At 38.4% G+C, this 57,671-nt stretch carries 49 protein-coding genes and 11 pseudogenes (2 of these 60 only partly in view); 11 read left to right on the top strand and 49 right to left on the bottom strand.

The features are described from left to right. From IGJ87_RS04330 to rpsP, 26 genes and pseudogenes are all read right to left on the bottom strand, one after another. A protein-coding gene (locus IGJ87_RS04330) for a hypothetical protein (RefSeq protein ID WP_430609929.1) crosses the window boundary here: on the bottom strand, positions 1-90 show its 5' portion. 789 nt of this gene lie to the left of the window's left edge; 90 of the gene's 879 nt are visible here — the first part of the coding sequence; the start codon lies at positions 88-90; its stop codon lies off the left edge, out of view. An 807-nt stretch (positions 91-897) separates the two neighbouring features. Further along, positions 898-2,039 (bottom strand): IS3 family transposase gene (locus IGJ87_RS04325; RefSeq protein ID WP_100970418.1). Its coding sequence is split into 2 segments (ribosomal slippage): positions 898-1,811 and positions 1,811-2,039, totalling 1,143 coding nucleotides; the frame shifts between segments, so codons are not numbered across the junction. Between the two features lie 266 nt (positions 2,040-2,305). After that, positions 2,306-2,722 (bottom strand): annotated as a pseudogene (locus IGJ87_RS04320) (lysozyme family protein); the annotation flags it as partial. Beyond that, positions 2,719-4,842: pseudogene (locus IGJ87_RS04315) on the bottom strand (CD3337/EF1877 family mobilome membrane protein). The pseudogenes IGJ87_RS04315 and IGJ87_RS04320, both read right to left, overlap by 4 nt. A gap of 4 nt (positions 4,843-4,846) precedes the next feature. Continuing rightward, positions 4,847-6,364: pseudogene (locus tag IGJ87_RS04310) on the bottom strand (ATP-binding protein); the annotation flags it as partial. Between the two features lie 55 nt (positions 6,365-6,419). After that, positions 6,420-6,923 carry an antirestriction protein ArdA gene (locus IGJ87_RS04305; protein WP_010718210.1) on the bottom strand — a complete coding sequence of 168 codons (504 nt, stop codon included), beginning with the start codon at positions 6,921-6,923 and terminating at the stop codon, positions 6,420-6,422. Between the two features lie 12 nt (positions 6,924-6,935). Next, positions 6,936-7,157: a hypothetical protein gene (locus tag IGJ87_RS04300; protein ID WP_010718211.1), complete on the bottom strand. Its 222-nt coding sequence runs from the start codon at positions 7,155-7,157 to the stop codon at positions 6,936-6,938. 93 nt (positions 7,158-7,250) lie between these two features. Next, positions 7,251-8,432, bottom strand: a complete 1,182-nt coding sequence (gene mobT, locus IGJ87_RS04295; RefSeq protein WP_010718212.1) for a MobT family relaxase — start codon at positions 8,430-8,432, stop codon at positions 7,251-7,253. A gap of 260 nt (positions 8,433-8,692) precedes the next feature. Continuing rightward, positions 8,693-8,983: a hypothetical protein gene (locus IGJ87_RS04290; protein WP_010739401.1), complete on the bottom strand. Its 291-nt coding sequence runs from the start codon at positions 8,981-8,983 to the stop codon at positions 8,693-8,695. After that, positions 8,973-10,101 (bottom strand): annotated as a pseudogene (gene dcm, locus IGJ87_RS04285) (DNA (cytosine-5-)-methyltransferase). Before dcm ends, IGJ87_RS04290 begins: the two are co-directional and overlap by 11 nt. Before the next feature lie 112 nt (positions 10,102-10,213). Beyond that, on the bottom strand, positions 10,214-10,522 hold the full coding sequence (trxA, locus tag IGJ87_RS04280; RefSeq protein WP_010718215.1) for a thioredoxin: 309 nt from the start codon (positions 10,520-10,522) through the stop codon (positions 10,214-10,216). A 13-nt stretch (positions 10,523-10,535) separates the two neighbouring features. Next, positions 10,536-11,465 (bottom strand): annotated as a pseudogene (gene trxB, locus IGJ87_RS04275) (thioredoxin-disulfide reductase). A gap of 227 nt (positions 11,466-11,692) precedes the next feature. Then, positions 11,693-12,340, bottom strand: coding sequence for an ArsR/SmtB family transcription factor (locus IGJ87_RS04270; protein WP_123840688.1), 648 nt, complete (start codon positions 12,338-12,340; stop codon positions 11,693-11,695). Positions 12,341-12,577: 237 nt separating this feature from the next. Beyond that, entirely contained in the window at positions 12,578-13,930 is a 1,353-nt protein-coding gene (locus IGJ87_RS04265; RefSeq protein WP_317753587.1) for an FtsK/SpoIIIE domain-containing protein, read from the bottom strand. 71 nt (positions 13,931-14,001) lie between these two features. Next, positions 14,002-14,337, bottom strand: a complete 336-nt coding sequence (locus IGJ87_RS04260) for a type II toxin-antitoxin system RelB/DinJ family antitoxin (RefSeq protein WP_010718219.1) — start codon at positions 14,335-14,337, stop codon at positions 14,002-14,004. Between the two features lie 9 nt (positions 14,338-14,346). Then, complete coding sequence (locus tag IGJ87_RS04255) at positions 14,347-14,721, bottom strand: YdcP family protein (RefSeq protein ID WP_010718220.1); 375 nt, start codon at positions 14,719-14,721, stop codon at positions 14,347-14,349. 12 nt (positions 14,722-14,733) lie between these two features. After that, on the bottom strand, positions 14,734-15,048 hold the full coding sequence (locus tag IGJ87_RS04250) for a YdcP family protein (RefSeq protein WP_010718221.1): 315 nt from the start codon (positions 15,046-15,048) through the stop codon (positions 14,734-14,736). 111 nt (positions 15,049-15,159) lie between these two features. Beyond that, the gene (fss3, locus tag IGJ87_RS04245) at positions 15,160-18,387 is read right to left on the bottom strand and encodes a fibrinogen-binding MSCRAMM adhesin Fss3 (protein ID WP_317753588.1); all 3,228 of its coding nucleotides are present in this window, start codon (positions 18,385-18,387) and stop codon (positions 15,160-15,162) included. Positions 18,388-18,403: 16 nt separating this feature from the next. Continuing rightward, entirely contained in the window at positions 18,404-19,357 is a 954-nt protein-coding gene (locus IGJ87_RS04240) for an IS30 family transposase (RefSeq protein ID WP_002325884.1), read from the bottom strand. Between the two features lie 176 nt (positions 19,358-19,533). Then, positions 19,534-20,195: pseudogene (locus tag IGJ87_RS04235) on the bottom strand (hypothetical protein). Between the two features lie 370 nt (positions 20,196-20,565). Continuing rightward, a complete protein-coding gene (gene rplS / locus IGJ87_RS04230) occupies positions 20,566-20,913 on the bottom strand; it encodes a 50S ribosomal protein L19 (RefSeq protein ID WP_002286913.1) in 348 nt (115 codons plus the stop codon). Between the two features lie 135 nt (positions 20,914-21,048). Then, entirely contained in the window at positions 21,049-21,810 is a 762-nt protein-coding gene (gene trmD, locus IGJ87_RS04225; RefSeq protein WP_002293717.1) for a tRNA (guanosine(37)-N1)-methyltransferase TrmD, read from the bottom strand. After that, a complete protein-coding gene (gene rimM / locus IGJ87_RS04220) occupies positions 21,800-22,321 on the bottom strand; it encodes a ribosome maturation factor RimM (RefSeq protein WP_002293716.1) in 522 nt (173 codons plus the stop codon). The genes trmD and rimM overlap by 11 nt, the downstream gene beginning before the upstream one ends. Positions 22,322-22,490: 169 nt before the next feature. Next, positions 22,491-23,282 (bottom strand): hypothetical protein, encoded by a 792-nt coding sequence (locus IGJ87_RS04215; RefSeq protein ID WP_002326259.1) that lies wholly within the window; start codon positions 23,280-23,282, stop codon positions 22,491-22,493. A gap of 123 nt (positions 23,283-23,405) precedes the next feature. Then, entirely contained in the window at positions 23,406-23,657 is a 252-nt protein-coding gene (locus IGJ87_RS04210; protein ID WP_002290277.1) for a KH domain-containing protein, read from the bottom strand. 11 nt (positions 23,658-23,668) lie between these two features. Next, positions 23,669-23,944, bottom strand: a complete 276-nt coding sequence (gene rpsP, locus IGJ87_RS04205; protein WP_002290274.1) for a 30S ribosomal protein S16 — start codon at positions 23,942-23,944, stop codon at positions 23,669-23,671. 208 nt (positions 23,945-24,152) lie between these two features. Here rpsP and IGJ87_RS04200 point away from each other — a divergent pair, with 208 nt between their 5' ends. Together IGJ87_RS04200 and IGJ87_RS04195 are read left to right on the top strand one after the other, a co-directional pair. Further along, the gene (locus IGJ87_RS04200) at positions 24,153-25,106 is read left to right on the top strand and encodes an IS30 family transposase (RefSeq protein WP_002325884.1); all 954 of its coding nucleotides are present in this window, start codon (positions 24,153-24,155) and stop codon (positions 25,104-25,106) included. A 157-nt stretch (positions 25,107-25,263) separates the two neighbouring features. Continuing rightward, complete coding sequence (locus IGJ87_RS04195; protein WP_002293714.1) at positions 25,264-25,818, top strand: NADPH-dependent FMN reductase; 555 nt, start codon at positions 25,264-25,266, stop codon at positions 25,816-25,818. A 78-nt stretch (positions 25,819-25,896) separates the two neighbouring features. Here IGJ87_RS04195 and IGJ87_RS04190 read toward each other — a convergent pair. The 5 genes and pseudogenes from IGJ87_RS04190 to IGJ87_RS04170 form a co-directional block, all read right to left on the bottom strand. Next, positions 25,897-26,469: pseudogene (locus IGJ87_RS04190) on the bottom strand (dihydrofolate reductase family protein). Then, positions 26,421-26,999, bottom strand: coding sequence for a DNA-3-methyladenine glycosylase I (locus IGJ87_RS04185; protein ID WP_002293710.1), 579 nt, complete (start codon positions 26,997-26,999; stop codon positions 26,421-26,423). The pseudogene IGJ87_RS04190 and the gene IGJ87_RS04185 overlap by 49 nt, the downstream one beginning before the upstream one ends. A gap of 111 nt (positions 27,000-27,110) precedes the next feature. Continuing rightward, the gene (ffh, locus tag IGJ87_RS04180) at positions 27,111-28,529 is read right to left on the bottom strand and encodes a signal recognition particle protein (RefSeq protein ID WP_263762441.1); all 1,419 of its coding nucleotides are present in this window, start codon (positions 28,527-28,529) and stop codon (positions 27,111-27,113) included. Positions 28,530-28,549: 20 nt separating this feature from the next. Beyond that, a complete protein-coding gene (locus IGJ87_RS04175; RefSeq protein WP_002293708.1) occupies positions 28,550-28,888 on the bottom strand; it encodes a putative DNA-binding protein in 339 nt (112 codons plus the stop codon). Beyond that, positions 28,848-29,351: a DUF523 domain-containing protein gene (locus tag IGJ87_RS04170; protein WP_002297194.1), complete on the bottom strand. Its 504-nt coding sequence runs from the start codon at positions 29,349-29,351 to the stop codon at positions 28,848-28,850. Before IGJ87_RS04170 ends, IGJ87_RS04175 begins: the two co-directional genes overlap by 41 nt. 130 nt (positions 29,352-29,481) lie before the next feature. Between IGJ87_RS04170 and IGJ87_RS04165 the strand changes: the two genes are divergently transcribed. Both IGJ87_RS04165 and IGJ87_RS04160 read left to right on the top strand, forming a co-directional pair. Beyond that, on the top strand, positions 29,482-30,186 hold the full coding sequence (locus IGJ87_RS04165) for a response regulator transcription factor (RefSeq protein WP_002293705.1): 705 nt from the start codon (positions 29,482-29,484) through the stop codon (positions 30,184-30,186). Further along, positions 30,183-31,919, top strand: coding sequence for an ATP-binding protein (locus tag IGJ87_RS04160; RefSeq protein WP_002293703.1), 1,737 nt, complete (start codon positions 30,183-30,185; stop codon positions 31,917-31,919). The genes IGJ87_RS04165 and IGJ87_RS04160 overlap by 4 nt, the downstream gene beginning before the upstream one ends. A 102-nt stretch (positions 31,920-32,021) precedes the next feature. Here IGJ87_RS04160 and IGJ87_RS04155 read toward each other — a convergent pair whose 3' ends face one another. From IGJ87_RS04155 to IGJ87_RS04145, 3 genes are all read right to left on the bottom strand, one after another. Then, positions 32,022-34,496, bottom strand: coding sequence for a cation-translocating P-type ATPase (locus tag IGJ87_RS04155; RefSeq protein WP_002293701.1), 2,475 nt, complete (start codon positions 34,494-34,496; stop codon positions 32,022-32,024). 325 nt (positions 34,497-34,821) lie between these two features. Continuing rightward, positions 34,822-35,712 carry a phosphate ABC transporter substrate-binding protein PstS family protein gene (locus IGJ87_RS04150; RefSeq protein ID WP_002289807.1) on the bottom strand — a complete coding sequence of 297 codons (891 nt, stop codon included), beginning with the start codon at positions 35,710-35,712 and terminating at the stop codon, positions 34,822-34,824. A 196-nt stretch (positions 35,713-35,908) separates the two neighbouring features. Beyond that, positions 35,909-36,391 (bottom strand): hypothetical protein, encoded by a 483-nt coding sequence (locus IGJ87_RS04145; RefSeq protein WP_002293699.1) that lies wholly within the window; start codon positions 36,389-36,391, stop codon positions 35,909-35,911. Between the two features lie 207 nt (positions 36,392-36,598). Here IGJ87_RS04145 and IGJ87_RS04140 point away from each other — a divergent pair, with 207 nt between their 5' ends. Beyond that, positions 36,599-36,964 (top strand): hypothetical protein, encoded by a 366-nt coding sequence (locus tag IGJ87_RS04140; protein WP_002289810.1) that lies wholly within the window; start codon positions 36,599-36,601, stop codon positions 36,962-36,964. A 90-nt stretch (positions 36,965-37,054) separates the two neighbouring features. On the opposite strand, the gene IGJ87_RS04135 is transcribed toward IGJ87_RS04140, so the two are convergent. After that, complete coding sequence (locus IGJ87_RS04135; RefSeq protein WP_002322761.1) at positions 37,055-37,372, bottom strand: SdpI family protein; 318 nt, start codon at positions 37,370-37,372, stop codon at positions 37,055-37,057. Between the two features lie 116 nt (positions 37,373-37,488). On the opposite strand from IGJ87_RS04135, the gene IGJ87_RS04130 reads away from it, so the two are divergent. Then, positions 37,489-38,667, top strand: coding sequence for an IS256-like element ISEf1 family transposase (locus IGJ87_RS04130; RefSeq protein WP_000997695.1), 1,179 nt, complete (start codon positions 37,489-37,491; stop codon positions 38,665-38,667). Between the two features lie 72 nt (positions 38,668-38,739). Here IGJ87_RS04130 and IGJ87_RS04125 read toward each other — a convergent pair. After that, positions 38,740-39,444 (bottom strand): annotated as a pseudogene (locus IGJ87_RS04125) (N-acetylmuramoyl-L-alanine amidase); the annotation flags it as partial. 72 nt (positions 39,445-39,516) lie between these two features. Between IGJ87_RS04125 and IGJ87_RS04120 the strand changes: the two are divergent. Continuing rightward, a pseudogene (locus IGJ87_RS04120) lies at positions 39,517-39,693 on the top strand (recombinase); the annotation flags it as partial. Between the two features lie 175 nt (positions 39,694-39,868). Here the strand turns inward: IGJ87_RS04120 and IGJ87_RS04115 are convergent. From IGJ87_RS04115 to IGJ87_RS04105, 3 genes are all read right to left on the bottom strand, one after another. Beyond that, positions 39,869-40,438 carry a prevent-host-death protein gene (locus IGJ87_RS04115; RefSeq protein WP_002294835.1) on the bottom strand — a complete coding sequence of 190 codons (570 nt, stop codon included), beginning with the start codon at positions 40,436-40,438 and terminating at the stop codon, positions 39,869-39,871. 73 nt (positions 40,439-40,511) lie between these two features. After that, on the bottom strand, positions 40,512-40,835 hold the full coding sequence (locus tag IGJ87_RS04110; RefSeq protein ID WP_002294837.1) for a hypothetical protein: 324 nt from the start codon (positions 40,833-40,835) through the stop codon (positions 40,512-40,514). A gap of 153 nt (positions 40,836-40,988) precedes the next feature. Continuing rightward, positions 40,989-41,801: a hypothetical protein gene (locus IGJ87_RS04105; RefSeq protein WP_002294839.1), complete on the bottom strand. Its 813-nt coding sequence runs from the start codon at positions 41,799-41,801 to the stop codon at positions 40,989-40,991. 326 nt (positions 41,802-42,127) lie between these two features. On the opposite strand from IGJ87_RS04105, the pseudogene IGJ87_RS04100 reads away from it, so the two are divergent. The 4 genes and pseudogenes from IGJ87_RS04100 (at position 42,128) to IGJ87_RS04085 (ending at position 46,250) form a co-directional block, all read left to right on the top strand. Then, positions 42,128-43,004: pseudogene (locus IGJ87_RS04100) on the top strand (AAA family ATPase). A 13-nt stretch (positions 43,005-43,017) separates the two neighbouring features. Further along, positions 43,018-43,341: a hypothetical protein gene (locus tag IGJ87_RS04095; RefSeq protein WP_265632422.1), complete on the top strand. Its 324-nt coding sequence runs from the start codon at positions 43,018-43,020 to the stop codon at positions 43,339-43,341. Then, positions 43,338-44,090, top strand: coding sequence for a DUF58 domain-containing protein (locus IGJ87_RS04090; protein ID WP_002294845.1), 753 nt, complete (start codon positions 43,338-43,340; stop codon positions 44,088-44,090). The genes IGJ87_RS04095 and IGJ87_RS04090 overlap by 4 nt, the downstream gene beginning before the upstream one ends. Then, positions 44,080-46,250, top strand: a pseudogene (locus IGJ87_RS04085) (transglutaminase domain-containing protein). The gene IGJ87_RS04090 and the pseudogene IGJ87_RS04085 overlap by 11 nt, the downstream one beginning before the upstream one ends. Positions 46,251-46,361: 111 nt before the next feature. Here IGJ87_RS04085 and copB read toward each other — a convergent pair. The 10 genes from copB to IGJ87_RS04035 form a co-directional block, all read right to left on the bottom strand. Next, entirely contained in the window at positions 46,362-48,533 is a 2,172-nt protein-coding gene (copB, locus tag IGJ87_RS04080; protein ID WP_265632426.1) for a copper/silver-translocating P-type ATPase CopB, read from the bottom strand. Between the two features lie 19 nt (positions 48,534-48,552). Then, complete coding sequence (locus tag IGJ87_RS04075; RefSeq protein WP_002325801.1) at positions 48,553-50,739, bottom strand: heavy metal translocating P-type ATPase; 2,187 nt, start codon at positions 50,737-50,739, stop codon at positions 48,553-48,555. Beyond that, positions 50,739-50,948, bottom strand: a complete 210-nt coding sequence (gene copZ, locus IGJ87_RS04070; protein ID WP_002289040.1) for a copper chaperone CopZ — start codon at positions 50,946-50,948, stop codon at positions 50,739-50,741. Before copZ ends, IGJ87_RS04075 begins: the two co-directional genes overlap by 1 nt. Positions 50,949-50,960: 12 nt before the next feature. Continuing rightward, positions 50,961-51,401, bottom strand: a complete 441-nt coding sequence (locus tag IGJ87_RS04065) for a CopY/TcrY family copper transport repressor (RefSeq protein WP_002294855.1) — start codon at positions 51,399-51,401, stop codon at positions 50,961-50,963. A 73-nt stretch (positions 51,402-51,474) separates the two neighbouring features. Continuing rightward, positions 51,475-52,014, bottom strand: a complete 540-nt coding sequence (locus tag IGJ87_RS04060) for a topology modulation protein (protein WP_105459745.1) — start codon at positions 52,012-52,014, stop codon at positions 51,475-51,477. Positions 52,015-52,382: 368 nt separating this feature from the next. Continuing rightward, positions 52,383-53,849 carry an APC family permease gene (locus tag IGJ87_RS04055; protein WP_002288779.1) on the bottom strand — a complete coding sequence of 489 codons (1,467 nt, stop codon included), beginning with the start codon at positions 53,847-53,849 and terminating at the stop codon, positions 52,383-52,385. Positions 53,850-54,159: 310 nt separating this feature from the next. Then, positions 54,160-56,241 carry a heavy metal translocating P-type ATPase gene (locus IGJ87_RS04050; RefSeq protein WP_105459746.1) on the bottom strand — a complete coding sequence of 694 codons (2,082 nt, stop codon included), beginning with the start codon at positions 56,239-56,241 and terminating at the stop codon, positions 54,160-54,162. Positions 56,242-56,764: 523 nt separating this feature from the next. Beyond that, positions 56,765-57,124, bottom strand: a complete 360-nt coding sequence (locus IGJ87_RS04045; protein ID WP_002288776.1) for a YccF domain-containing protein — start codon at positions 57,122-57,124, stop codon at positions 56,765-56,767. Positions 57,125-57,153: 29 nt separating this feature from the next. Next, a complete protein-coding gene (locus tag IGJ87_RS04040; RefSeq protein WP_002323072.1) occupies positions 57,154-57,495 on the bottom strand; it encodes a hypothetical protein in 342 nt (113 codons plus the stop codon). After that, a protein-coding gene (locus IGJ87_RS04035; RefSeq protein WP_430609907.1) for an SGNH/GDSL hydrolase family protein crosses the window boundary here: on the bottom strand, positions 57,492-57,671 show its end. It continues 495 nt past the right edge of the window; only the last 180 of its 675 coding nucleotides appear in the window; the start codon falls outside the window, past its right edge; it ends in the stop codon at positions 57,492-57,494. The genes IGJ87_RS04040 and IGJ87_RS04035 overlap by 4 nt, the downstream gene beginning before the upstream one ends.

Below are 57,671 nucleotides of genomic sequence, written 5' to 3'. Positions count from 1 at the left end.
TTTATCGGCTCGGTAACCGATGTAACATATACCCAGTGCTCCGATACCGACGGCTACGAAAGCTAGGCCTTTTGCTAAGGGTCTTCCCATCTAACTTTACTCACTCCCAAAAAATTGTTATTTGTCACAATTGTTCATATTATACTATACTCAACTAAATATTTCCAAAGTATCCAAAAAAGTGTTTTTTGAAGCTATTTGCGATAAAGATTCAAAAAAACTAAGCATTGTACACTTTTAACTCTAGTGATGCACCAACTATAGTACGTTTCGCATAAACGATATTTTGTCAAATTGGATAGTCAAAATATGACTACCTACTTCGATATGCAAAAAAACATAAAAGTATGAATCTATCAAATTATGCAGCATTCTGGAATAAACTAGTTAGCTGAGTACAAGTCTCTGGCTGTACTTAGTAGATTTTCCTGTTGTTGCTATCGTAGTGGCTGTCCAGAATTATTGCAAGTAGTATTTTCTGAGTTTTTTTCGAAAAAATGACTTTTCTATTTACCGCAAAAAGAATCAGTAACTAGAAAAGTCACTCATAGATGTTGTTTAATGTGAGTGTGTAGGATAAGTCTGCCGAATAACTCCCGGCAGTAGCATCAAATTATGATTTTCAATTTTAGCACTAAGAGCGTACTGCTACATCCCAAGTCAAGGATGTAGTTATTCCCAATTTAGTGTTACTAATCCAAACCAATAGTAACTTATAAATTGGATTTGAGTCAATACCTCGGACACGATTTGTGAGAATTTTTTCGAGATTCCAGCGGGTGAGTATCTCATCGTTTCGACCAGCCGTCAAACCAAAACCGTTTGACCGCTGATCGAAGCGATGAAGTTGAAGCCCTGTGGAAATCTCGCCAAAAAAATGTAGGTGGTAGCTAGAAACTAAGCTTGCAATGCCAACTCCTCCATCTGATTTGGTGTTAAATAGTTGATACTACTATGGATTCGCTTGCGATTGTAAAATCCTTCAATGTATTGAAATAACGCTAAATGAGCAGCTTCAAAGTTTTCATACGCTTTTGATGGATAGACTTCTTCTTTTTTGAGTGAGGCGTGAAACGATTCGATACCGGCATTATCGTAGGGACAGCCCTTACGACTGAAGGAGTGCCGAATGTTCAATTCATTCAGCTTTGCCTCATAGGCTTCGCTAGTGTACTGAGAACCCAAATCTGAGTGGATGATCAAGTTCTCGGAGGGTGTTTGGTTTAAGAGCGCATTGTCAAGGGTTTCGATAACCAATTCTTTCGTCATCTGCTTGCCAAACTTCCAACCGATGACTTTCTTTGTGTGGAGGTCTTGGATAGTGGAGAGGTAGGTCCAGCCATCTTTTAGGGTATGAATATAGGTAATATCTGTCACCCATTTTTGATTGATCGACGTAGTGGTAAAATCTTGGTTTAACAGGTTTTTACGTCCTTCACTTTTAACTTTCGCTTGTTTGCCAGGCTTGTACTTCTTGAGGGTGACTGAACGCAAGCCTAATTTTCTCATCAGTATTTGTACTTTCTTTAAGGACAAGGTCTCGCCACGGCCAACAAGAATCTTATGAATTTTAGGCGCACCATAGATACCCTTGTTTTCAAAGTAGATTCCTGAAATCAAGCGGTTTAAGCGTTTGTTTTCTGATTGGCGCTTGGAAGGTTTCTTTTTCTTCCAGTCATAGTAGCTGGATTTCGGTGCTTCCAAAACGGTACACATTTGTTTTACGTCATGATCATGAACATTTGATTGAATAAATTCGAAGACATCACTCATTTTTACTTTTGAGCGAATATGGTTAAAGCCTTTTTTAGGATAGTGTTTTCCTCCTGCATGCGGGCCATTTCCTTTTTCATCGCTAGGATTTCTGCCTCAGTCATGCCGGTTGCTACATTCTTTGTATGAAGCTTCTTCCAACGATAAATCGTTTGTGTAGCGATACCATATTGCGCTGCCAGTTCCTCGACCGATTGGCCAGACTGGTTTAAATCTAAGATCATCTTCTTAAAGTCTTCATCAAATTTTTTCTTGGCTTTTGCCATCGTGGACACGTCCTTTTCTTAGTAGTTAGATTCTACCAAATCGTGTCCATGAAATCATCTTAACATCAAATATCCGTCAAATAAATTGACACTAAACTTAGGAGACAGTTTTATGAACAGATACAGATGCTTATTTCTTTTGTGAGTCTCTTTTTGATTTGCATACAAGAAAAAAGTGTTGGCAGAAAATCGGTTTCGATTTTCCACCAACACAAAATATTATAGAACCTTGATTTCATACGCATTACTTAGCCTTGCTCCACTAAATGATAGGCTTGGATGATACTATCTTGATCACAGCCTAACTCTTTAGCTCGTTTAACCAGAGAAGCAAAATAGAAACACCCTTGTTTAATGGATGCCTCGGTATCTAAAGAATTAGGTGGTAAGCCAGCTGATTCAGAGCTTTGCATCACGTCTTTTGCTGTACCACCCGACTCCACTTGAATAATCGCCAAAAGAATCGGTACATAATCTGAAATGTCCGATTCCTTGGCATACTTTTCTACCAGTGACCGATGTTTTAATGCTTCTTCTGAGACACTACTGCCACCGGGAGAGGTACCAGAACTGTTGCTTCCTTCACTATCCTCACCAAATAATAAGCCGACACACATCAAGATGCCCATAAAAGAAATCGTCAGGATTGCCAACGAGATTGTACTCAAATTTCTTATGGTCATTTAGTCTCACCCGGCCTTAGTTTTGGAGGATGACTCACTCTTTTTTGTACTTTTCGATTGCCTGCTTTTGCAAGAATAGATCGCTTCTTCGCCTGTTGGATAGGAGTCACTTTTCTTACTGGTTGATTATTTTCTTTCGTACTCAATTTTTGATTTGAGAGTCTTCTTTTGATTTCAGGATTCGAATTCATTTTTACAATTCGATTGGCTGGTACATTCTTTGGTATCTTACTTTTCTGAGATTTGGATTCCTCTTTTATCGGAACATTGCTCCTACCTTTTCTATGACGATTTGCTGAATTTCCCAATACTTTCCGCTTTTCAGCCATTTTTTCATCTCTACGTTGTCGTTGTTTTTCTCGCAACTCCGCTCGATTCGCTTTTTCTTGGACAAGTCCACGCTTGAATTCTTCTGGTGCTTTTTTCGTCTTTTCGATTTCTTTATGCAGATTGTATTTCAAATTAGTTGGTGTATTCCTTACTTGATCCTTTACTTGTTGTGCTTTGGCTTTTACCATTGATTGGGTATCTAGTCCCTTGCCGATTTTTCTTCCGGCCAAATTCATTCGAGATTGTTTCTTATTTTTTGAGATTGGATTTTCCTTATTCGGATCAGATATTACCTCTTTATTGTTAGATAATGATGGATTCTTTCGTGGAGAACAACCAGAAGACTTCGATCTGGTTTTTGATTGATCTTTTGCTAGTTTCCCACCAACTGCTGCACCACCACCAAAAGCCAATGTTCGCCCAACATTTCGATTAAGTTGCCGTAGTTTACGATTCATCAACATTTGCGGTTTCCGCATGACACGTCTGCCCATTGACTGGCTATCATTGTTTTGGAGGTTGAACATACTCATAATGTCCCCCAATTTGAAATAAATCCCGGCAAAAGTCACAATTTGCAGAAATGCTACCATAAAGAAGGGATAGGTCGCTGAAATATTGAAAAACATGGTAGAAATACTGAATGCCGTGGTGATAACCAAGGTCACTCCCGCTCGCATCATAATCGTATTGAATAAGCAAATAATCGCCTTTTTCCCCAAACTTTCATAAGTTGGCAACATCGACAATAAAAAGCTAATAGGTAGAAACATCGCAAAGATAATGAAGAGAATTTGTGAAAACAACATAATTCCTGTCAGAAGAAAGACAAAGAAGGAAATCCCAATATTGAACAGCACCAAAAAAATCACGGTCCCTAAGCGGCTCATGGTCTTGGTTATACTTAGATTCGCATTGTCATTGTCTTCAATCTCCGCTTTGACCGCTTCTTCCCGATCCTTGCCCTTGTTTTCATCCGGACTCACGGATAGAATCTTGTTGACCCGATCTTCGCCAATTTCCTCTATATTGGAATCATCAAATTACAAGAGTAACCAAGGCTGCTGGACTTGAATTGAAAACAAACTATCCCGAATCAAATCCACGCTATCTTTTCTTTGGCTTTTTGAATTGGGTACAACAATCTCGGTCCCAAGGCTAAGAGCCGCTTCACTAACATCTGAACTAAAGTCATTAATTTTTGTGATATAGGTAGGCGCATACGCAATAAAAGAACCCGAAAGTAGAAAAATCATCACAAAATTAATCACGGCTCGAACTGCTTTCGTGGTTTCTCGTTTTAATAATCCGGTATACGCCACATACACCCCTAGAGCTAAAATCATCAATAATAGAAACCCAAAATAAAATCCGGAGGTCTGGAGTCCATTTTCAGTAATACCAGCCAATGTTTGGATATTCTTTCCAATACTTTCAGCCGTATCCGAAATGAAATCTAGTTTATAAGCTTCTTGAACCACATAACCCGTGGCGTTCGACAAATACAAACTCACCGTCCAAATGAAATTAGTAATGGCATAAAGACCATACATTACGCTCTTTCCTAAGCCATCGCCCCAATTCCACGGTAGCCAATCCCATGAATTATCCACAAAGAAATCCAACTGATAGTTACCAAGTGAATATTGGGAATAAAGATTTCCGGCTTCAACTGTATCATCAACCAGACCAGTTGCCTCAGCTATCGTACCGACTAAACTCAATAGAACTGTCAGAGTGATGATGCTAATAAAAACGATTCCCACAATCCGAAAAAGTTTCTTTTTCATCCCCTCACTCCATTCTCTCATGAATAGGTGGACGGGTATCAAAAGCATGGAAGAGTTCTTCAAAGACTGGATGAACTTGAACCACACCTACTCGCCCATACAAATCTTGCATTAAACACTGACCGTTTTCCAAATCTCTCAGGCGTTTTTGATTGCTTTCATCTTCTCGATCCAAGCCAAAGAATTCCAAGGTTTTCTTGATTTCATGAATATCGGTACTGCGAAACGCAAACTTCAACCCGATATTATTCTTCAAGCGTTCATCCAGTAAATCATCACTATTTTGCGTAACAAAATAAACTCCGGCATTCATGGCCCGCCCAGCACGAACGAGCTTATTCGATAATGTTTTTCCTTGTGCCACTTGAAGAAAACTCCACGCCTCATCCAAGTCCACTATCTTGAAAATTTCTCGGTTGCTATGGATGAAGTCCAAAGCAAAAGTGGAAATGACGATTAGCATAGAAACACTAAGCAACTCCATGGTGGTATATTCTTCAAAAGTGGTTTCTGCATCTGGTAAAACTAAATCCGCTACTTGAATGATATTTAACTGTTTATCTAAACTAATCGACTGGGTAATCGAACCATCTGAGAAAAGCAAATGGGCAAAATCATAATCGGTAAAGGACTCGATATGATCGGCGATATTTTCCGCAACTGTTGAGCCCTCTTTTCGAAGCTCATTAATAACTTGTAGTAACCCTCGTTGATCACTTTGAGTAACGGTTCGAATGGCTTTGCGCAAAACAGGAAACTTCTCCCCATCCCGACTAGAAATTCCTGTTAAAAAAGTCAGGATATCAATCGCTAGACTTTCTGAGTCTTTCTTTTTCTTCATGATGACATAGGGATCAAGTAAGCCTTGATTTTCTGGCTTACTAGTCAAGTTGAGAATATTAATTTCATCCGCAATTTCTGGCAAGGTTTCTTTCCATCCACCACGTTCCCCTTTTGGATCGACAATCACAGCTTGACCACCAAAAAGGACGGCATAATAGACTAAGAGATTATTACTAAAGGATTTACCTCCACCAAGAGAACCAAGAAAAGCTGCGGCAAGTGCATTGGTAACTGACCCCTTTACCCCTTGTGAAGCCAATGCCGGTTTTAGATAAACATTGCGCCCCGTATCTACATTGTAACCAAAGTAAATGCCTTCCAATTCTCCTAACATTTGAGTGGCGCCAAAACCAAGTCCTGCTAAAAAATCAGACGTAACATATTGGATATAGTCATTCATATATCGCTTACTAGAAGGTAAGAATTCTTCATGTAGACCCATCATATCGCCAAAGGGCCGGACTAGTTTTACATTGGTATCGTCATAAAAATCCAAGACTTCGTCACAGCAGCGTTTTAGTTCATCAACTGATTCTGCACTCACTCGAACCACATAGCTCAATTTGTACATGGATTCCTTGGACTGATCCAAGGTGGTTTCTAGTTCATCTACTGAATCCAAAGCGTCCAAAACATTCGAATTGGTCTCATTGTCGGATTGATAGGCGTGGTTGTCTAATCATTCCTTTAAAAAGAAGGATAGTTTAGAAATCAACTACCCTTCAATAATTTTGTTAATATGGATACTCAAAAACACCTCGACTCGTTACCAAATAATTTCCCCCAATCTCCAAGTCTCGACCACACGCATCAAAATCAATATACGTCTTCAAGTGTTCTGGTACTTCGCCAAAATCACCATTTTCAACAATCAAGAAATACGCTACATCACTCATATCATCACAGTCCGGATAATAGACAATATCATCCACATGCTCTACCATTTCTTCAAAAGAATTAAAGAAAGCGTGTTGAATCTCTGAAGCAACTTCACCAACTGGTGTTCCTTCAAGTTCCTCCGCTAAGCCACACAACCGATTAATTTCCTCAATTGGCGTATATTCATCAATCTCAAAAGGCAGTTCATAATCATGAATCGCATATTCTTCATATTCGTCATTTAATCCAATCCGTTCTTTCACTTCATCAAAATCGATAGGTGGGGTAAACCACGCCCCCACCAACTCACCTTCATTGTATTTTCCAAGATTCGCGATATAAATACGCATCTGTTCCATCATGATTCCCCCTTATGCACCGACGATTCGATTAAACAAATTCAGTAAGACATCTTTCACACCAGAAGCATTAAAGACTAGACCTACCGCAATCAAGGCAACCACCAAAAAGCCAATCAGTTTAGAAAACTCTCGCTTAAATCCTAAAAATAAACCAATGACTACAATCGCCAGTAAGACTAAAGATTGGGCGTTGGTCAAAAACCATTGATACAAATTTTGTCCGAAATTCATTTCATCACTTTCCTTTCTTTTCCATTGCTTGACCCGCCACTACCACCAAAAACCAATAACATATCTTTCCAATTTCCATCAAAATTCCTCTTTTCATACAATCAAGTTTTCAATTGCCATACTTTGTTGTTCTAAAATCTTTTTGTGCCGTTCAGATAATTCGGCGTTTAATACCATGTCACTAATAAAAGAGGTTCCTCTAATACGATCCAATTCAATCGTCATTTTTAAAGTAGGGGCGACTTGCCTTCCTAACCAGTTGTAAGTTCGTTCTATCGTGTACGGCTTTGGCTCTGAGGTCAATTGAATTTCTTTACGATTTCGACCGACAAATCGGCCCCACTTTTCATTAAGAGGCCAGTTGGTTCTTCTTTTTCCTTGTACCTTGTCTGCAATTCGCATGTAGCGAGTAATGATTGAAAACGTAGTGCTCTCAATACTTCTCCCTTTCATCAAATCCATAATTGCGTGATAAGCACGTTCATTTTTCAACCGAATTTCAAACCGATTCTTCGTTTCTGTCTGGTCGAGAGGTATCCCTAGTTTGATATATTGCTCATAGTCTTTTTCATAGAGACAAAAATAAACCTCACTTTTGAGACTGCCTATATATAAGGTATTCCCCATGCCATCCTTTTCATCAGCTTTCAACAGCTCCCCCGACCGATAACTTTTAAAGGTTCGGAACAAGGAAATACATTCTTCGTTTTGGCATTTTTTGGTTAAATAGGGAATATTCAGTAATCCTGCACGGTCATTGATTGCCAAATCCAATCGTTTCATCACGCCGCCTAACTTTAAACTTGTCTCAAAAAAATCATACCAACTTCTTTTTTGCGCAAGTAAAAATGTTTCGAATTGCCGACAACCACGTCCTTTCATTTCAATGAGAATACCTTTGTCTTCTTCCTGAGATACCATCACTACAATATCTCCCATAACATATTGTTCTTGGTAAGAATAAAAGGCATAATCCTCATGAAGCATATAATCAAAATTTAGATGCAAAACCTCTTGTATAATTTTTCGTGCGTTTGTAGTTGGAAATCGAATGCGTACATAATCAAATAGCAAAGTTAAAGGTAAATCAGGGTTGAACGTTTCTAGCTGTTGAAAAATCTTTCTCATGACACTTTTAGCCGGAACCTTCTTTCCCGACTCAATTTTATTGAGATACTCTCGTGATAAATCACAAGCTATTGCCAATTTGTTTTGAGTGACCTTATACTCCTTCCTTTTTTCCTTCAATAGTTCTTTTGTAAAATTTCTTCTCATTGATGATTCACCACCAAATTTCAAAATGTGAACTATCCAACTTGAGTTCACATTTTCTAAAAATACTAATTATCCTTGATATACCAGCAATTCTTAATCGTTGCTTGCTTATTTTTTGTGTTTTTGTACCCCCCTGTTAGATACGGGGGGTGAGACATCATGGCCGGCTGGCGCCGTCCATGAACAGGCACAGCACCACGGAGGATTTCTGCTTCGCAAATCCTCCGCGGTCAGCGCCTATCAGTTGGTTTATTTGGCGGTTACTCCTCGGCAATGCCCCCAATTTCCAACTCTGCCTTAATCTCAAACAAGTCTTGACGGATATTCGATTCTTTTGCATGATCCGCAATCCGTTCCAATTCACTGATGACTTGATTCAGCTCAATTCGAGCATCGGTTTCCTCGTCCATTACATATGAATCACCAGGGACTTTCACCCCATTTTTGCAAATATCAAAATTGAGCCGGCGTAATTCTTCTTCTAGTTCTGAATCTGACTGAATCTTACCAATCACCCAGTAGATTTCTCCAATCAACTCATCATAAATCATGCCTATCCACCTCCTTTAATCTTCTGGCAATATCAAAAATGACCGGAACTGTCACAGAGTTTCCGGCCTGTTTGTACAATTGACTATCTGAATTGACTTGAGCTGCCCGATCAAAAGCACAGTCTGGAAAGCCCTGAAGCCGCCAGCACTCTCTAGGTGTTAGCTTCCGAATCTGATACTGATTTGTGACGACTGCTTGTTGGTCTCCTGTTAATAAGGTATGCACACTTTGTTTTCCCAGACGTCCTCGGCGACTTGTGGAATTAGGAAAAGCCAGGTTCACACTGTCCCCTGGCTTCACCTCTTGATATTCTGTTTTATTTTTTCGAATCATGATCTTCGTTCCACCTTGTTTCGTTGACAAAGTGGGAGCTGTTCCGGTCACCTCGTAAACCCGATTACCTTGTTCAAAATTTCCCGGCAACATACCGGCTACTGAAATCCCCTCATTTACCGGCAATGCGATTTTGATTCCTTCATCGCCTGTTAAGGTTGGTGCTACACCATCTGAACCATAGACTTGGCCCCCCATTCCACGATTGGAAGGATTGATATTTACTAAGTTTCTGATGTTTTGATCAGATGTTGGAGACGATCCAATGATAGGAAATACCTGTTCGGTACATGCGTCTCGAGAATGTCCGATAAGGAAGACCCGCTCGCGACTTTGGGGAACGTAGGCCTTTGAGTTAAACACCTGCCATTCCACATCATACCCCAATCCATCCAGCGTTCGGAGGATCGTCTCGAACGTAGCCCCTCCTTCGTGATTGAGCAACCCTCGGACGTTCTCAAGGAATAGAAACTTAGGCGAACCGAGCGATTTCAAAGAATAAAGTACCTCGAGTATCGGAAAATCCTTGCCGCTTTCCCGCAATTGAAAAAGCTTGGCACGGAAATCCGCCGCAAAGGATGTCCACTAGTCCGAGGGATTGAATAAACTCGTCTGATATACTTGTGATGTCATGCATTTCCACCTCCTCTCTAGTATCATGAATTGCCTTATAACTACGCCTAGCAAATTCATCAATTTCACAAAAGCCGATACAGTGATGGCCCGCTTGTTCCATACCTAAGCGAAAACCACCAATCCCGGCAAATAAATCTAAAAATGTCATAAATCACCTCATTCATTGCAAAGAAAAAAGCCAAGAACATTTTTTGCTCTTGGCTACTAGGCTATTCACTTTGTCACATTTTCTATCCAAATATAATTAATTTTTTTGCTAATTAAGCAAACTCATTCAATATTTTTGCTAAAGTTTCTTTGTCATGTACGCCAACAAGCTTGTCAACAACCCGACCGTCTTTTTTTATCATTAATGTTGGAATACTCATCACACCGAATTCACTAGCCGTAACTGGATTATCATCCACATTCAATTTAAAAATTGATACCTTATCACCCATCTCAGCTTCTAATTCATCCAAAATAGGAGCCTGCATTTTACATGGACCACACCATGGAGCCCAAAAATCGATTAATGCTAATCCCTGACTTGTTTCTTCTTTAAATTGTTGATCATTAATTTTTTTCATTTCTTCACCTATTCTATACATTTATTTTTGAGTTTTCTTCAATATATTTATATGCCTCTTGACCTGCAATACTTCCATCACCTACAGCTGTTGTAACTTGACGTAATACTTTTTCCCTCACATCTCCAATAGCATAAATACCAGGAATGGTAGTCCGCATTCTCTCATCCGTTCTGATCCATCCATTATCATTTACAATTCCTAAGCTTGTAAATGGTTGGGTAATAGGATCTAAACCGACATAAATAAATACTCCGTCAGCAGTAATTTCTTTCGACTGATCGTTTTTTGGATTTTTTAATTGAACTGAGGTCACTTTCATTTGGTTTCCCTTAATTTCCTCAATTACAGCATTCCATTCAAAAGAAATTTTTTCGTTATTAAAAGCACGTTCTTGAAGTATTTTTTGTGCCCTTAAGGTATCTCTTCGATGGACAATTGTTACCTTAGAGGCAAATTGTGTTAGGTAAATAGCTTCCTCCACCGCAGAGTCTCCACCACCAACTACTAATAGTTCTTTATTTCTAAAGAACGCGCCGTCACATACCGCACAATACGATACACCCATTCCTGAATAAGAATCTTCACCTTTTACTCCAAGCATTTTATGAACTGCGCCTGTGGCAATGATTATCGTTCTGGCTTGATACATTTCATTTAAGCCATTAATAATTTTTATACTGCCACCATTCTCAATTTTCTCAACAGTATCATGCTTTAACTCGACACCAAATTTTTCTGTACCAGCAAGCATCTTCATGGATAAATCTGGTCCTAGAATAGATTCAAATCCTGGATAGTTCTCAATCTCTGCAGTATTGTTCATTTGTTCTCCAGGAAGCCCCTTTTATAACATCAACACTGAAAGATTTGAACGTACTGCATATAAAGCAGCGGTCATACCTCCGGGTCCTGCCCCAATTATTACTACATCATAGATCATAGGTAACCTCCTTTAAAAATTTATCACTTTAGATTCTAATTTAATCATGATTTTTTGTTCCTACGTTACCACGATTACATCTAATTCCATTTACATTCCTCCACAATTTCTAATTCAAAACCTATTCAACTAACGAGTTGAATACTAACATAAATATATTTCTCTGGCAAAATATTTGTATCAAGAAAAAAACCGCCTAATTAATAGGCAGTTTCAATTTCTTTCTATCAATGAGAGATATGATGTAAATTCCAATCATTTACACTTTCGCTAAGTCGAACAGCCTGTCGACCATATTTTTCTAAAATCGCAATTGCCTCTTTTGCCATCAAGCAATGCGGCCCACGGCAGTAAGCAACGATTTCTTTATCTTTCGGTAAGTGATTAATCATACTTTCCAACTCTTGCACAGGCATCGAAATAGCACCAGGAATATGGGCAGTTAAGTATTCCTCTGAAGGTCTTACATCAATCAGTACAACCTCTTTTGCCTGAATCTTTTCTTCTAAATCTTCAATCGTCAAAATGTAATCGTCTTCTTTAGGATTTTCAAAATTTTGCTTAATCACATTTCGCTTAACAAGCTGATCTTGGGCGGTTTCAAAAAAGAGCGTCAACATATTCTCAATGTTCACATCAAAAACTTGATAATAAATATAATTTTTATATTTTTGATTTTTAACTAAGTGAGCTTTCAAAAGGGTCTGTAAATGTTTGGAGACATTCGCAACAGATAAATCAGTATCTTTTGCAATATTCTCAACTGTTTTTGGAGATTGCATAAGAAGGCTCATGATTTCCAAACGATTTGAATTAGCTAAAGCTTTCCCCATCAAAGAATATTGTTCAAATAACTCTTTATTAGTGTGATTCATCTCAATTTTTCTCCTTTAAGATTTTCAATCTCTTCTACTAAAATAGTTCAATTAATAAGTTGAATAGTATCCATTTAATCACGTATTGTCAATTGCTTTGAGTTTTTTACTTTCAATACTGTTCTCCTGTTTGACATAAATTTATATCTTGTTTTCTAGAAATTCATGATATTTACCTTATCTCTAAAAATAGATTAAGAAAATAAAACAGATTAAATGTCGGTTTGTATTTTAGCGTTATTCTTTAGATTTAAGATTTACTTGTATTATGTCCTGAATGGCATCTAAAAAGTTATAACTCTTTGGAACTAAAGGAGTATAAAACTCACTAATCACACTCCCGCCTGTATCCACATAACCTCGTCCTTTGATGCGTTTCATAAAGAAGTTTTTTTCAACCTCACCAAACATCATGGAATACCCGAGTTCACTCATCCTTCCCAAGGCCACACGGAAGTTAAATTGATCCCGAATCCCATCTCCTAAATATTTCGCATCCGGTCTTTGACAAGCTAAAATCAGAAAGAAACCAGATTGACGACCTAACATCACGATTTGCTTGAGCTTATTCAAAATCACCGCACTTTCCTTCGTTGTTAACATCTCCATATAAGCCACGTATTCATCAAAGATTAAAAAGTTGGGCGGAAGTCCCAAATACGCATAATTCTCTCCTGTTTTGTAGTTTGGCATTTCTTTCATCGCCACACTACGAGCCATCATGCGTTCATAGAAATCCTCCACACAAGTAGAAATTTCATCTTTTTGGGAGTATACGTGAGTCATTACCGTGCTTAAATCGGCTAAGTCCGCATTTTTTGGGTCAAGAACAAATAGTTCTGCATCAGATTTCAGCAAAGCCTCGATAATGGTGAGTAAGAAATAGGTCTTCCCACCACCAGTGCCACCTGCGATTAACATATGAGGTAAGGAATCATACGCCCACACTTGATTTTTCATCAATCGCAAAGCTCCATTTTCTGCCACCACCTCCTTAATTCCAATTCGATTGGCAATCATATCGTAAAGCAAAGTATATTCCACATAAGAATCCTTGAGTTCCTTTTCCACTAGCTCACAATACAGCCCACTCTCCAACTTCTTTTCTAACTTTAAAAGCTGATCCTGATACTTTCCTAATGATATTTGGACACGAATGGAAATCAAGCCGTTCTCCATACGGTAATAGATTTTGGGGAAGTAACTGATGGTCTCCTTCGTTCGGCTCCTATCCAAATCTTTGAAAAAGCCTTCACTCTGGGTTTGTTTCACTTCGTACCAATGATTTTCCAGAATCATCCGGGCTAGCTTTTGTCGATGCCACAGACTTCGCCAGTGATCATGAAAAAAATGAATATAAAATAACATTAGACTTCCCGAAAGCGCCAGACTTCCAAGCAGACGGACTAAATCTTTCATAGCCCAAGTGATTTCAATAGTGGAAAGTGATAGCTTAGAAATATCTAGCTGCCTAAGCTCTTGAAAATAAAAGATGCTCATCCAGCCAATGAACAAAGCGATTAACCATCCAAGAACAAAGTGATAAATTAAGTGTTGATCGCTTGCTCGTATCCGATGTCCTTTGTACAATTTGATGTTTTCCACCTCCAATCGAAAAAAGCCCAACAGAAATTTCATTGGGCTAATTTCAACAAGTTATGCTAGTCATTTACTGCTATGGGGAGTTGCTTGGTTTCAACTAATTGCTTTAAAAAACTTTCAATGGCATCCGGCATTTCCACACCAATCTCTTCTAATACGGATTCGGCTTCCCGACACAAGCGTTCATCTACTTCCACAACCATGAAGAAAGAGCCTTCTTCATCTAACCAATCCAAGACATCGAACTCTTCTTCGTCTGGTTCAAGAAAATCTTGATGCATAATCAGAAATACTTTTTCGTTCACCGTCAGAGCTTTGTTCATTTGTTCTTCGGTTAGCTCTCCTTTGCCATATTGTTCCAGACAATCCATCATATGCTCAACATCAATTTTCATCCTCTTCACCTATTTCTTCCCTTCGTTTTGATTGGTAGAAGTTCCTTGATTTTGCGGGCGTTTCAGTACCAAATCATCCGCTTTAATGAACCAGTTGACGGTGGTCCCTTCTCGGAAAACATAATTGGCGACAGTATCCACAATTGGATTCACCAAATCGACTTCTGCATCATAGGCAAACTCACGTAATGGAACATTTGCTGGAATACTGACTTGAATCATTCGACCTTGAGCCGAGGATTTCAAATTATAAGTCCGTTCTTTGATCTCATTACTAATCGTTCCATCCTCATTTTGTTTGCGAACTTCCCGGCGCAATGCGGAAAACCGCAATTTCCCAAACGTTAATCCGGAATCTACAACAATACCTTCTGTTAATCTCATATTCTTTTCCTCCTATGCTTTCACTAAATCATCGACATGCAACACGTAATCGGTAAAACCACGGTTCTCGATTTCATAACCCTTGGCAACTAAGTGGGGATTGACAGCCTTCAATGGTTGATCTTGATCAAAATCCTTTTCCCCGGCTTCCGCTGCGACCACCACTTCAATATCATCGGCGCGTTGCTTACTGGAATATAAATGATAACTACGACCAATCACCGTAGTATACCGCCCATATCCTTCTGTTAGAATTTCGCCTTCACCGGCATAACTTATCTTTCCAAAGGTTTCGACCATATTTGGTACGACAAATTTTAATTCCATATTTTTTTCCTCTTTTCATTTTTAGTTTGGATACAAAAATAGCGCGACCACTTTTTTAGGAGGCGATCGCACACATTGGTTTTTACTATTTACTTGTTTCATCTCATCACCTTAGTTTCGGCGATTCCAGAAATAATACCCAGCAGTCGCAAAGATTAAGGTAAACCCAATGAATAGGAGAACGTTGGAATTTTTCTCCCCAGTTTGAGGGAATGTCTTTACTGTGGGACTAGATTCTTGAGAGTCACTTGGAACAGTTGGTGTTTCCGGTTGGTCTGGTGTACTAGGGGTTGTCGGAACTTCTTTTGGTGTTAAGGTTTGGGATTTTTCTTTCAGATCTTCATTGTGTTTGCCATTGATATTGCCATCTTTGTCGTAATTGATTTCCGCAAAGGTAAACTTAGTTCCTTCTGGATATTTGCTGGTATCGACTTTTTCTGCAAGCACAGTTTTGGTGAATTCTTTGTCATTCACTTCATAATCAATCTTGCCAGATTTCCAAATTTCTTTGTTTGTACCATCTGGTAATAAAGCATACAAAATGGTTTCAAAGGCTTCTTTTGAGCCATCCAGAACATCATGGGTAATGGACACATCGTCAAACATATCTACCACATCACCATGAGTAAAGGTCTGAGATCCGTCTTCTAAGTGCGCTTTTGTTTGGATGGAAACATGACGTTCCACTGTACAATTGACAGTTTGTGCTTGATTATTCAAACTAGCATCTTTTGCGACTGGCTCATCGCCCGCTTCGAAAGCTTCCTTGTTTTCATACACATAGTTGAATAAGACAATGGTTTTATCCAAAACTTGTTCGGCGGTTAATTTATGCAGAATTTCCCAAGTTCCTGTTTTCTCTTTGTTCGCCAAAGTTGCGGTTGCTTCGGCAATTACGACTGGTTTCGCTTGTTCATCTTTTTCTTGGTCAGCTTTTGTGGCTTCCACATCGATTGCTTGAGCCACCACATACCAATCGTCTTTGATTTCATGCAAGTTGTAACTCAATTTATCAACTAGCTCTGTAGAATCCAGAGTTGTCAATTCTTTGTTTCCGTCTTTCCAAGTCGCTAGAGAAGTTAAGCTGTCTTCTTCCTCAGACAAATCATAAAGCATTAAACGGTTCAGACTAACAGAGAAATTCGTATTGGTTAGCTTCTCATAAGGTACTTTCACTGTTTTAATCGGCTGCTTTTGTCCTTTTTCGGTAATGGTAAAGACATATTCGATCTTAGCATAGTCTTCTTTATTTTCTTTGAAAGTAGAATGGATTTCTAGCGGTGTAATCTTTTGGAATCCTTCTGGTGCTTCTACTTCTTCTAGTAAATAATCCCCATAAGGCAGATTTTCAAATTTGCCATAACCATCAAAGCCTAGCTGTTCATTGTAAGCTGTGGTCGCTTCATCCTTAGCACCGGTAATTTCTTCGGTTCCTTCTAACGGTGTTACCTTAAAGGTTAAATCATTAAAGCCCGTTTCGGTAGTCCCGGCAGCAGATCCGGCAAACTTGAAGAAATCAAAGCCGAAGCGGATTACTTGTTCCTTTGCCGTAACATCTCGGGTAATCACGGCATTTTTTTCGTTATCATCCACTTTTTTGATGGAAACAGGGTACTTGTTTCCATCTAAGGCGTAGCCTTCTGGCGCTTTTGTTTCTTGCCAGTAATACTCATTAATTGCTAAGTGTTTAGCAGCAATTTGATTCTTTTCATCTAAAGTCAAAGTCACAGTTTCATCAGAAGCTTTCGTGCCCTTCACTAATTCTGGTTTAAAAGTCTCGCTCCATTTAACAGCTTGACCATCTTTTGCAGTAAAGAGAGTATATTCAGCTCCTGTAAACTCAGCTTTCCCTTGAGTTTTATCCCCAGTATCCTTGTCTTCTTTCGTCAAAGTGGTTTCACCAGTAATTTCTTGGTTTTGCCCTTTCACATTACTGGTAACAAGAGCCACGGTCTGATTGGCATACTTCAATTCAACTTTTACTGGTTTAAAAGTATTTACGAACCCATTACTAGCTTTGGTTTCTGTCACATAGTATGTTCCTAGCTCCAAAGCATTAGCAATATCTTTTGGTGTCTCCGCATGACCTTTTTCGTCAGTTGTGATTTCTTGGACAATTTCACCAGTTGGGCTATCTTTCCGTATAGCAAAAGCATTGCCAGCTAGTGAGTAATTATCGTTCCAAAAATCACTACCTGTTTCAACTCCAGTTTTATCCAGAATAATCTGACCTTTTTCTCGCGTATTTTTTGAAGTCACGGAAATTATTTCGCCCGCTTTAATGGTGGCAGTCAGTGGTGTGGTATCAATCGTATAAGGCGCCGGCACCGATTTTTCAGTAATGGTTACTTTCGTGCCATGAGGAATCCTATCCAATATCGCAATTCCTTCTTTATCCGTAGTCACGTCTTTTTCAGGAAGTACCTTGCCGAAATCTAAATGAAAAACTGTCCCAGGTACCACGTCACCAGATTCTTTATCGATTTTTTTGATCTTCAAAGAGCCCTCAGTTTCCACGTCAATTTTGATAGTGTAGGTATTGGGCTTATCAATCGCCCCCGCCATCAAAGTTTGTTGGCCAGCCATTTTATAAGCTACCGGTGTTCCTGTATTAGCGGATTTCTTTAAGGTTAACACACCGCTTTCTTTTGAATTGGCATTCGGGGTAATCACTAATTGATTGCCATTCACCCGATAATCAATGTTTGCGGTATTTTCGATAACCTCATCAAACTCCGATAAATTCAAGCCATTCGTATCGGTTACAGTCGTTGATTGACCTAACACGGTTTTCACTGTGGAATTATGAAAGCTTGGTTTCTTCTGATAGTCGGCAATTGCTTGATTAATTTTTGCCTCAATAGCCGCAATATTTACTGCACTACCATCGGAACGTTTGATAGAGTGAAGTGTATAGCCATTGACTTCTTGCCAGATCATCTTTTGAGCAACAATATGAGTATCCACATCCGTACCCGCTTCTTTCCATAAAACCGAAACTAGTTTTGCTTTTTCTGACATATCCGGTAATGGATTTTTCTCATAACCTGGAGTGAATTCATTGTAAATTGGCACTCCTGGTTCAATACAGAAAATATCTTGTTTCACACCATTGTAAACTGCATAGTGCGGAACGGTGACTTCTGACATAGGACGCCCATCACTAAACGTCCCTTCGACAGCATACTGGTGAGCCAAATCCAATTCAACCGTCACTGTTTGTGGATGCGTAACTTCCTCCGCAAAAGCAATCGTTGGCCCAAGTGATCCACCGATTGTTTGACATAATAGGCCCAGTGTTGCAAGCAACCGCCAATTCTTAAATCTTGGCTTTTTCATAATATTATTTGTCAAATTAAGCGAGACAAAACTTTCCATTTACGTAACTCAAAAAAACTTCTAATGGTGTTTGGTAATTTAGTGATTTTCTAGGGATATGGTTTCTTTTGGACGCAACGGATGAGATGAATCCTTGATTGACTTGGTTGAAGTCCATTTCTTTTGGTAGTCCATCTTTTCGGAGGAGTCCGTTTGAATGTTCATTTAATCCCCGTTGGGAAGGCGTTCCTGGGTCTGCGAAATAAATATCAATATCATTCGTATTACTAATACTTTTCCAATTAGAGAATTCTTTTCCACAATCAAAGGTAATTGATTTGAAAAGATTTTTGGGTACGGATTGAAGCCATTCATTAATCGAATTTTCAATATCAACTGCCTTACGGCCTTCTGGTTTCAAGGCGATAATGGCTTTTGAAAGTCGCTCAACGAGCGTGATGACGGCACTTTTATGGTGGATGCCGACAATCGTATCACCCTCTAAATGTCCAAATTCTTCTTCGAAAACGACATAATCTTTTTTACGCTCAGAAATATTTCTTTTGAATGCCTGTTTTCCACGTTTTTCCTTATAACCATTTGGTTTTCGTTTTCCTTGCATCGGTAAATGTAAAACATTGAATTCTCCCGTCTTAAACCGGCGATAGAGGGTACTTACTGAACAAGAGAAGGTTCGCTCTGCACGGCCAATAATGACGTCTGGGGTCCAACCTTCAGTTGATCTTTTTGCAATGTATTCTTTTTCCTCAGCAGGAAAAATGATTTCGGTTCTCCCACAACGTCGCTTATTTTCTTTGTATTGTTCAAAGTATTCAAGTGCTGTTCCACCACATTTGAGAAAGTTATAGACATTGTAAATTGTTTGGCGTCCACGTTTAAGCTGCTTCGCAACAATAGCAACCGGAGTTTCTTGATGAAAATATGCTTCTATCATTACAAGCTCGTTTGGTGTAAGATGGGTATAAGTCATTTATGTTCACTCTCCTTGTATGCTTTAGCGGGTATTACAATTTGAGTGTAACATAAATGGCTTTTTTATTTGTCTCGCTTAATTATACAAACGGCGTAAAATAAATCTCCTTTCGTTTTTGGGTAATAAAAAAAGACGTCCAAATTTCAATTTTGAACGTCTGATTTAGAGTGCTACTATTTAGTTTTCTTTGTCTTGGATAGGTTGTTTCTCTGCTTATAGATTTTGATTCTTCGATAATCAAATCCTATCTCTGTCATTAATTCCTCCCAATTTTTGTTTGTTCTTTTCATGATTGTATCAACTGACGGTAGTTTTGGGGATTGAACTAATTTTCGAAACTTTGTCATTGATAAATCATCTTGTAAGTCCAAGCGGATTATTTCATTTTTTAGTTCTAACAGCAGTTCAAAATCAGTAAAACTAGGTTTCTCATTTTTCACTTTAAAAAGAGGCCGTATATCTCCTAACCGCTTTTTAACAGTGCTAAGTGAAGGAATGTCCTTCTCTACTGATTTTTTTCGTACATTCGCTGAGAACTTATCTTCTCACACTTAATAAAAGATTCTACTATTTCCAATAATTCTTGTTCTGACATTCTAGACCATTTTCCATAATCAGTATTTTCTTTTCCTATACTAATCAATAAATTCTCCCATGATCCATATTTTTTGTTAATGAACCACATGCTTGGTGCAGAATTTGGATTTTCTGCTAGCTTTTTCTGGTATTGACGGCTAGATTTAATTCCGTGTTTTTCGATGAATTCATTAATTGTTAAAATCAGTTTTAAATCACTTTGATTTTTCCAAATGATACGTCCATCATTTTGCTTCACGATAAAAACTCCTAAAATTTATTTAGATAGAAGCCTATCACATCAACTTTTTAGTAGAAAAGCACATGTTTTGCCTTTTTTGCTAATAGCTGACCCTTTAAGAAACTCGGGTTCAAAAGTTGCTAAATTCGGTAAATGTTTTGGTATTTTTCGTATTATATTTGTCGTCAAGCTGACTACTAAATTTTGCCCTATTTTGACGACACTGATAGTCAATGTCGGACAATCTAGGACAATTCGGGGGAATATGAGTGAAAAATGGTCCAAAACAGCCAAAAATGGCTAAAAACTGTGATAGAGAAAAAAGAAAAAGCCCTTGATATACAAGGACTTTTCACAGATTTCAGATTTCCAAGGAAGTTTTCCGTGTTTATCTTCTGATTTCTTTGATACGAGCAGCTTTTCCGTGTAATGCACGTAGGTAGTACAATTTTGCACGACGTACTTTACCGTAGCGAACTACTTCGATTTTTGCAACACGTGGTGTATGCAATGGGAATGTACGTTCAACGCCCACTCCGTTAGAAACTTTACGTACTGTATAAGTTTCGCTGATTCCAGCACCGCGGCGTTTGATAACAACACCTTCAAATAACTGGATACGTTCACGAGTACCTTCAACAACTTTTGCGTGAACACGCACAGTGTCACCAGGGCGGAACGCTGGGATGTCAGAACGTAATTGTTCTTTTGTTAATTCTTCGATTAATGGATTCATGGTTTTCTTCTCCTTATTCCAAATATTCTTATGAGCTTTTCTCACAGCGGAATATCGTAATAGTTAAGTGCTTTTGCACTCACCATAAAATACTAACATATTATCAACCTACTGTAAAGAATATTTTAGAAAAAGTCACTTGGCTTCATCTGCTGTTTTTTCTTGTTCTTCTTTCTTGATTTCTTCTAAAAATTTCGTCATTTGAGGTGTCCATTCAAGTGTTTCCAAAAGATCAGGCCGACGTTGATAGGTCCTTCTTAGTGATTCTTTTAATTGCCATTCTTCAATCAATTTATGATTTCCATTTGTCAATACTTCTGGTACTTTCATCCCTTTATATTCTGCCGGGCGAGTATATTGGGGATGTTCCAATAAACCGGTTGAATAAGAATCCGTTTGAGCTGAAGTCTGATTCCCTAACACATCTGGCAAAAGCCGAACTGTTGCATCGATCATGACCATCGCACCTAATTCTCCCCCAGTAAGGACATAATCTCCTAAGGAAACTTCATCTGTCACTAATGTGCGGATACGTTCATCATATCCCTCATAATGACCACAAATGAATACTAAGTGTTCTTCTTGTGAAAATTCTTCTGCCATTTTCTGATCGAATCGTTTACCAGCTGGGTCAAGAAGAATTACTCTTTTTTTGACATCCGGTGCAGCTTTTTCAATGGCTTGGATGTTATCATAGATGGGCTGGACTTTGAGCAGCATACCTGCTCCACCGCCGTATGGATAATCATCTACTGTCTGATGTTTGTTATCTGAATAATCGCGGAAGTTAGAGATATTGATATCTAATAATCCTTTATCTACAGCCTTACCGATGATGGATTCCCCCATAGGACCTTCAAACATTCTTGGAAATAAAGTCAATACATCAATCTTCATCGTCAATCAGTCCTTCTGGAATTTCTACACGGACCACTCCAGCTTCTAAATCGACTTCTTTGACGACAGAAGCGATATATGGAAGCAATATATCAGCTTTTTTCGGACGTTGAACGACCCAAACATCATTGGCACCTGGTGACAAGATTTCTTTTACTTTACCTAACTCAGTTCCATCTTCTAATACATGCAGACCGATGATCTCATGGTAATAGAATTCATTTTCAGCTAGATCTACAGAGTTGTCTTTTGACACTTTTAATATGCCATCCCGATATTTTTCCACATCATTGATAGAAGGATGTCCTTCAAAACTCAATAAGTCAAAATTTTTATGTTTGCGATGACTTTTGACTGTTAATTCCACAGGTGCTTTTCCGTCTTGGAATAGTGTTAACACCGTTCCTTTTTTGTAACGTTCTTCTGGGAAATCCGTTGTTGAGATAACACGGACTTCGCCTTTGATACCTTGTGTGTTTACGATTTTTCCTACATTCAAGTATTCAGTCAACTTATATCCCCATTTCTTTTTTGTCTGTTTTATTTTAGCATGTGTGAAGAGGCAATTCTAGTTTTCTTTTAAGGTATTAAGCCAAAATTATGCAAAAATGCGGCGTGCTATTTTTGATTACTTCCTGTGACTTGGAGTTAAATGATGGGCTCAGATCAGCGCGCTGATTTCACAACCTCTTCATAGAAACTGCCATCTTCAACGCAGACATAGGATCTTGATGAGTGATCGTATAGGCATTTTTCGGTTCTTGCCAGCTTACTTCTACGGCTCGATTCGTCGTATCACCCATATCAACAGTAATTTTACCAAATTGTTCAGGTGCTGGTAGACTGTTTTCTTCCAAATAAGCTACGATTTCTTTAGCTAATAGTAAGGGATCTTGGCCTTCTATATTATTCCCACGGATTCGAATACGCCAGTTTCCTTCTTGCCATTCAAGAAAACTTGAACCTGCTGCACCTTGCTGATACCCTGTGATTCGAGAACCTAAGTCCACTTGCTGACCATTTGTGTCGATCTCAAAGGGCTGCAAAACTTGGATTGTTTCTTGACTAGAAGCAAACCCATATTGATATAGATAGGTTGCAATAGGCGTTTCTTGATTCAATTCGTCAGCATTCAACCCGAGGGGACGATCTGTTCTGTAATATAAAATAGAATAACCTTGCTTTGTATGTGTCGCTGCGATATTGAGATAGCCTGAAGAGACTGGTACATCTAGAGGCATGGGAACATTTGGCTGTTGTTCTTTCAACTGGTCTAAAGCAGTCTTTTTCTCATTATTTGAGGTAGCCATTGTTTGTTCAGTGGTGGTAGCCGTTTTGGTACTACTTTTTTCTGGACTGGTAACAGTTTCAGATATACTGCTTGATAGATGTGTATTGTCTGATTCTTGAGTAACCGAACTACAAGCGCTTAACAATAGAGCAAATGGAATAAATAACATTTTCTTTCTCATTGGCTGTTCACTCCCTCCTCCTATAAGGATACGCTTTCTTGCTTGTTTTGCCAAATAATCATTTCTTCAATTAATAAAAAAACAAAAAAGCTGCACTCGAAAATTCGAGTACAGCACGTTTATTTACTTTTCCTTATCATCGATGATATTCAAACGCACTTTTTTCGGTGCATTGATCCGAACACCGTAAACGATTGTGCGGATTGCTTTAGCAACACGCCCTTGTTTTCCAATGATACGGCCAATATCTTCAGGAGCCACTGTTAGATTGTACTCGTAAAAGTCTTTCGACTCTACGACGTCTAACTTGACTTGATCAGGATAAGTGACTAGCGGACGAACGATTGTTAAGACTAAGTCGCTTAAATCTTTCATATCCGGTCACCTTATTTCTTTGAGAATTTAGCTTCGTGGTGTTTTTGCATAACGCCTTCTTTTGAAAGGATGTTACGTACAGTGTCAGAAGGTTGTGCACCTTTTGATAACCAGTCAAGAACTAAGTCTTCTTTTAAAACTACTTCTGCAGGGTCTTTCAAAGGATTGTAAGTACCTACAGTTTCGATGAAACGTCCATCACGAGGAGAACGTGAATCAGCTACGACGATACGGTAAAACGGACTCTTTTTAGAACCCATACGTTTTAAACGGATTTTAACTGCCATTATTTATTTCCACCTCCATTGTTTTATTCACAAGATGTAGTGTAACAGTTTTTTTTTACCCTGTAAAGCTTTTTTTCTTTACAGCTTGATTAAATTCGATTTTTTTTAGGAACGCCGTTTGTATAATTAAGCGAGACAAATAAAAAAGCCATTTATGTTACACTCAAATTGTAATACCCGCTAAAGCATACAAGGAGAGTGAACATAAATGACTTATACCCATCTTACACCAAACGAGCTTGTAATGATAGAAGCATATTTTCATCAAGAAACTCCGGTTGCTATCGTTGCGAAGCAGCTTAAACGTGGACGCCAAACAATTTACAATGTCTATAACTTTCTCAAATGTGGTGGAACAGCACTTGAATACTTTGAACAATACAAAGAAAATAAGCGACGTTGTGGGAGAACCGAAATCATTTTTCCTGCTGAGGAAAAAGAATACATTGCAAAAAGATCAACTGAAGGTTGGACCCCAGACGTCATTATTGGCCGTGCAGAGCGAACCTTCTCTTGTTCAGTAAGTACCCTCTATCGCCGGTTTAAGACGGGAGAATTCAATGTTTTACATTTACCGATGCAAGGAAAACGAAAACCAAATGGTTATAAGGAAAAACGTGGAAAACAGGCATTCAAAAGAAATATTTCTGAACGTAAAAAAGATTATGTCGTTTTCGAAGAAGAATTTGGACATTTAGAGGGTGATACGATTGTCGGCATCCACCATAAAAGTGCCGTCATCACACTCGTTGAGCGACTTTCAAAAGCCATTATCGCCTTGAAACCAGAAGGCCGTAAGGCAGTTGATATTGAAAATTCGATTAATGAATGGCTTCAATCCGTACCCAAAAATCTTTTCAAATCAATTACCTTTGATTGTGGAAAAGAATTCTCTAATTGGAAAAGTATTAGTAATACGAATGATATTGATATTTATTTCGCAGACCCAGGAACGCCTTCCCAACGGGGATTAAATGAACATTCAAACGGACTCCTCCGAAAAGATGGACTACCAAAAGAAATGGACTTCAACCAAGTCAATCAAGGATTCATCTCATCCGTTGCGTCCAAAAGAAACCATATCCCTAGAAAATCACTAAATTACCAAACACCATTAGAAGTTTTTTTGAGTTACGTAAATGGAAAGTTTTGTCTCGCTTAATTTGACAAATAATAGAAATAGAAGATTTTAGACTTCTTTTTTGTTAAAAATAAGTAATCTATCTTCTATGTAGCTTTTGTCAGTAAGTGTTTTTATTTGCTCCAGTTACTTATTTTTTGTAAGATTGTTATAGATAGTTTGAAGGGGGAAAAATCGTATGACAAAAAAAATTGGATTTTTTATTGGTAGTTTAAGAAAAGATTCTTACAACAAAAAAGTAGCAGAAGCTTTTGCGAAATTGCTTCCTGAAGGGTACGAAAGTGTATTTGTAAAAATCGATGATCTGCCATTTTACAATGAGGATCTCGAAACTCCAGAACAGGCTCCTGCTGAATGGACTCGTTTTCGTGAGGAAGTGAGGGGACTAGACGGTGTCGTTTTCGTTACTCCTGAATACAACCGTTCTGTGCCAGCAGTATTGAAAAATGCTTTAGATGTAGGCTCAAGACCTTATGGACACAGTGTTTGGGATCATAAACCAGGTTTAGTCGTTACTGCATCACCAGGTGGGATCGGCGGCTTTGGCGCAAACCACCATCTACGACAATCACTTGTCTTTTTGAATGTGCCAACCTTGCAGCAACCGGAAGCATATATCGGAAACGTTGCGAATCTAATTGATGAAAATGGTAATATCGTTGAAGGAACATTAAGTTTCTTCCAAACGATTTTAGATGCGTATCTAGATTTTTCTAACAAATTAACAGAGTAAAAAGCATAACGGTAATAAAAAAGGCAACTATGTACAGGACATTTCTGCATATAGTTGCCTTTTTTATTTTATTTACTTCTACTTTCGTACATAATGCAATTCGATAAATTCACCGAATCGTGTCGTGTCTAGCATTTCAAAACGCGCTTCATATGTTCCTTTTTAGAATAAAGGAATCCCGTCCCCTAATAATACAGGGGTAATCTGGATATACCATTCATCAATCATTTGATGTTCCAATAGCGGTTTGATCAATCGACCGCCACCCACAACCCAGATATCTTTTCCTTCTGTCATTTGTAGATTTTTTAGAAAAGCAACAGGATCTTCGTTTACGACCTCAGCATCTGGCAATTGTAATTGTGCGTGGGTGGAAAAAACGAAATTCTTTTTCTCTGGATAAATTGCTTCGGTCTCCAAATATTTTTTTGCTTCCTGATAAGTTTTTCTGCCCATGATGGTCGTATCGATTGTTTCATAAAAAGCTTCATAAGTGGTTTGCTTACCTGTTGGAGTGTCAAAAAGCCATTGAAGATCATCCGTTTTCGTTGCCAAATAGCCATCTAAACTTATAGCACCATAAAATATGATTTTCGCATGCTTTATTCGCCCTTTCTGCCGATACGTACGACCTCTTCTTTGCGGAAACAACTGTCAAGGTGATCATTGATGATCCCGACAGCTTCTAAAAAAGCATAGATTGTTGTGCTTCCGATAAATTTAAATCCTCTTTTCTTTAGATCTTTTGCTAATTCATCTGAAAGAGGACTTGTTGTTGGGACTTCTTCTTGTGAATGATAAGAAGAATCAACGATTTTTCCATTAGAAAACGACCAAAGATACTCTGAAAAACTGCCGATTTCTTCTTGAATTTTCAAGACTGCTTTGGCATTTTGGACGGCTGCTTCGATTTTTCTTCGGTTACGAATAATTCCTTTGTTTTCCATTAGTTCACTGATTTTTGTTTCTCCATAATTTGCGACTTTTTTAATATCGAATCGATCATATGCTTCATCGAATGCTTCACTTTTATTTAAAATCGTCTGCCAGCTCAATCCGGCTTGATTAATATCAAGCATCAATTTTCGGAACAGCTTTTGGTCATCATATTCAGGAACACCCCAGACAGTATCATGATATTGCCGCATACTTTCTGTTTGTTCACTCCACGGACATCTCATCTGTGCCACCTCTTCGTTTAGAGTAATTGTATTAGTAAAGAATAAAAATTGCTGATAGAAAAGCTCCGGCAGTAGACATTTTCAGTCTGTACCGAAGCTGTTTTTTTCATCTTATTTCCGTTTTTTCTTTTTCTTCTTATTTTTCTTGATCATTCGATTCATCGCCATTTTGCCTAGTTTTCCTTTGACGCCTGAACCAAACATTTGGTCCATACCTGGGATGTTCATATCCCCTTTGGACATTTGCTGCATCATTTTTCTTGATTCCTTGAATTGTTTGATCATTCGATTCACTTCAACAACACTGTTTCCAGAACCGGCAGCAATTCGGCGACGACGGCTTGGGTTCAACAGATCAGGATTTGCTCTTTCTGCTGGCGTCATAGAATAAACCATCGCTTTTTTGCGTTCAACATCTTTTGGATCTACCTTGACGTTTTCGATTCCAGGGACTTGATTCATTCCTGGGATCATTTTGATTAGATCTTCCAGTGGGCCCATACCCATCACTTGATCAAGCTGTTCAATAAAGTCATTGAAATCGAATGAATTTTCCCGCATTTTCTGTGCAAGTTCTTCCGCTTTTTTCTCGTCATAGTCTTGCTGCGCTTTTTCAATCAATGTCAGCATATCCCCCATACCAAGGATACGGCTAGCCATACGATCTGGGTGGAATACTTCTAAGTCAGTCAATTTTTCACCAGAACCGATGAATTTGATTGGTGCGCCTGTCACTGAGCGGATCGATAGTGCTGCCCCGCCTCGAGTATCCCCATCAAGTTTAGTGATGACGACCCCTGTAATACCTAATTGCTGGTTGAAGCTATCAGCTACGTTGACGGCATCTTGACCAGTCATGGCATCGACAACAAGCAAAATCTCATTTGGTTGCGTCAATTCTTTGATTTGTTTCAACTCATCCATCAATGTTTCATCGATATGCAGACGTCCTGCCGTATCGATCAATACATAGTCGTTTTTCTTTTCTTTTGCTAACTCCATCCCTTGACGGACGATCTCTACCGGGCTGACTTCAGTTCCCATATCAAATACAGGAACGTCTAGCTGTTGACCTAATACTTTCAATTGGTCGATCGCAGCTGGTCGATATACGTCCCCTGCGATTAGGAGCGGACGAGCATTTTCATTTTTCTTTAAATAATTGGCTAATTTACCAGTAAAGGTCGTTTTACCTGCCCCTTGAAGACCAGCCATCATGATAACAGTTGGTATTTTTGGTGATTTATTTAACTCTGCTATTTCAGAACCAAGTGTGATCGTCAATTCTTCATCAACGATTTTTACGATTTGTTGTGCAGGTGATAAACTTTCCAGCACTTCTGCCCCTACCGCACGTTCGCGTACGCGCTTAGTAAAATCTTTGACTACTTGCAAGTTAACATCGGCTTCTAGTAAGGCAAGGCGGATTTCCCGCATCATTTCTTTTACGTCAGCTTCTGATACTTTTCCTTTTTTTCTTATTTTTCCCATCGCCTGCTGGAGACGTTCAGTTAAGCTTTCAAATGCCATATTTTCTTCATTCCTTTTATTTATTCTTCGATTGCTTGAATTTGCTGTACATATTCAAGTAGTTTTTTATCTTCCGGGTACTTATCTGTAATATATGCAGTCATATTTTCCAATACCTGTTCTCGAACAATATAATTAGAAAAAAGATGGAGTTTTTTTTCATAATCCTCCAAGATCTTGCTTGTCCGCTTGATATTGTCATATACTGCTTGTCGGCTTACTTCGTATTCTTCCGCGATCTCACCTAATGAAAAATCATCTGCATAATATAATTCCATGTAGTTCATTTGTTTTTCTGTCAATAAGGTCGAATAAAATTCAAAGAGCGCGTTCATTCGATTGGTCTTTTCGATTTCCATTCTGCTCACCTCTAGTTTTCAGCCATTCTTCATCAGAGAGCACAGTCATTTTTTGCTGAATAAAATAAGCAGTAGCCACTCCGGCACCATTTTTTTTTATTCCGGAAAAACTCCCGTCATAAATCGAATGGGTTCCGCATGAAGGGCTTTTTTCCTTCATGATGACTAGATCAATGTGTTTTTCCTGCAATTTTTGATAGGCTTTGATCGCGCCATTTTTGTACGCTTCCGTTACATCTTCGCCGCTTGTCGTCCATACTTTTGCTTGATCTTTCCACACATCGAATCCATTTCCACCAATGATTTCAGCGGGATCTCTAGGAATTGGTAATCCGCCGATCACTTCTGGACAGACCATGACAGCTTCTCCAGTTTCAACTAGTTCCATCAATTCTGGTACTTCTTTTTTCTGTCCATCATAGCGACAGGCCAGACCGCCTAAACATGCACTGATTCCAATCATTGACTGTTCTTCCTTTCTATTCAGCAAAGTGCCTTCCTATTATACCATTTATTTCTTTTGTAAAATAGCCCTTTGTACTGATTCTATGCTAAAATATAAACAGAATGAAACCTATTTAAAGGAGATTTGAATGAAAAAAATACTAGTTGTTGATGATGAACCTTCTATTGTAACGCTCTTGACGTTCAATTTGGAAAAAGAAGGCTACAAGGTAACCAGTGCCACAGATGGAGGCGAAGGATTAGAATTAGCATTAGAACAATCATTTGATTTCATCATTTTAGATGTGATGCTTCCAACGATGGATGGCATGGAGATCACTCAGCGGCTGCGTCAAGAAAAAAATGAAACACCGATTTTGATGCTGACGGCTAAAGATGACCAAGTGGATCGGATCATTGGCCTAGAAATAGGTGCTGACGACTATTTGACCAAACCATTTAGTCCTCGCGAAGTATTAGCCCGTATGAAAGCAATATTCAGACGGATTGAACCTCGTAAGCAATCAAAAGATGAAGCTGAGCCTGAATATCTATCGATTGGACAAATCACTGCTGATTTGACCAATTATCAAGTGACCGTAGACGACCATCTGATTGAACTAACACCGAAAGAATTTGAATTACTTGTTTATTTCATGAAACGAAAAGACCGTGTGATCGACCGAGACACATTGCTAGACCGCATTTGGAATTTTGACTTCGCAGGACAAAGCCGAATCGTAGATGTACACGTTAGTCATTTGCGAGAAAAAATCGAGCGAGATCCAAAACATCCAAAGTACTTGGTGACTATTAGAGGATTTGGCTATAAGTTTCAGGAACCAAAACGATGAAATGGAAAAAAATTTATGAACGTCTCTTCTTTCTTATTCTTTTAGTTAGTTTGTTTTTTGGTGGCTGGCAATTGATTTCCAATTATTTTCAACAGCAGATCGTGGAACAGCAAGAAAGCTACCTGACAAAAAAAGCACAACTGCTGATCCGGCAATTAGATGTCGAAAACCTCCAAGCAGCGCAAAACAAAACTGCTTTGGAAGAATTCGTCCATCAGTCGAACGAACGGATTACTTTAATGGATGCTACTGGAAAGATCTTATTTGACACAAACAATGAAACATTGAATGAACAGCGAAACTCCCGTCCCGAAATCAAAGCCGTATTGAATGGTGGGAACCTAGGTAGCGCTTTGCGCAAAAGTACTACTTTGAATGGGGATCTTTTATATGTCGCATTACCAGTCAAAAAAAGTGGCCAGTTAGAAGCCATTTTACGTATCGCAGAACCGACAAGCGGTTTTTTACCGAGAACTGAGAGTTTTCGCCGTTGGGTCTTTTTCTTCTTTCTGTCTTTCTTCCTTGTTCTTGCAGGAATGATCTATTATCTGATCTATCAAAAAAACCAGCCATTGAAAACCGTGCTGCCCGTACTAAAAAAAATGGTGCAAAATCCTAATCAGGCGGAAGTAATCATGCAAACACCCGATCAATGGGAAGAATTGTATCAGACGATCAATGCGTTGAGCGAACAAATGAGTAAGATGTATCGGGCGTATACTACCACAGAAGAGCAATTATATACGTTACTGAACGAACTGATGATTGGCGTATTCCTGATTGATGATGCTGATTCTCGTTTACTACTGCTTAATCCAAAGATGCAGCTACATTTAAACGTGGTAAGCTATCAACCTGAACAGCGGTACACAGAAGTCATTCAAGAGCCAAAACTCATTCAGCTGATTCATCAAGTGACTCCTGAGCATCCGCTGATCCATCAGGAGATCACCCTTACAGAAGGTCGGCAGACATTAGACTTGAGTTTGCGCTACTTTACTAATTCAGAAGGTACCGGACAGATTCTAGGGGTGGCGTATGACTTAACGAAAGTGCGACGTTTAGAAAAGCTACAAAAGGATTTCGTTGGCAACGTCTCTCACGAATTAAAAACTCCTGTGACTTCACTGATTGGTTTTACCGAGACTTTACTGGATGGTGCAAAAGATGACCCGCAAACTCTGACTTCTTTTCTTGAGATCATGCAAAAAGATGCGATCCGGTTAGATAAACTGATTCGGGAAATCATCCAGCTGTCAAAAGATGGCGAGAATTCTTACGAGATCCAGACAATTTATACAGAACCTTATTTCCAGCAAATCGTTCAAAATTATCAGCCAATCATCGAAAAGAAACGGTTGACGATTCGATTGATTGGAAAGAACGAACCATTTACTACTAAAACAGATATCCTTTATCCAATTATCAAAAATCTGATTGAAAATGCTGTCCAATATTCAAAAAGCGACAGCGAGATTATTATCCGCTATCAGGCAACAGATGATCTATCGTTTTCTGTCCAAGACTTTGGTATAGGTATCGACATTGAGGATCAGGAACGGATCTTTGAGCGTTTTTACCGCGTAGACAAGGCGCGAAGCCGGCATTCAGGCGGGACCGGATTAGGGTTAGCGATTGTAAAAGACTACGTGCAACTCCTTCATGGTACGATTACTGTAGACAGTCATCTTGGAACAGGTTCGACTTTCACCGTTACCATTCCGAAAATGTAAAAAAGAGCAACTGCTCGTGCGTTTTAAAGTTGGATGACTCATCCTGCTTCGAAAGATACACGAGTGGTTGTTCTTTTTTACTCTTTTTTGAGATACTTTTCGTCAATTTTCTCGTTTAAATATCGATAGAAATTTTTTAACTACGCGACTAAACGGCTTTTGCTCTTTTTCATTTTTACGTTCAAACAAATATTCTACCAATGTGGTCAAATGCCTAAAAATCGAATCTGCCGAGAAAAATAGAATGCTCAACAGCAAAAGTGATACAGCTGAGATACCGGTGATTGAAAACAGCTTATGCAAAAAGATGACCGAAAAAAAGTTACCGCTAGCACAGAAAAGAATGATCTGACTTCTGAATTTATTCAGCGGTGAACAGATTTTATAGAGAACGAGGAACCCTACTGCAATCAAAAGCATGGTAGATGCTGTAGAAACATCTGTTTTATTTAGATTCAAAGTCACCCCGCAGATCACCAACGCACCGACTACGATCATATCTGTTAGTCCACCTGGCACAGCTTTTTCCATCACATTCATGATGAATTTCCCTCTGATTCGCTTTTTGTTTTCTTCTAGAGCAAGCAAGAAAGATGGAAGTCCGATAGTAAACAAACTAATCAATGTGATTTGTGATGGTTCTAAAGGATAGGTCAGAGCAAAGATCACTGAAAACAGTGAGAGCAAAAAGGAGAAAATATTCTTCACTAAAAACAAGCTGGCTGATCGCTCAATATTGTTCACAACGCGCCGTCCTTCTGCAACAACTTCTGGCATGCGTGAAAAGTCAGAATCAAGTAAGACCACTTGTGAGGCCTGCATGGCGGCTTCATTTCCGGAAGCCATCGCTATACTGCAGTCTGCTTCTTTCATGGCTAGAATATCATTCACGCCATCACCTGTCATAGCTACTGTATTGTTACGACGCTTTAGCAATTGAACGAAGATTTTCTTTTGTTCTGGCTTGACGCGTCCAAAAACTGTATATTTTTCGACAGCTGCTTCATATTCTTCTTCTGATAATTTAGATGCATCAACGTACTGATCAGCATGTGAAATCCCTGCTTGGACAGCTACATTGGATACGGTGAGCGGATTATCTCCAGAAATCACTTTGATGGCTACTTGCTGTTTTTTGAAGTAATCAAATGTGGCTCTTGCTTCTTTTCTGATAGGATTAGCAATCAGAATATAGCCTAATGGTGTGACTGCTTCTGTCAATACTGGTTCTTCAAGAATCCCATCGTACACACCAAAGACCAACACGCGATAGCCTTTTTCAGCGAAAGAAACAAACTCTTCCGCATATTCCGGCAATTGATCGCGCAAAACCATTTCGGGCGCTCCTAAAACATACACCTTGTCTGCCAACGCTACACTGCTGAATTTTTGGACAGAAGAAAAAGGAATAACATGGTGATAGGATTGATCAGTGGTTTTTGTAAAATATGCTTTAACAGCTTCCATTGTTGCATTGTCTCCTGCCATCGCTTTTGCATAGTCAGCAATGCATGCTTCCAATTGATCTGACTGACTGATTATTTCTTGTTTTTTAGAGACGATCACTTTTTGAACAGACATTTTATTTTCTGTGATCGTTCCTGTTTTATCTACACAAAGGACATTTACCCTTGCCAATGTCTCAATGCTTTTCATATTGTGTAAAAGAACTCTTTGCTTTGCTAGTTTAGTCGCACTTAATGCTAATGCAATCGTCGTCAGCAAGTACAGTCCTTCAGGTATCATACCGATCAATGCTGCTTCCATTGCAACGACACTTTCTTTGATCGTGTTTCCATTAAAAAAGTAACTTTGAGAAAAAAGCAGGATACCGATAGGAATAATGATGATCCCAATCCATTTGATCAATTGATTAAGAGAAGCAATCATCTCCGACTGTTCTCCTTCTCCCATTGTCTTGGCTTTGACTGTCAGCTGGGAAATATACGAATCTGCTCCAACTTTGTCTAATCGGGCGTAAGCTTTTCCGGAAACAATGAAACTGCCGGACATTAATGGATCGCCTATTTCTTTGGTTATTTCATCTGCTTCGCCTGTCAATAAAGCCTCATTAACTTGCAGTTTCCCTTCCACGACCTCTGCATCTGCTGGAATTTGATGTCCAGTCTCTAAAATAACAATGTCATCTATTACAAGGTCTTCTATATCTATTGTTTGTTCTATCCCGTCTCGTATGACATTGACTTTTGCTGTATTTAAAACATTTAGTTCGTCCAAGATCTTTTTGGATCGAATTTCCTGAAAAATGGCGATTCCTGTATTGGCTATGATAACTGGTAAAAAAGTCAAGTTCTTATAGGATTCTACTAAACAAAGCAAAATGGCTAAGATAAGAAAGATCAAATTGAAATACGTAAATATGTTTTCCAATACGATTTGCTGATTTGTTTTGAATGTGGGATCGACTGAATTATTTGCTGCACCTTTTTCTATTCGTTCCTTGACTTGATCTGCCGTTAATCCTTCTTTATACGATGGAAAAAGACGGATGACTTTATCTGATGATCTTTGTGTTACTTTCTTTTTTTTACTTCGATTTATCCATTTATTCTTCATGTGGCTACCTCGATTGATTTCGTTTTCTGGATATTTCCAAACTTCTCCTATCCAGTATAGAACAGATATGGAAAGTGTTCCTCACATTAAGCTTGCAAACACCTTTCATTCCTGTCATATAGCAAAAAAAAAGCTACGACAGTTCTATGTCGTAGCTCTTTTTTTCGAATAAACGGTGTTCAATCAGCTGACCCTCGGTATTAGCTCAAAAAACGGCAAAATATGAGGAACTATTTTTCACAATTAAAGGAAAAATGTATATGTGGGGAAACATAGTTGATTTTTCCTTAATAGTAACGACTACCGTGGCATGTTTATCTGCTAGTTATTTGATATTTCCTTCGTGATCACGTTCTACTTCCATCATTGTGATTGGTAAATAGCCCAATTCTTTGACAGGTCCTTCTTGGATTTCTTCTGTCATCATGTAGTCTAAGAATTTTTGGACTTCAGGGGAAGGTTTTCCGTTCGTGTACATATGTTCATATGACCAGATTCCCCAGCTGTTATCTGCTACATTCTCTTCTTTTGGTTCTACACCGTCGATACTTAGTGCTTGTGTGGAATCATCGAGATATGAGAAAGCTAAATAGCTGATTGCTCCTGGTGTTTGACTTACCAGCTGCCGAACTGTTCCTGATGAATCTTGTTCTTGGGACTGCACAGGGGTAGCACCATCCAGTCCCCATTTTTCGAATGTCGCGCGGGTACCGCTGCCGTTTGCACGGTTCACGACGTTGATTTTTTGATCTTTCCCGCCAACTTCCTTCCAGTTAGTGATTTTTCCTGTAAAGATATCAATCAATTCCTGTTTGGTGATATCTTTGACATCTGTATCTTTATTGACGATTGGTGCCATCCCGACCACTGCTACTTTATGATCCACTAATTTTGAAGCATCAACTCCGTCTCTTTCTTCTGCAAATACATCAGAGTTTCCGATAGTAACTGCTCCAGCTTCGACTTGGCTCAAACCAGTTCCGCTTCCTCCTCCTTGTACAGAGATTTGATAATTTGGATTTTCTTGTACAAAGCTTTCTTGTGCTGCATCGACTAACGGCTGTAATGCTGTCGAACCTACCGCAACGATTTTTACTTGTTCATTTGAGTCACTTGAATTATTTTGTGTGGCAGAGCCATCTGTATTTCCTGATCCTGAGCCGCATCCGGCTAAAAGAATTCCCATCATACCTAGAGTAAACAATACTTTTTTCATTTTATTGCTCCTTTCTTATTTACAACTAAAGTTTATCAGTCGACTGTAAATCCCTCGTATGGTTGCTGTAAAAATATAGTTAAGTTATGTAAAAATCATGTAAACGTTTTTCGCATTCTTTACATAATAATAAAAAAAGCATATGAGAAACATGCATTTTACGCAGCTCATATGCTTTTTTACTGATGATCCACCATCAATAGTTATTTTTTATAGATACAGATCGTTCACTTTTTATCCTGATTTCTGTCCAGAAGTAAAAAAATGTTGCAAGAATAAATGAGGCAATTACTAAATAGAACCATGGTTTGATCGTCAAGAAATACATGGAGGAATAAGCTGAATCCTTCAATCCACTCTCGCTCAAACCATTAGGGCCGATAATCAAGCGAGGCAGCAAAGAAAACATAGATGTAAATACTAATAAGCAAGAAAAGTAAAGCAGCTGCCAATTGTAGTGATTGATCAGAGATTTTGGTAATAAGAGACCTACACTTATCACTAAATAGAAAACAGTCAAAGCTGGAAAATTCCTAGAAACCACTAATCCGCTTCCTTGGATCAGGCCTAATATCTCCGCACCTTGTACAACAGCATTTACCCATGTAAAAGGTAGCAAAACGATAGGAAAAAACCAAAAAAATAAATAAAGCCGATCGATTACTGCTTTTCTTCTCATTAACGTTCCCCCAAACTACTTTTTCTCTCATCATACTATACAATTTTCTATCTAAAAAAATTAGGGGGAAAAACTTTTTTTTTAGAGATAATGGCATGAGAGTTTATTCATTTAATCTAGAAATAATGAAAAAGTAATTGATTATTGCAGGATTCAATTTACAATAAAACTAACAAAATAATAACACTTGTTAGGTGGTGATGAAAGATGATAAAAACTTGCTGGAAAAACCTTCCGTTGCTTTTATCTTTTGTTCCTTATGTGCATTTCGCCTTACTGCTTGATTTTCGTTATCATTCCGTAAGCGGGTTCATCACATTGATATTTTTATCTCTTTTTGCTGGATATTATTTTCAAAGGAACAGGCGTATTATATCTTTATTCATTGCCAATATTATATCTACTGTCACTTCCTATTTATTTTGCGCCAATTTTACTGAATGGCGTTACTTCTATCATCCTTTAAAACCGACCCAGCTGATCTTGCTTCTTGCAGGTATTTACTTAGTTCCACAAATCCTTGGGTCGTTATGGGCGGTAGCCTTATCTTATAAAAAAGCTCGGCATCCATAAAAACAAACCATATATGTACAAAGAGAAGCTACTTTCTTCTTTTTATACATATATGTTTTTCTTATATCACCAAAACTATCACTAGTTTTTCTATTTTTTACTTCTTTTCTTCTCTCCAAACACTAAAAACAGTTGTGTAATAATTGCAGCAATAATGATTCCAATAATAGATATTGAATTTGAGGTGGAAACATCTATAATATTCAAAGAATAAAGTGTTGAAGAAAGTAAACTAATTAAAACAATTCCTCCATAAAAAATAGTTTGTGAGTATACCCAATTTTTTTTAGAAGACAGACTTCGTTTAGTTCTAAAACCTATACTTGCATTTCTACTCCTATCAAAAATCCATATATTCAGAAGTAATAATATCGCTACTATTAAGATAAAATTACTATAAAAAAGCAAAATATTACCGAGAGTGTAAAATATTTTGTGTAAATGAAAAAATCCATACAAAAAAGGAAGTCGCTTCTGTAGAATAAAGTTAACGACAACCAATTCACAGAAAAGAGGACTTCCCTATGAATGATTTTACTACAGAAATTGTGCAAACTCTAGTCACTAAAGGCGATTTAAATGAATTATTCCGTTCGCACTTAGAAAAAGCGATAAACACACTCCTACGGACTGAATTAACGGCTTTTTTAGATTACGAAAAATATGATCGCACTGGTTTTAATTCAGGTAATTCGAGAAACGGTTCTTACTTTCGATCAATCAAAACCGAATATGGTGAATTAACATTGGAAATACCTAGAGATCGTAATGGTGAGTTTAAACAACAAACTTTACCAGCCTACAAAAGAACAAACGATACATTGGAAACCACTATTATCCATTTATTCGAAAAAGGTGTTACGATGTCTGAAATTGCTGATTTGATCGAAAAAATGTACGGTCATCACTATACTCCACAAACCATGTCCAACATGACTAAAGTTCTGACTGAAGAAGTAAATGCCTTTAAATCCAGAGCCTTAAATGATAAGTATGTCGCTATTTTTATGGACGCTACTTACATTCCACTAAAACGTCAAACCGTATCCAAAGAAGCGATTTATATTGCCATTGGTATACGAGAAGACGGCACTAAAGAAGTACTGAGTTATGCGATTGCTCCAACTGAATCAACATACGTTTGGAATGAGCTGCTACAGGATATTAACTCCAGAGGAGTTCAAGAAGTCTTGCTTTTTATTACGGACGGCTTAAAAGGCATGAAAGATACTATCCATCAAATTTATCCTAAAGCAAAATATCAGCATTGTTGTATCCATGTATCTCGTAACATCGCTCATAAAGTACGTGTCAAAGACCGAAAAGAAATCTGTGATGACTTTAAGGCTGTTTATCAAGCTAACTCAAAAGAAGAAGCGAATACCTTCTTATCCGGCATGATTGAGAAATGGAAGAAAAACTATCCTAAAGTGACGCAGTCACTCATAGAAAACCAAGACTTATTAACTTTTTATGATTTTCCACCTAGCATTCGTAGAACCATTTACTCAACCAATCTAATCGAGTCTTTCAATAAGCAAATTAAAAGATACAGCCGTAGAAAAGAGCAGTTTCAAAATGAAGAATCACTAGAACGCTTTCTAGTCAGCATTTTTGATACATACAATCAAAAATTTCTAAACAGAAGCCATAAAGGTTTTCAACAGGTAACCGATACATTAGTTTCAATGTTTACTGAGTAACTAATTATTTTGCAGGAGGACAATTTATTTACACAAAATTATTGACGCTCCCTCAAAGAGGGGGGGGATTTTTTATCGTTGTGGAATATTTAAATACCAACGCTTGTCATGAAAATCTTGTGCTCCACCCTTAGTATTTCCTTCTGGATCGTTTGTCGCACGCATCATGACGTATACTTTCTTATTAGGGAAATCACGCATATTGAAAGATACATGATAGCCAACATTTCCTAAAGTATTATAAGCTTGATTTACGTCTGGTCTATAAATCCCATCAGCTCTTACTCTAGCTAGTTCTTTTCCAGTATTGTAGTCCATAATGAAAATATACTCGTATTTATAATTAGAAATGTGCCATCCAGCTACATGCAAGTTTGCGTTTTCGATTTCTCCGAACTGATCAATGTGGGCGTAATTTGTTCCATCTGTCAGCGTAGAATTTGCAGCACCTGCTCGAGTTGGATCAATTACTGGTTTATCCTCCGAAGTAGTTGGATTATCATCCGTAAAACCATGAGCCAAATCATAGGCTAGTTTTTCTTTACTTACACCCATTTCAGAAAGATAACCGTAAGGATCTGTATGATCGCCCCAAATATTTTGTGTTACCCATAAATGCGATTTGATTCCTGGTTGGTTATAAGGAGTGTCTAATGTTAATGGAATACCATATTTCATTGCTGAATCTCTTGCCAATTCAACGTATACTTTATAGTTCTTTTCAAAAGTTTCTTTATCATGTGTGTGTTGTAACTCGATTTGCACAGGACTTTTGGCTCACGAGGTTGTCCTACTCTACATCTTGCTGATAGATATGCTGAAAGGAAAACACCAACATTATGTTTTGCTTTTTCAGCTAGAACGAGACAAGCAGGAATACCTTTAGAAGATATCAAAGATTTTTTAGGTCATAAAGATGTTTCCACTACACAAGTCTATGCCCATATTTCTCCCGAAGTGAAAAAAAGATCAATGAATCAACTAGAAAACTATATAGAAGAGCAAATAAAAAAGCACTCAAATTGAGTGCTTTTTTAAGCTCACTATCACTAAAACTATCACTAATTTTATTTATAAGCGAACATGTTTCTATCACTGATTTTTTAAATCTAGCGAAAAACCCTTATCTTAAAGGCGTTCGTTCAATTCTTTGGCAAGGTCTTCAAAGCCTGGCTTGCCTAGAAGTGCGAACATGGTTTTCTTATAGCTCATGTAGAAAAATTTTCTTGATGATGATTTTATCCATCAATTGAGATTGACTGTTTTGCTCTCCTATGATTTCAGCTATGATTGTCCGATTTTGCGGTTTTCTTCTTAACTGGTAGTTGATTTTCCCAGTTTCCATCAACTCGCTAAGCATATCCACGACTCCGCCAAATCCGGTCTTTTTCGTAATAAAACCTAGTGCTACCATTCGTTCATCTAGATTTTTTGCTGTAATCGTCACACCAGTAATGAGCGAGTGCTGTAATGTTTGGGCCAGCTCTTCCATCCCTTCAGCATTGGATACGACGGAAGCTGTTTTGTTAATAGGTTCTTCGTTTATTTCTTTTGGTTCTTTCCTCTCCACTTTCACTGTTTGACGAAGGACATCTAGTTCTTGCAAGAGCGTTTCGTATTGTTCTTGGGTCAGCATCACGCCAGCTACTTTTTCACGATTAAATATATATACGCCAGTTCCCGCGTCTCGCGCTTGAGCAAATACATCCATCGGCGATCGTTTCACTTCTGTGATCGAAGATGTGGGAACTTCTAATTTCTTTAATTCCAATGGATTTCCTCCTTTACTAATCGCTTTTTATTATAGCACAGACTGACTTGTTTTGATCTTTTTTCCAAAGGTTTTATCGGTTTTTGCCTAACCAGTAATTGATATCGGTAAGAAGTCTTTCGATACCAAATGAAGGATGGTACAGATACGTTTTTTGATCTTCGTTATGGTCTAGTGGAAAAAAATGATCGGTGATCACTAGATCTGCATACCGAGGCGGCTTATTTCGAGTACATACATGTATAGAGATCCGTTTTCGATGTCTTAGCGTTTTGTTCAGTACCCCAGCAAGTCTTCTTGCTTCTTGGTGTTCATAGCGAAAAAAAAAGACGATTTTCACTTCAGGAGGGTGGACATCTAAATACCCTCGTTCCTGGAGTGTTTTCAGTAAAAGCATCCCCCACTCTACTGCGGGGTGTGCAAGTGCTTGTTGGATCGCTAGCCGAAATTGATATAGTTTATCTTTGGAATTGGGAAATTTTTCTAATGTTTCCTGATAATAACGAACTTCTTCTATCAGCCGGTCATGGATACCAATTACGTAACGAAGTCATTCTTGGTAAAGTACTTTTGTCAGCTTTGATTTGCTTTCGCTCTCAAATTCGCTATTCAGCCAAAACAGCGAATCAAGCTTTTCAGTCACAATCGTCAATTTCCGATAGTCTTGTGTCTCTTCTATCCGTTTCCACCGCTTTTCAGTAATCTGGTTACAGCTCAAGCGCAAAATTGCTAGATAATTTTTTTCTTTTATTGGCAAAATCTGCTCCTCTCTAAATAGCAATTCAGGAAACAATTCAAAGAATAGTGTTCGACTGTCTCCTAAAATCTCGATTTCTGCCGGATCCTTTCTTTGCTTCAATAATTGGATGAACATCTCAGAAAAGGACTGCTCTCCATCATCTGCAAAAAAATGCGGAAAATCTTTCAAAAAGCAAAACAGCAGATATCTTACTTTTCTTTCTGAACCAAAGATCTGTGCTTTTTTATAAGAAAAAGAAAGGTGGTACTCGCCAAACCACTTTCTCAATCGCTCTTGCGTAGAACGATCGTACTTCTGCTCGTAAGGTTCATTCAATAGCAGATTTTTCAGTAAACAAAACGGGGGTGATTGGATCAGAAAAACAAACAAGAGATAAGGTTCGCTATATCCTTGATCATAAACTAACTGAACGGTTTTCTTATGAAGAATCAGCTGAATGGGACAGTCGCTTTCCGCCAAACGTTTCAGATGCCGATCCACTGTTTTAACATCGATTTTCAGTTCTTCAGCTAAATCAGCTTTTCGCCAGATCAAATCTTTCATTAGATTGATTAGTGAAAATAAATTCTGTGCATTTTTTGATAATAGTTTTTGCCATCTCATCGATCATTTCTCACCTGATTTCTAAACATATTGTTTGATCAAAATGGGTTCACTCCTAAAAAGATAAAAAACTCCCTTTCTATTTATTTAAATACGCAAATCTTCCTCATTATTTTTTATTTTACTCAATTTAATCGTATTCTCATTTCAAAACGAATGTACTTTAAAAAAACATAATAAGATCACTTTGCTTGTAGGATGTATTCCCTTCCATTACAATGAAATAAATAGCGATTTTATGAGAAGGTGATGTGAAAATGGAAGAAAAAATAGAAGAATCCAAACAAAAAATCGATCAGTTGATATAAGAATTAGAAAAAGCGGTCATCGGCAAACGTTCAACTATCCAATTGATGATCGTGGCCCTATTAGCAGGTGGTCATGTCTTATTCGAAGATATTCCCGGTGTAGGTAAAACGTTACTGGTCAAAGCACTAGCAAAAGCTGTACAGGGAACCTTCAGCAGAGTCCAATGTACTCCTGATCTGATGCCTAGTGATATTCTTGGTTTTTCCGTATACAATTCACAATCAAAAGAGTTTGAATTTCGTCCGGGACCGATCTTTACCACGATCTTGTTGGCAGATGAGATCAATCGTACGACTCCTCGTACTCAGTCAGCACTTTTAGAAGCAATGGCCGAGAATCATGCAACGATCGACAACAATACATACCCTCTAGACAATCATTTTTTTGTCTTAGCTACGCAAAATCCAATCGAGTACGAAGGAACATATCCTTTGCCGGAAGCACAGCTCGATCGTTTTTTATTCCGACTACAAATCGGTTATCCTTCTTTTGATGACGAACTTTTGCTACTTTTGGATAAATTCGAAAAAGTGTTGGATAACTTAAATGAAGTATTGAACAGTTATGAAATAGAAGAAATAAAAACAAATGTGGCGAATGTCTTTGTCAGTCCCGAAGTGGCATCTTATGCCTTGCAGTTAGTGTCAGCAACAAGAAGTCATGCTGCCATCCAGCTTGGCATCAGTCCACGAGGAAGCCTTTCCTTTATTCAGGCAGCAAAAGCTTATGCTTTAATCCATGGGAGAAATTACGTCACGCCCAAAGATTTGCAGGATTTAGTTCCTTACGTGTTTTCCCATCGCCTGATTTTTTTACGATCGTTCATTGAAGGAAGACGAAAAGAAACAAATCATTCATACTCTTGTTGCACAAATTCCTATTCCTGTGAGGTAGATTGAGGTAGACAATGGAAAAAATCAAAGATCATTTCATTAATTTTGTGTTATTTCTGGTATATTTCATCATTGTGCTTTTTGCTCTTGTATTCAACAATTCTTTAGGCTGGTTCTTGTTGGCCTTTTTTACTCTTTATGTATCATGGAGCTTGATTTCATTAAGCAGCTTTCTAAAGAAACTTTCGGTTACTTGTACATTGCAGCCACTCGTTTATCGCAAAAAAAGTATGCAGGTTATTTTTTCCATAGCAAAAAAGAGAACTTTTTCTTTACCTCTCCCTCGTTTACAAATCGGCTTCCCAGCAATCTTTGCAGAAAAAAACAAGAGATTTTGATTCTTACAAATAAACCGCAAGAAGTCCAATTGCTTTGGCAGCCAAAAGAAAGAGGATGCCATGAAACATTAACTGTCATTTTTACAGCCTATGATAGTCTAGGACTTTTCAGAAAAAGTGCAAAAAGAGAGATCTCTTTTCCTGTGACTGTTCTGCCTGCTTTTTGTAAGATTCAAGCAGAAAAATTACAGAGAGTTCTGGAAAAAAAACAGCAGCTGAACGCGTACCAAAGAGGTCTTGATTTTCGGGAACATCGCGCTTATCGTCCAGGTGATTCTTTCAACCGAATCGATTGGAAATTGTCTGCTCATACTCAAGAGTGGTTATACCGTGAATACGATTATCAAGAAGAAGAATGTTCTCCTCTTTTTTGCTTTTGGGGTTCGCCCAGTCCAAAATTTGAACCTCTGCTAGACTTGTATTTTTCTTTATGGCATTTGAGAAAAGAAAAGCAGCCGGAACTTCTGATATTAGGCAACCGCGCCTTTCATGGCAAAGACCCCGGTCATACCTATTTTGCTTCTTTGGAAGCTGGCGATGAGAAAGCTTTTTTCGCACACTTGAAAAAATATGCAAAAAAACAAATCGTCCTCTTTGTTCCTGAGAATTCTCCTGAAGTCTCAGAAGCTATTGAAACATTGTCAAAAGATCGAACGGTTTATCTTGTTTATTTCGTAGAAAAACAACTCATGGTCCAAGAAAAAGACAAGATATGTTCATTGCCAGGAGGTGAATGGATTGACGATTAAACGGGAAAAATGGCTGCGTGGCGTTTACTCCTTTGTGATACTAAGTGTAGGTGCTCCGATATTTGTAGTAGCTAATCAATTGCAAAACAGCTACCTTCTTATCCTAACTATTGGTGTCCTATGCCTTATTGTCTGCTGTATTCCTAAAAAATGGGTACGTTTGCTGCTTTCTTTGCCAGTAATGATAGGTTGTTTGTTTTTATATTTTCCTTCGAAGACATTTTCCATATTATGGATCTTACAGTTTTTTTCGTCAGTTACAGAGGAATTCTTCCATCTATCCCAAGATAAACTTTATTATTTGCCAGAAAAGACAGCTTTTTTTCTCATAATGTTGCTGATCTATTTATTTATTACATTGACCGTGGATTACGACTATTGGTACGCACCCTTTCTTTCTTTGATGGCTTACTTCATGATGCTTACCGTTTTTCGGAAAAAAGATTTACTGTACGAAATGATTGCGGTAGTAACTGTTTTGTTCGTGTATCTGGCAGCAAGGCAATTTTTCTCCATCCGGTTGTTGTCGGGAAACACTCGATTCCAGTCATTGACTACAGTTCTGCTTATTTGTTTCTTAACTTTTAGCGCTATCTTGCCTTTATATCTTCCGAAAGTACACCAATCTCTCGAGGAAACGAGTGAACCGATCCGAGAATATCTTAATGATGAAGGGCTTTATGACACACTCCATGAGTATCAATTAACCGGAAGTGCAAGAACAGGCTTCAATGAGAATGATGAACAGCTTGGTGGACCTTTATATGATAATGGCGAAGTTGTTTTTACAGCGAACCAAAAAGGAAATGGCTATTGGAAGATCGAAAATAAAAATCATTACACCGGTTCTGGATGGATAGAAGATCAGGACGCACCCATCCAACCAATCCAAGAATTCCCTGTTGACATCACGAGCTACCAAACCGTTATAGAAGACAAAGAAAACATTACATTGACCCTAAAAAACAAGCTTTCTTACCTTATCCTTATGGAAATACTACCTTGACTGATTTTTCATTAGCTAGTGGACAAACGCTTTACTATTTGCCTGAAAGCCAGCGATTCATTCCTGTCCCGAATGAATCGACACGTTCTGCAACTTTACAAACAGAAAGGTTAGTTTTTACGAGAGAAGAATTAAAAAGCAGTCAGTTAAAAGCTGATGATTTAGAAAATCAGCAGACAAATCTTCAATTGCCAAAAAGTTTGCCTAAACGTATTGAGGACTTGGCGGTCGAATTGACCAAAAATGAAGCAACTTTAATTCGTAAAGTCGAAGCTGTCTAACAGTATTTAAAAACAAGCGGAAATTTCCGCTATTCCAAAACGGATACCGGGCATACTCCGAAAGAACACGATTATGTGGATTATTTCCTCTTTGATTCAAAAGTCGGCTATTGTGACAACTTTTCAACTTCTATGGTCGTCCTTCTTCGAACACTTGGTATCCCAGCTCGCTGGACAAAAGGTTTTACAAATGGGCTCAGAACAGGCACAGATAATCAAGGGAATGAGGAATACAGCATTCTCAATAGTCATGCTCATTCTTGGCCAGAGGTATACTTTCCTGGATTTGGCTGGCTTCCATTTGAACCAACCCCTTCATTTGCCAATCCAATGGGTTCACAACCAGTTGCTGAAACAACCGAAACCGTCCAGCCTGCTATCGAACAACCAAATGAAAGCGAAAATATGGCAGAAACTATTTCCAGTGAGAGATCTGAGGTCATTCCATCAGAAGAAACAACACTCACACCAGCTTATAAAATCGTCTTATTCAGCCTTGGAGTGTGTTTATCCGTCTTGTTGTTCTTTCTATTGTTATTCAGAAAATCTCTGCGCTGGACAAGTTATCTTATCTATCTTCATTTTTTTGCTTCTACTAATACGATTGCATATCAAAAACTTCTTAACCCTTTGGAAACATTGGTACCGCGCAAACCCGCAGAATCTTTGCAGGAATATAGCCTGCGAATAGAACAAGAATTCAAGCTAGATCTGCGTTTCATTCGATTAACTACTCAATATGAAGCAGAAATATATGGACGACAAGCAGATCCGGTAAAATTCGATAAAAAAACCTATTTAGAAATAACGCGTATAATAAGAAAAACGGTATACAAAAAAATTCTGACAAAAGGGAGCCGCTTCAAAAAATAAGATAAAATTTCTGGAGAATCTACTTCTGGAATGCCGAGAACCAGATGATTGAGTATCGATTACTCGAAAAAAAGGTTGTGACACGTTTTTTGTCACAACCTTTTTTCATTATTATTTGATTTTCAATGTCAAAGCATTTAGAGCTACAACTACCGTACTTAACGACATCAAGACAGCACCAACTGCTGGACTTAATATGATACCAATTGGCGCAAGAATTCCGGCTGCTAGCGGAATTGCAAGAATATTGTAACCTGCCCCCCACCAGAGGTTCTGGATCATTTTCTTTCGCGTTTGCTTGGCTAGATCAAGAAAATGCAAAATATCTTTTGGATCGCTGTTTGTCAATACGACATCCGCAGAATCGATTGCGATATCTGTCCCTGCACCGATTGCCATCCCGATTGAAGCACGGGCTAAACTTGGCGCATCATTGATCCCATCACCCACCATGATTACTTTTTTCCCTTGGTCAAGGTATTTCTGGACAACAGCTTCTTTATCATCTGGTAATAAACCGCCATAATATTCTTCGATCCCTAAATAATCTGCTACTGTTTGGGCAGCGTTTTTATTGTCACCAGTAAGCATGACAGGAGTGATTTTTCTTTCTTTCAATGTTCGGATAAATTCTTTTGCTTCTGTTTTTACTACGTCACCTAAAGCAACGATTGCAGCTAGATGATTTTCTAAAATCAGGAAGCTGATGGTATTTCCTTGTTCTTGGTAAGGTTTCAATAATGCTTGTTCTACGTTTAATCCGAGACGCTCAACTTCTTTTTCATTAACTATTTTCACTTGTTGTTTTTTGACTGTTGCCTCTAGCCCGACTCCTGAAAGATTTTTTAGATTTTCAGCTTGATAAGGCTTGATTTCATGTTCTTTCAAATAATTCATAATGCCAACAGCCAATGGATGATTGGCATTCGCTTCCAAGGCTCCTAGATATTGAAGGATTTCATTTTTATTGAACGCATCATCAAGTACTTCGACACCCGTTACAGTAAATTTTCCTTCTGTTAGTGTTCCTGTTTTGTCCAGCATGATCACATCTAGATCATTGGCTTGCTCCAGTGCATTGCGGTTTTTCAAAAGTAATCCGTTTTTAGCTGCTATTGATGTGGAGCGAGCAACAACTAATGGGATAGCTAAACCTAGAGCATGAGGACAGGCGATGATAAAGACTGTTACCATACGTTCTAATGCATTAGGAAGATCTGTCAAGAACAACCAGGCGATGAATGCCAGGATACCCACAATTAATGCGACATAAAACAGCCATTTTGCCACTTTGTCAGATAATGACTCTAGCTTGGATTTTTCTCCTTGTGCTTTTCGCACCATTTCCATAACCTTCGCTAGATAACCATTTTCACCAGTTCCAGTTACTTCGATTTCGATCGTTCCATCCCCATTGATAGAACCGCCAATCACTTTGTCATTGGCTTGTTTTTTGATTCCTCTTGATTCGCCAGTCACAGCTGATTCGTCAACAATTGTTTCACCTTTCAAGATTACACCATCTGTTGGCATTTTATCACCAGACCGGACGATCAAACGATCACCTTCGTTTACTTCTTTCAATGAAACTGTCTCTTCTTTTCCATCTTTCGTCAAGCGTTTCACTGATTCTGGCAGTAATTCTGCTAGTTTTTGTAAAGCATTGCTGGCATTCGACACAGCATTCATTTCAATCCAGTGACCTAGTAGCATAATAACGATCAAAGTAGCCAATTCCCAGAAGAAATCCATGACGTGTGTATGTGGATTGAGCAGATTTGCGATAAACGAATAGACACTATAAATATATGCAACTGTAATCCCCATCGCGATCAGTGTCATCATAGCAGGACTTTTTTGTTTCAATTCCATCTTAGCTCCACTTAAAAATGGCTGACCGCCATAGATAAATAGTATAGTTGCTAAGATCAATACGAGCCAATCAGAACCAGGAAACGTTACTTGAAATGGAAATTCCATTCCCATCATTGGTGAAAAAAGAATGATTGGGATAGCTAGGATAAGCGATAGCCAAAATTTTTGTTTGAAATTTCCCATGTGCATGGAATGATCCATGCCGCCATGATCGTGATCCATGTGCATCGAATGGTCCATTTGTTTGCTGTTTGCTATATCTCCATGGTTATGTCCCATGTGCATGGAATGATCCATCTGACTATGGTCATGTTTCATCTCCATCTGTTTTTCATGAGATTCTGTACTTTCTTTGTTTACTACTTCTTTTTTATGCTCATGTTTTTTCTCCATATCGTTCCCATTCATTTTTACTCCATCCCTTCTCTTACTTTTTCATGTGTCGATTTAAGCTCAGGGAGTTCAACAATACACTGACGGAACTAAACGCCATCGCTCCTCCTGCAATGATTGGATTCAAAAAGCCTAGTGCGGCAAAAGGAATACCAATCGTATTATAGACAAAAGCCCAGAAAAGATTTTGTTTGATTTTTCTCAATGTCAACCTAGACAACTCGATTGTTTGTGCAATGGATGCCAAACTGCTATTCATCAGCGTCACATCGGCTGTTTCCATCGCAATGTCCGTTCCACTTCCCATTGCCATACCGACATCAGCTAATGCTAAGGCCGGTGCATCATTGATTCCATCGCCTGCCATACCGACTTTTTTGCCATCTTTCTGAAGTTTTTCTACGTAGGCTGCTTTATCCTCTGGAAGTACTTCAGCAAAGATATGCTTTGGATCAATACCAACTTGTTTACCAATCGTTTCGGCTGCCAGTTTGTTGTCTCCTGTCAGCATAAAAACATCTAATCCTTTATTCTGGAGCTGCTTGATTGCTTGTTTGGCTTCTAGTTTGATTTGATCAGCCACGGCAATCAACCCGATCACTTGCTTTTCATCAGCTAAAAACATGACTGTTTTTCCCTGCTGTTCTAATTCTAACGCGTGTTCTTGGTATTCATCAAATGATAGGTTCAATTCAATTAATCGTTTACGTGTACCCGCAAAATAGCGTACTCCATTAATCGTACCGCTGATCCCAGCACCTGGGTGGGCTGTAAAATCAATCATATCGTATGTTGCTGCTTCTTGCAGTTTTCCGTATTCCACGATTGCTTTACCTAGTGGATGTTCAGAAGCTTGTTCTAAAGTATAAAAAATAGATAGGACTTCTTTAGAACCGACTAGATCTGTAACTTTGGGCTTTCCTTCTGTAATCGTTCCAGTTTTATCCAAAACAATGCTGTCTAAGTGAGCAGCTGCTTCTAATGCTTCTCCGCCTTTAATTAAAATTCCATTTCGTGCACCAACACCCGTTCCTACCATAATAGCTGTTGGAGTCGCTAAACCTAATGCACATGGACACGCAATAACTAATACAGAGACACTATGGATCAATGCGAGTTGCCAATCACCAGTGATCAAACCTGTAGCTATGAGCGTGATAAACGCGATGACTAATACGATCGGAACAAAAATCCCTGAGATCCGATCTGCGATTTTTTGGATTGGTGCTTTGCTCCCTTGAGCATCTTCCACCATTTGAATGATTTGCGCTAATACTGTCTGCTTGCCGACTTGTGTGACTTCCATGTGTAGCAGACCATTCGTATTGATTGTCCCGCCAAAAAGCGCGTCATCCGGATTCTTTTCTACAGGAAGATTTTCACCAGTAAGCATACTTTCATCTATCGCACTGCTTCCTGAAATAATTCGACCATCTGCTGGAATCTGCTCACCAGGACGGATGACTAGTTGATCACCAACGACTACTTCTTCAATCGCTAACGTTTCTTCTTTCCCGTTTCTTATCACTTGGGCGGTTTTTGTTTGAAGAGACATCAATTGTTTGATTGCATTACCTGTTTTCGTTTTTGCTGTATGTTCCAAATATTTGCCGAGCAAAATCAGCGTGATGATCATACTGCTGCTTTCAAAATAAAGATCTTGGGGGTGTCCACGGAAAAATCCGTTGTAAATGCTCAATGCAAAGGCAGCCGATGTTCCAATTGCTACCAATACATCCATATTTGGTGCTTTCGTCTTGATTGCATGGTACGCACCTTTATAAAAACGAGCACCGACATAAAATTGGACAGGAGCAGACAGCACTAACTGGACGATTGGAAAATGAAAAAAGTGAACAATCGCCGCATGGCTTCCTAACATCATAGCAATCATTGACAACATCAACGGCAAAGTCAAAACCGTACTCAATATAAGATCGAATAGCATTTTTTTCAAATACGCTTGCTTTTCTTCTGCAATTTTTTGTTTGTGGGCTTCATCGTACAAAATTGCACCATAGCCGATGTTTTCTACGCTTTGGATTAATTTTTCAGTGGTCGTCCCTTCATATTTGACACTTGCTTTTTCAGTGGCCAAGTTGACTGTGGCATTGACCACACCAGGTTGTCCGTTCAGCTCTTTTTCGATTCTAGCAGAACAATTTGCACAAGTCATACCTGTAATGACGAACGTATCCATTTTGGTTTCTGCTGTTGCCATCAAATCACCTCTGCTTTATAACCCAATCCATTGATTGCTTGACAAATCTTTTCGGATTGAACTTTTGTTTCATCAAACTTGACCGTACCGTTTGCTTTTTTCAAATTTACTTTCACTTTTTGCACGCCGTCAAGTGCGCTTACTGTTTCTTCTACTCTTGCTGCACAATGATTGCAGCTCATACCTTCGATTGAAAATTGTTGTTTCATTTTTTCTTCCTCCTATTGATGTTGTTTACATTCACATTGACCTGGGATACAGTTACATTCGATCGTATCTACTGGTTGCTTTTGTTCCAGTTGTTTCAAAATCTCATTGATATCTTCTTGAGTCAAAGTGGCTTCTTCTACTAGATCCGCAATCGTCTCTCCAATCCTTTTTGCACAGATATGGGAAAAAAGATTTTCCGTCGCACTGCGAACTGTTTCCATCTCCGAGACAGCTGGATGATAAATGAATTTTTTTCCTTCTTGTTCTGTCCAGATCACTTCTTTTTTTACCAAACGTCCCAGCAAAGTTTTGATCGTTGCTGGTTTCCAATCCATCGAATCAGCTAAGATCTGCGTGATTTCTTGGGCTGTCGTCTGTCCAAGTGTCCAAATAACACGCATGATCTCCCACTCTGAATCACTGATCTTTACTGGCGTTTTGACTTTTTCCATTTATTTCACACCTTTCGTTTACAAATGTAATCAATAACTTATGGATACAGATTACATTTGTAAACAAAAACTGTCAATTATTTTTGCTCTCTATTTTCAATTTAGTTAAAAATTCTTGTTTTTCCCCTCTTGTTTTAAGGATAATCAGTTTGTTTTGTGCATGGTTTTCTTGGATCAGCTGCTGTATTTCGGGTTCATGGGTTTCTTCAAAATGCCAGATGAAAGACAGAAATTCCAGATATTCCTTATCGAATCTTTCTGAAAATGTCTCAGGCATATCTGGTCGGGTCTTCTTGTTTATCTTTCTTTTGAGGGAACGTAAAATCACTCGATAAATCGCCCGGCAACGCGGAACTTGTAGCCAAATGATCTTATCTGCTTCTTTAATCCTCTTTCCTAGTGTAGAAGTATAGTTTCCTTCAATGATCCATGAATGATTAGTCTCCATAAATGATTGCTGTTGTTGTATGAACCACTTTTTTGCTTGGATGCTGTAATCTGTCGTATGCCATAAAAGGTCTAGCGGCAGTAGCGGAAAGCCGGTGATTTCTTTGATCTTCCTTGCGAGGATCGATTTTCCCGACCCACTTTGTCCAATCACGATGATCTTCATTCTTCTCCCTCACTTCTCTTATCATTTTGATTTGATCATACCACTTATAACGCCGCAAAAAAACAAGGGACTGTGACAAAAGTCGTGTCAAAGTCCCTTGTTTCGAATAAATGGTGTTCAATCAGCTGACCTTCAGCATTAGCTCAAAAAGCGGCAAAATATGAGGAGCTATTTTTCCGTTTGTTTCTCTAATACTCAGGTCAAATCGCTGATTTTACAACCTCTTCCTTAAACGGTGTTCAAAAGCTTGCATCTGCGGTAATAAGCCCAGCCAAACGAAAAATATGAGGGGCTATTTTTGTTTGGCTGTTCTTATTACTTGATGCAGGACAGCTTTTTCACAACCTCTTGTAACAAGTATTTCTATTTTAAGGCTGAACCACTGTTTCTGGTTCAGTGATTTCTTTGTTTTTGTCTCGACGAGCAATTGCTGGCAAGATCATACCTAATAAGATCAAGACGATTGGTGTGATGATATTCGTGAATAATTGGAACCACCATGCTTTAGGATCAGCAGTATAATCTACTTTTGGCACCATTCCTAGGATACATGCAAACGCAGTGAAGGCAAAGCACCAAGCACCAAAGATAAAACCGATTTTTGGATTTTTAACAAATTTATATTCAGAATTGAATTTCTTATAAGCTTTATTCAACATCATATATGCCAAGAACACCCATAGGTAACGCATTGGCATGACAACTGAGTTCAAGTTCGTCAACCATTTTACTAATTCATTCATATCTTTGATACCAAAGATCGGCAACAAAATAATGATTCCTACTAGTATACCTGTCAGAAGATAACCATTCACCAATGTACCTTTACGATTACGTTTACGTAGCCAGTTTGGTACAAATTCTGGATCCGCATCTGCTAACAAGATTTTTAGTGGTGCATCAATTGAAAAGGCTAATGCGGAGATTTGTCCAATCATGTTTGTCAATGCGTAAATGATCATCAATGAGTTACCGATACCATAGTAATTACCTAAAATTTGAAAAGCACTGTATGCCCCATTTGCCATCAAGTCTTTAGGAATATTATCGCTAGCAAACAGCATACCCATTGCGACTGAGCCTAATACAGCACAAATCCCTACCATTGCTGCTAAGAAGATCATCCCTTTAGGAAATTCCTTTGCAGGATTTCTTGTAGAGTTGACATAAGGGGATATTTTTTCCGCTCCTCCAACTGCAAATACTAGCATCGAAACGGTTGTGAAATAACTGAAATCAAATGTTGGAATATATGTTTTCACTTGATTCATATGTGGTGTGGCAAATTCCATCGTTGGATTGATGAACGGTGCCGTTACAGCTAAAAGAATAAATAAGATCGACATGACGAACATCGCTGTTCCGGCCAGTCCACCAATCACTTTCAAAGTAGAAAGTCCTTTTGTTGATAAATATAAAAAGGCAAGAAATATAATAAGTGAAATAACTGCTACCATTTGTACTGACATCGTATTTACGATATTTCCATTTCCTTGGACTGCCCAACCGCCAGCAATCAGGATTGCTTGAGGCTTTTGTGCCAAATAAGGAATATGGACGACCCAGTAAGTCCAAGCGGCATAGTATGCCAGTCGTTTATTAGATGTCGTATTTTCGACCCATGAACTGACGCCTCCTTTACTATCCTTGAAGGCTGATCCTAATTGTCCAACGATCAATGCGTATGGAATAAAATAAATGGCCAAAATCAATAGCCAAGAGGTGACAACTGATACTCCTTGCTGAGCATAGTTATTAACTACATTCCCCATGCCCCAAACCATGTTAAATGCAATTAACGCAACAGTAAACCAGCGTAATTGTTTGTTGTTCATTCGTTCTCTCCTTTATGATAAAAATTTGTTATCCAGATGTAATCATATTCAATTTTTAACAAACTTACAAGACAGTGTTATTTTATGTGTGTATTCTTTTATTTAATACACATCGTTTTTTCATATTTTTTCCATCAAAAAAATAAGTTATTTTCTTTTATTTCATTGACCTTATTGAATTTCAAGCTATTTTTAATTTTCTGCAAAATTAAAAATATTAGTTATTTTATAATCTTATCTATTTTCTTTACATTTTTCATTAAGAAAAGGATATAAAAAAAAGAGGACGTTCATTCGTCCTCTTCATTGATCAACGTTTATTTTTTACATGCAAGCTTCGCATGGCATTCAAAACAGCTAATACTGTCACCCCAACATCTGCAAATACTGCATCTCCCATTGATGCAAAACCAAAAGCACCTAAGGCAAGTACCAAAATTTTTATCCCAATAGCAAAGACAATGTTCTGTTTGACGATTTTCAATGTTTTCTTTGCTAAATGGATTGCTTCTGCAATCTTCGATGGTTGATCATTCATGATGACTACATCTGCTGCTTCAATTGCAGCATCGCTTCCCAATCCACCCATTGCGATTCCTACATCTGCTCTTGCTAGCACCGGTGCATCGTTGATTCCATCTCCGACAAATGCGGTCTTTTTATTGTTTCTTTGTAAGATTTCCTCTAACCGCTGCACTTTATCTTCTGGAAGCAATTCGCTATATATCTTGTCCACGCCTACTTGCTTCCCGATATGATCAGCAATTTTTTTCGAGTCGCCCGTCAACATGACTGTGTTCTTCACACCAGCCTGTTTTAATTGAACCAATGCGTCTACGGCATCTTCTTTCAAGGTATCTGCAATAACAAGATAACCACTGTAACTTTGATCGATCGCTAGATAAAGCAATGTACCGATTTCTTGACTTGAAGGAAAAGAGATTTCAAATCTTTCCATCAATTTGTGATTACCTACTAATACTTGTTTGCCATCAACTTTAGCTAAGATCCCTTCACCTGCAAATTCTTGGATATTAGTTGTTGGTAAAAGCGGACCTGCGTAGCCTTCTAAAACAGATTGAGCAATCGGATGTGTAGAAAACTGTTCTGCACTCGCAACATATTGCATGAATATCTTTGGATCGATTTTTGTATCGATCGTCTGGATCGAAAAGTCACCTTTCGTTAATGTGCCGGTTTTATCGAATACCACTGTCTCAGTTTGTGCAAGCAACTCCAAGTAATTTGAACCTTTTACTAATACACCGATTTTACTTGCTCCTCCGATACCGCCAAAGAAACTAAGTGGCACGGAAATCACTAATGCACATGGACATGAGATCACTAAAAATGTCAATGCTCGATAGATCCATTCAGAAAACGCCGCTCCAGAAACAACAAGTGGAGGTAAAACAGCTAATAAAACGGCCAATCCTACAACGACTGGTGTGTAATAGCGCGCGAATTTAGTAATGAAATTTTCAGCTGGTGCTTTTTTACTGCTGGCATTTTCTACTAATTCTAATAATTTGCTGATAGTAGAATTTTCATAAGATTTTTCTACTTGAACTAAAAATGGTTTATTTTTATTGATAAATCCGCTTAATACTGTTTCACCAACATATACAGATTTAGGGACTGATTCTCCTGTAAGTGCTGACGTATCGACTAATGATTCTCCTTCGATGATCGTTCCATCTAACGGTACACGTTCACCAGGCTTCACAAGTACAAACTGACCGATCTGCACGTCTTCAGGGTTCACGGTCATCAATCCTTCCGCCGTCTGCACGTGAGCTGTTTCTGGACGGATCGCCATCAATTCGCGAATCGATTTTCTTGAATGACTGACTGCCAATCCTTGGAAATACTCGCCGATTTGATAAAATAGCATCACTGCTACGGCTTCTGGATATTCACCGATCAACATAGCGCCAATCGTAGCAACAGACATAAGAAAATTCTCATCAAAGATTTTTCCTTTGACGATATTCATCACTGCCTTCTTCACTACATCATATCCTATCAGCAGATAAATCAATAAATACCCTATCAAGCGAATTGGTTCATTAAAATCAAATAATAGCAATAAAGCGATACCTGCAAGGGAAAATAAAATCCGGAACAGCGTATTTCTCTCTTTTTCATTTCCATGTTCAGATACTTTTTCCTTATCTATTTCTGTTACTTTGACATCTGGTTCTAATTCCTTCACTACTTTTTTTGTTTCTTGTTCAATCGTAGCCAAATGATCTTCCTCTGCGTCAATCGTTAGTTTTCCAGAAGTGAAGTTTACCGTTGCTTCCTTGACTCCATTGATTTTCTGAACTCCTTTTTCGATTTTCATTGCACAGTTCGCACAATCTAAACCTTCTAATCTGTAACTTTTCATTTTAATGACCTCCTCGCCTCAACATATGAATATCTCTTCATAACTAATTATAAATGAATGGTTATTCATATGTCAAGGTATCCGAAAGAAAAAATGAAAAACATCTGCATCGGAAAATTTCTTCCATACAGATGTTTTGGCTTATTCTTTCTTTTTCTCTTCGATCATTGCCACTGCTCTTATCCAACCCGCACTTGCCTTCTTGATCTTGACAGGATAGCAACTAAGTTTGAAGCCTGTTGCTGGCAATTTGTCTAAATTCATTAATTTTTCGATAGGACAATATCTTTTTTCAATCCCTGCAAAATGTCCTTCCCAGATATACGAAGCTCCACTACGCTTTCAAAAATATAGAAAGAGTTCTTTAATGAAAATTATTTCAACTTTCCATAAACAGTAACCCCATATAAATAAAAGACGTAAAAGTCACATGGAAGAACTTATACAGGAAAACGCATAGAGTCAGGTGAAATACATGTATCCCACCTGACTCTATGCTTTATCTAACCTTTATTATTCTCTTTTATACAATTTCTGCACCGAATGGCATCAACGCCAATCGAGCAAGTTTGAAAGATTGCTTGGCAAAAGGTATCCCTATGATCGTGATACATAGAAGGATGCCGCTGACGACATGTGCGAGAGCAATTGGTAGGCCTGAAACGATCAGCCAGATGATATTAACGATCAATGACATGCCAGACTGGTGATAAATTACTTCTTTGCCAAAAGGCGCAAAAGAAAGGGAGGCGATCTTAAAACATTGCATACCGATTGGGATACCTATGATCGTGATACACCAAAGTATCCCCGCTGCTAACCAGCTAAGACCACCGATTAGTCCGCCGAATATAAACCAGATGACATTTCCTAAACAACTCATTGTATTTCTCCTTCTATTACTGTTTTTGATTAAAACTGGGCAAAAATTGATTTTATTCTTCTTTTTTTAGCTTCCAGCATCAAGTATTCTGCAAATTTTTTTTGGATTTCTTCCGTATTTTCTTTTGTTACTAATGTGTGTTGGATTAGTTTTCCTGATGGTCGCTGATCCAATCGTTCTTCTGACTGTTGCACGTCCGCTTGCGCAAATCCGATAATCCGTTTTTCTTTTGTTACAGCAACGAGCAATAGTTTATTCTTATCATTTAGGTCAGCTGCCGTTTTTGCTTTTACGAATGATTCTGGATGATCAGTAATCAGCTGATTGATTTGAGGTAAATCTTCTTTTACTGCCCACCTTATTTCCATCATTTTTCACTTTTCTTTCGCTCATTTTTATCTCCACTAAAAAAATCGACTGCGGCAATTGCATCTATCCAGCTTTGTGCAATGATCTCATGTCCGCCAATCGTTGGGTGGACCCCATCTTCTCTTGTATATTTCGAAAAACCATAAGCAATCCCTAAAGCATTGAATATACCATCTAA

The organism is Enterococcus sp. DIV1411a (genome assembly GCF_050531945.1).
Taxonomy (GTDB): Bacteria; Bacillota; Bacilli; order Lactobacillales; family Enterococcaceae; genus Enterococcus_B; species Enterococcus_B faecium.
This window is presented reverse-complemented; position numbering and strand designations above follow the sequence as displayed.

Excerpts from the sequence above, each read along its gene's own strand:
- IGJ87_RS04240 (WP_002325884.1), bottom strand. The coding sequence starts at position 19,357 with ATGACTTATACCCATCTTACACCAAACGAGCTTGTAATGATAGAAGCA.
- IGJ87_RS04165 (WP_002293705.1), top strand. The coding sequence starts at position 29,482 with ATGAAAAAAATACTAGTTGTTGATGATGAACCTTCTATTGTAACGCTC.
- IGJ87_RS04270 (WP_123840688.1), bottom strand. The coding sequence starts at position 12,340 with ATGAATCACACTAATAAAGAGTTATTTGAACAATATTCTTTGATGGGG.
- trxA (WP_010718215.1), bottom strand. The coding sequence starts at position 10,522 with ATGAAAAAAATTAATGATCAACAATTTAAAGAAGAAACAAGTCAGGGA.
- IGJ87_RS04045 (WP_002288776.1), bottom strand. The coding sequence starts at position 57,124 with ATGAGTTGTTTAGGAAATGTCATCTGGTTTATATTCGGCGGACTAATC.
- IGJ87_RS04095 (WP_265632422.1), top strand. The coding sequence starts at position 43,018 with ATGGAAAAAATCAAAGATCATTTCATTAATTTTGTGTTATTTCTGGTA.
- IGJ87_RS04215 (WP_002326259.1), bottom strand. The coding sequence starts at position 23,282 with ATGAGAAAGAAAATGTTATTTATTCCATTTGCTCTATTGTTAAGCGCT.
- fss3 (WP_317753588.1), bottom strand. The coding sequence starts at position 18,387 with ATGAAAAAGCCAAGATTTAAGAATTGGCGGTTGCTTGCAACACTGGGC.
- IGJ87_RS04305 (WP_010718210.1), bottom strand. The coding sequence starts at position 6,923 with ATGGAACAGATGCGTATTTATATCGCGAATCTTGGAAAATACAATGAA.
- IGJ87_RS04195 (WP_002293714.1), top strand. The coding sequence starts at position 25,264 with ATGACAAAAAAAATTGGATTTTTTATTGGTAGTTTAAGAAAAGATTCT.
- IGJ87_RS04155 (WP_002293701.1), bottom strand. The coding sequence starts at position 34,496 with ATGAAGAATAAATGGATAAATCGAAGTAAAAAAAAGAAAGTAACACAA.
- rplS (WP_002286913.1), bottom strand. The coding sequence starts at position 20,913 with ATGAATCCATTAATCGAAGAATTAACAAAAGAACAATTACGTTCTGAC.
- ffh (WP_263762441.1), bottom strand. The coding sequence starts at position 28,529 with ATGGCATTTGAAAGCTTAACTGAACGTCTCCAGCAGGCGATGGGAAAA.
- IGJ87_RS04260 (WP_010718219.1), bottom strand. The coding sequence starts at position 14,337 with ATGAAAATTGATGTTGAGCATATGATGGATTGTCTGGAACAATATGGC.
- IGJ87_RS04255 (WP_010718220.1), bottom strand. The coding sequence starts at position 14,721 with ATGAGATTAACAGAAGGTATTGTTGTAGATTCCGGATTAACGTTTGGG.
- trmD (WP_002293717.1), bottom strand. The coding sequence starts at position 21,810 with ATGAAGATTGATGTATTGACTTTATTTCCAAGAATGTTTGAAGGTCCT.
- rpsP (WP_002290274.1), bottom strand. The coding sequence starts at position 23,944 with ATGGCAGTTAAAATCCGTTTAAAACGTATGGGTTCTAAAAAGAGTCCG.
- IGJ87_RS04075 (WP_002325801.1), bottom strand. The coding sequence starts at position 50,739 with ATGGCAACAGCAGAAACCAAAATGGATACGTTCGTCATTACAGGTATG.
- IGJ87_RS04145 (WP_002293699.1), bottom strand. The coding sequence starts at position 36,391 with ATGAGAAGAAAAGCAGTAATCGATCGGCTTTATTTATTTTTTTGGTTT.
- IGJ87_RS04105 (WP_002294839.1), bottom strand. The coding sequence starts at position 41,801 with ATGAGATGGCAAAAACTATTATCAAAAAATGCACAGAATTTATTTTCA.
- IGJ87_RS04185 (WP_002293710.1), bottom strand. The coding sequence starts at position 26,999 with ATGAGATGTCCGTGGAGTGAACAAACAGAAAGTATGCGGCAATATCAT.
- IGJ87_RS04055 (WP_002288779.1), bottom strand. The coding sequence starts at position 53,849 with ATGAACAACAAACAATTACGCTGGTTTACTGTTGCGTTAATTGCATTT.
- IGJ87_RS04110 (WP_002294837.1), bottom strand. The coding sequence starts at position 40,835 with ATGCTTTTACTGAAAACACTCCAGGAACGAGGGTATTTAGATGTCCAC.
- IGJ87_RS04300 (WP_010718211.1), bottom strand. The coding sequence starts at position 7,157 with ATGAATTTCGGACAAAATTTGTATCAATGGTTTTTGACCAACGCCCAA.
- IGJ87_RS04060 (WP_105459745.1), bottom strand. The coding sequence starts at position 52,014 with ATGAAGATCATCGTGATTGGACAAAGTGGGTCGGGAAAATCGATCCTC.
- IGJ87_RS04130 (WP_000997695.1), top strand. The coding sequence starts at position 37,489 with ATGAATGATTTTACTACAGAAATTGTGCAAACTCTAGTCACTAAAGGC.
- IGJ87_RS04175 (WP_002293708.1), bottom strand. The coding sequence starts at position 28,888 with ATGGAAATCGAAAAGACCAATCGAATGAACGCGCTCTTTGAATTTTAT.
- IGJ87_RS04160 (WP_002293703.1), top strand. The coding sequence starts at position 30,183 with ATGAAATGGAAAAAAATTTATGAACGTCTCTTCTTTCTTATTCTTTTA.
- IGJ87_RS04170 (WP_002297194.1), bottom strand. The coding sequence starts at position 29,351 with ATGATTGGAATCAGTGCATGTTTAGGCGGTCTGGCCTGTCGCTATGAT.
- IGJ87_RS04150 (WP_002289807.1), bottom strand. The coding sequence starts at position 35,712 with ATGAAAAAAGTATTGTTTACTCTAGGTATGATGGGAATTCTTTTAGCC.
- IGJ87_RS04250 (WP_010718221.1), bottom strand. The coding sequence starts at position 15,048 with ATGGAATTAAAATTTGTCGTACCAAATATGGTCGAAACCTTTGGAAAG.
- IGJ87_RS04040 (WP_002323072.1), bottom strand. The coding sequence starts at position 57,495 with ATGATGGAAATAAGGTGGGCAGTAAAAGAAGATTTACCTCAAATCAAT.
- IGJ87_RS04210 (WP_002290277.1), bottom strand. The coding sequence starts at position 23,657 with ATGAAAGATTTAAGCGACTTAGTCTTAACAATCGTTCGTCCGCTAGTC.
- copZ (WP_002289040.1), bottom strand. The coding sequence starts at position 50,948 with ATGAAACAACAATTTTCAATCGAAGGTATGAGCTGCAATCATTGTGCA.
- IGJ87_RS04050 (WP_105459746.1), bottom strand. The coding sequence starts at position 56,241 with ATGAAAAGTTACAGATTAGAAGGTTTAGATTGTGCGAACTGTGCAATG.
- IGJ87_RS04200 (WP_002325884.1), top strand. The coding sequence starts at position 24,153 with ATGACTTATACCCATCTTACACCAAACGAGCTTGTAATGATAGAAGCA.
- IGJ87_RS04140 (WP_002289810.1), top strand. The coding sequence starts at position 36,599 with ATGATAAAAACTTGCTGGAAAAACCTTCCGTTGCTTTTATCTTTTGTT.
- mobT (WP_010718212.1), bottom strand. The coding sequence starts at position 8,432 with ATGAGAAGAAATTTTACAAAAGAACTATTGAAGGAAAAAAGGAAGGAG.
- copB (WP_265632426.1), bottom strand. The coding sequence starts at position 48,533 with ATGAATGGGAACGATATGGAGAAAAAACATGAGCATAAAAAAGAAGTA.
- IGJ87_RS04290 (WP_010739401.1), bottom strand. The coding sequence starts at position 8,983 with ATGATTTATGATGAGTTGATTGGAGAAATCTACTGGGTGATTGGTAAG.
- IGJ87_RS04065 (WP_002294855.1), bottom strand. The coding sequence starts at position 51,401 with ATGGAAAAAGTCAAAACGCCAGTAAAGATCAGTGATTCAGAGTGGGAG.